This window comes from Sinorhizobium sp. 6-70 (assembly GCF_030124375.1).
Classification (GTDB): domain Bacteria; phylum Pseudomonadota; class Alphaproteobacteria; order Rhizobiales; family Rhizobiaceae; genus Sinorhizobium.
The window spans coordinates 1-57671 of sequence record NZ_JASKLS010000014.1; the positions used below are offsets into that span (position 1 = coordinate 1).

Annotated in this window: 51 protein-coding genes (1 of these 51 running past the window's edge); 36 read left to right on the top strand and 15 right to left on the bottom strand. The window is 62.3% G+C overall.

The window, feature by feature from the left end; all coding sequences use genetic code 11:
• Positions 1-226 precede the first annotated feature (226 nt).
• The 6 genes from gfa to nadE all read left to right on the top strand — a co-directional run bounded on the left by gfa (position 227) and on the right by nadE (position 6871).
• The gene (gfa, locus tag QN222_RS23255) at positions 227-802 is read left to right on the top strand and encodes an S-(hydroxymethyl)glutathione synthase (RefSeq protein WP_283960955.1); all 576 of its coding nucleotides are present in this window, start codon (positions 227-229) and stop codon (positions 800-802) included.
• A gap of 231 nt (positions 803-1033) precedes the next feature.
• Positions 1034-1594, top strand: a complete 561-nt coding sequence (locus QN222_RS23260) for a methylated-DNA--[protein]-cysteine S-methyltransferase (RefSeq protein ID WP_283961039.1) — start codon at positions 1034-1036, stop codon at positions 1592-1594.
• A 470-nt stretch (positions 1595-2064) separates the two neighbouring features.
• Entirely contained in the window at positions 2065-4002 is a 1938-nt protein-coding gene (asnB, locus tag QN222_RS23265) for an asparagine synthase (glutamine-hydrolyzing) (protein WP_283960956.1), read from the top strand.
• A gap of 23 nt (positions 4003-4025) precedes the next feature.
• The gene (locus QN222_RS23270) at positions 4026-4292 is read left to right on the top strand and encodes an acyl carrier protein (protein ID WP_180939668.1); all 267 of its coding nucleotides are present in this window, start codon (positions 4026-4028) and stop codon (positions 4290-4292) included.
• 27 nt (positions 4293-4319) lie between these two features.
• Complete coding sequence (locus tag QN222_RS23275) at positions 4320-5867, top strand: class I adenylate-forming enzyme family protein (protein ID WP_283960957.1); 1548 nt, start codon at positions 4320-4322, stop codon at positions 5865-5867.
• Entirely contained in the window at positions 5864-6871 is a 1008-nt protein-coding gene (gene nadE / locus QN222_RS23280; RefSeq protein ID WP_283960958.1) for an NAD(+) synthase, read from the top strand. Before QN222_RS23275 ends, nadE begins: the two co-directional genes overlap by 4 nt.
• Before the next feature lie 34 nt (positions 6872-6905).
• On the opposite strand, the gene QN222_RS23285 is transcribed toward nadE, so the two are convergent.
• Together QN222_RS23285 and QN222_RS23290 are read right to left on the bottom strand one after the other, a co-directional pair.
• Entirely contained in the window at positions 6906-8018 is a 1113-nt protein-coding gene (locus tag QN222_RS23285; RefSeq protein WP_283960959.1) for a hypothetical protein, read from the bottom strand.
• Entirely contained in the window at positions 8015-8746 is a 732-nt protein-coding gene (locus QN222_RS23290) for a class I SAM-dependent methyltransferase (protein ID WP_283960960.1), read from the bottom strand. The genes QN222_RS23285 and QN222_RS23290 overlap by 4 nt, the downstream gene beginning before the upstream one ends.
• A gap of 215 nt (positions 8747-8961) precedes the next feature.
• On the opposite strand from QN222_RS23290, the gene QN222_RS23295 reads away from it, so the two are divergent.
• The 17 genes from QN222_RS23295 to deoA all read left to right on the top strand — a co-directional run bounded on the left by QN222_RS23295 (position 8962) and on the right by deoA (position 30583).
• Positions 8962-10284, top strand: coding sequence for a lipopolysaccharide biosynthesis protein (locus QN222_RS23295; protein WP_283960961.1), 1323 nt, complete (start codon positions 8962-8964; stop codon positions 10282-10284).
• Positions 10274-11422, top strand: a complete 1149-nt coding sequence (locus QN222_RS23300; protein WP_283960962.1) for a GNAT family N-acetyltransferase — start codon at positions 10274-10276, stop codon at positions 11420-11422. The genes QN222_RS23295 and QN222_RS23300 overlap by 11 nt, the downstream gene beginning before the upstream one ends.
• A gap of 183 nt (positions 11423-11605) precedes the next feature.
• A complete protein-coding gene (locus tag QN222_RS23305; protein WP_283960963.1) occupies positions 11606-13234 on the top strand; it encodes a GumC family protein in 1629 nt (542 codons plus the stop codon).
• Between the two features lie 13 nt (positions 13235-13247).
• A complete protein-coding gene (locus tag QN222_RS23310) occupies positions 13248-14579 on the top strand; it encodes an O-antigen ligase (protein ID WP_283960964.1) in 1332 nt (443 codons plus the stop codon).
• Positions 14572-15333 carry a polysaccharide deacetylase family protein gene (locus QN222_RS23315; protein WP_283960965.1) on the top strand — a complete coding sequence of 254 codons (762 nt, stop codon included), beginning with the start codon at positions 14572-14574 and terminating at the stop codon, positions 15331-15333. The genes QN222_RS23310 and QN222_RS23315 overlap by 8 nt, the downstream gene beginning before the upstream one ends.
• 9 nt (positions 15334-15342) lie before the next feature.
• Entirely contained in the window at positions 15343-16587 is a 1245-nt protein-coding gene (locus QN222_RS23320; protein WP_283960966.1) for a glycosyltransferase family 4 protein, read from the top strand.
• Positions 16588-16918: 331 nt separating this feature from the next.
• Positions 16919-18094: a glycosyltransferase family 4 protein gene (locus QN222_RS23325; RefSeq protein WP_283961040.1), complete on the top strand. Its 1176-nt coding sequence runs from the start codon at positions 16919-16921 to the stop codon at positions 18092-18094.
• Between the two features lie 96 nt (positions 18095-18190).
• Positions 18191-18559 (top strand): VanZ family protein, encoded by a 369-nt coding sequence (locus tag QN222_RS23330; protein ID WP_283960967.1) that lies wholly within the window; start codon positions 18191-18193, stop codon positions 18557-18559.
• A gap of 56 nt (positions 18560-18615) precedes the next feature.
• Positions 18616-19614, top strand: coding sequence for a glycosyltransferase (locus QN222_RS23335; RefSeq protein WP_283960968.1), 999 nt, complete (start codon positions 18616-18618; stop codon positions 19612-19614).
• Positions 19611-21779 carry a glycoside hydrolase gene (locus QN222_RS23340; RefSeq protein ID WP_283960969.1) on the top strand — a complete coding sequence of 723 codons (2169 nt, stop codon included), beginning with the start codon at positions 19611-19613 and terminating at the stop codon, positions 21777-21779. The genes QN222_RS23335 and QN222_RS23340 overlap by 4 nt, the downstream gene beginning before the upstream one ends.
• Before the next feature lie 172 nt (positions 21780-21951).
• A complete protein-coding gene (locus QN222_RS23345) occupies positions 21952-24207 on the top strand; it encodes a heavy metal translocating P-type ATPase (RefSeq protein WP_283960970.1) in 2256 nt (751 codons plus the stop codon).
• Positions 24208-24428: 221 nt separating this feature from the next.
• Positions 24429-25964, top strand: coding sequence for an ABC transporter ATP-binding protein (locus QN222_RS23350; protein WP_283960971.1), 1536 nt, complete (start codon positions 24429-24431; stop codon positions 25962-25964).
• Positions 25961-27094, top strand: coding sequence for an ABC transporter permease (locus QN222_RS23355; protein ID WP_283960972.1), 1134 nt, complete (start codon positions 25961-25963; stop codon positions 27092-27094). Before QN222_RS23350 ends, QN222_RS23355 begins: the two co-directional genes overlap by 4 nt.
• 4 nt (positions 27095-27098) lie before the next feature.
• Positions 27099-28070: an ABC transporter permease gene (locus QN222_RS23360; protein WP_284005609.1), complete on the top strand. Its 972-nt coding sequence runs from the start codon at positions 27099-27101 to the stop codon at positions 28068-28070.
• Position 28071: 1 nt separating this feature from the next.
• Positions 28072-28464, top strand: coding sequence for a cytidine deaminase (locus QN222_RS23365; RefSeq protein ID WP_180939687.1), 393 nt, complete (start codon positions 28072-28074; stop codon positions 28462-28464).
• A complete protein-coding gene (locus tag QN222_RS23370) occupies positions 28461-29258 on the top strand; it encodes a purine-nucleoside phosphorylase (RefSeq protein WP_283960974.1) in 798 nt (265 codons plus the stop codon). Before QN222_RS23365 ends, QN222_RS23370 begins: the two co-directional genes overlap by 4 nt.
• Positions 29259-29266: 8 nt before the next feature.
• Complete coding sequence (deoA, locus tag QN222_RS23375; protein WP_283961041.1) at positions 29267-30583, top strand: thymidine phosphorylase; 1317 nt, start codon at positions 29267-29269, stop codon at positions 30581-30583.
• Here the strand turns inward: deoA and QN222_RS23380 are convergent.
• From QN222_RS23380 to QN222_RS23410, 7 genes are all read right to left on the bottom strand, one after another.
• Positions 30576-31100 (bottom strand): TIGR02281 family clan AA aspartic protease, encoded by a 525-nt coding sequence (locus tag QN222_RS23380; protein ID WP_283960975.1) that lies wholly within the window; start codon positions 31098-31100, stop codon positions 30576-30578. The two genes, deoA and QN222_RS23380, sit on opposite strands and share 8 nt — an antisense overlap.
• A gap of 157 nt (positions 31101-31257) precedes the next feature.
• Complete coding sequence (gene upp, locus QN222_RS23385) at positions 31258-31887, bottom strand: uracil phosphoribosyltransferase (protein ID WP_283960976.1); 630 nt, start codon at positions 31885-31887, stop codon at positions 31258-31260.
• A gap of 209 nt (positions 31888-32096) precedes the next feature.
• Positions 32097-33071, bottom strand: coding sequence for an adenosine deaminase (locus tag QN222_RS23390; protein WP_283960977.1), 975 nt, complete (start codon positions 33069-33071; stop codon positions 32097-32099).
• Positions 33068-34288 carry a phosphopentomutase gene (locus tag QN222_RS23395; protein WP_283960978.1) on the bottom strand — a complete coding sequence of 407 codons (1221 nt, stop codon included), beginning with the start codon at positions 34286-34288 and terminating at the stop codon, positions 33068-33070. The genes QN222_RS23390 and QN222_RS23395 overlap by 4 nt, the downstream gene beginning before the upstream one ends.
• A gap of 135 nt (positions 34289-34423) precedes the next feature.
• Positions 34424-35017, bottom strand: a complete 594-nt coding sequence (locus QN222_RS23400) for a pilus assembly protein (RefSeq protein WP_283960979.1) — start codon at positions 35015-35017, stop codon at positions 34424-34426.
• Positions 35018-35024: 7 nt separating this feature from the next.
• Positions 35025-35636: a pilus assembly protein gene (locus QN222_RS23405; protein WP_283960980.1), complete on the bottom strand. Its 612-nt coding sequence runs from the start codon at positions 35634-35636 to the stop codon at positions 35025-35027.
• Positions 35637-35742: 106 nt separating this feature from the next.
• A complete protein-coding gene (locus QN222_RS23410) occupies positions 35743-36165 on the bottom strand; it encodes a pilus assembly protein N-terminal domain-containing protein (RefSeq protein ID WP_283960981.1) in 423 nt (140 codons plus the stop codon).
• A gap of 251 nt (positions 36166-36416) precedes the next feature.
• Between QN222_RS23410 and QN222_RS23415 the strand changes: the two genes are divergently transcribed.
• The 9 genes from QN222_RS23415 to QN222_RS23455 all read left to right on the top strand — a co-directional run bounded on the left by QN222_RS23415 (position 36417) and on the right by QN222_RS23455 (position 45324).
• A complete protein-coding gene (locus tag QN222_RS23415) occupies positions 36417-36599 on the top strand; it encodes a Flp family type IVb pilin (RefSeq protein WP_283960982.1) in 183 nt (60 codons plus the stop codon).
• Positions 36600-36692: 93 nt separating this feature from the next.
• Complete coding sequence (locus tag QN222_RS23420; RefSeq protein ID WP_283960983.1) at positions 36693-37205, top strand: prepilin peptidase; 513 nt, start codon at positions 36693-36695, stop codon at positions 37203-37205.
• Between the two features lie 134 nt (positions 37206-37339).
• Positions 37340-38149, top strand: a complete 810-nt coding sequence (cpaB, locus tag QN222_RS23425) for a Flp pilus assembly protein CpaB (RefSeq protein ID WP_283960984.1) — start codon at positions 37340-37342, stop codon at positions 38147-38149.
• A 7-nt stretch (positions 38150-38156) separates the two neighbouring features.
• On the top strand, positions 38157-39716 hold the full coding sequence (locus QN222_RS23430; protein ID WP_283960985.1) for a type II and III secretion system protein family protein: 1560 nt from the start codon (positions 38157-38159) through the stop codon (positions 39714-39716).
• A 56-nt stretch (positions 39717-39772) separates the two neighbouring features.
• Positions 39773-40462: a CpaD family pilus assembly protein gene (locus QN222_RS23435; RefSeq protein ID WP_283960986.1), complete on the top strand. Its 690-nt coding sequence runs from the start codon at positions 39773-39775 to the stop codon at positions 40460-40462.
• Positions 40463-40479: 17 nt separating this feature from the next.
• Positions 40480-41766, top strand: coding sequence for a CpaE family protein (locus tag QN222_RS23440; protein ID WP_283960987.1), 1287 nt, complete (start codon positions 40480-40482; stop codon positions 41764-41766).
• Between the two features lie 25 nt (positions 41767-41791).
• A complete protein-coding gene (locus QN222_RS23445) occupies positions 41792-43258 on the top strand; it encodes a CpaF family protein (RefSeq protein WP_283960988.1) in 1467 nt (488 codons plus the stop codon).
• Between the two features lie 62 nt (positions 43259-43320).
• Positions 43321-44331, top strand: a complete 1011-nt coding sequence (locus tag QN222_RS23450) for a type II secretion system F family protein (protein WP_283960989.1) — start codon at positions 43321-43323, stop codon at positions 44329-44331.
• Between the two features lie 9 nt (positions 44332-44340).
• Positions 44341-45324 (top strand): type II secretion system F family protein, encoded by a 984-nt coding sequence (locus QN222_RS23455; protein WP_283960990.1) that lies wholly within the window; start codon positions 44341-44343, stop codon positions 45322-45324.
• A gap of 216 nt (positions 45325-45540) precedes the next feature.
• Here QN222_RS23455 and QN222_RS23460 read toward each other — a convergent pair whose 3' ends face one another.
• Complete coding sequence (locus QN222_RS23460) at positions 45541-46362, bottom strand: tetratricopeptide repeat protein (RefSeq protein ID WP_283960991.1); 822 nt, start codon at positions 46360-46362, stop codon at positions 45541-45543.
• 132 nt (positions 46363-46494) lie between these two features.
• On the opposite strand from QN222_RS23460, the gene QN222_RS23465 reads away from it, so the two are divergent.
• The 3 genes from QN222_RS23465 to QN222_RS23475 all read left to right on the top strand — a co-directional run bounded on the left by QN222_RS23465 (position 46495) and on the right by QN222_RS23475 (position 49271).
• Entirely contained in the window at positions 46495-47886 is a 1392-nt protein-coding gene (locus QN222_RS23465; RefSeq protein ID WP_283960992.1) for a M17 family metallopeptidase, read from the top strand.
• A 171-nt stretch (positions 47887-48057) separates the two neighbouring features.
• The gene (locus tag QN222_RS23470; protein ID WP_283960993.1) at positions 48058-48408 is read left to right on the top strand and encodes a MarR family winged helix-turn-helix transcriptional regulator; all 351 of its coding nucleotides are present in this window, start codon (positions 48058-48060) and stop codon (positions 48406-48408) included.
• An 8-nt stretch (positions 48409-48416) separates the two neighbouring features.
• On the top strand, positions 48417-49271 hold the full coding sequence (locus QN222_RS23475) for an NlpC/P60 family protein (protein WP_283960994.1): 855 nt from the start codon (positions 48417-48419) through the stop codon (positions 49269-49271).
• A gap of 199 nt (positions 49272-49470) precedes the next feature.
• Here QN222_RS23475 and QN222_RS23480 read toward each other — a convergent pair whose 3' ends face one another.
• The 5 genes from QN222_RS23480 to QN222_RS23500 form a co-directional block, all read right to left on the bottom strand.
• Positions 49471-50430 carry a glyoxylate/hydroxypyruvate reductase A gene (locus QN222_RS23480; RefSeq protein WP_283960995.1) on the bottom strand — a complete coding sequence of 320 codons (960 nt, stop codon included), beginning with the start codon at positions 50428-50430 and terminating at the stop codon, positions 49471-49473.
• An 18-nt stretch (positions 50431-50448) separates the two neighbouring features.
• Positions 50449-52077, bottom strand: coding sequence for an ABC transporter ATP-binding protein (locus tag QN222_RS23485; RefSeq protein WP_283960996.1), 1629 nt, complete (start codon positions 52075-52077; stop codon positions 50449-50451).
• Between the two features lie 8 nt (positions 52078-52085).
• Positions 52086-53228, bottom strand: a complete 1143-nt coding sequence (locus tag QN222_RS23490) for an ABC transporter permease (protein WP_283960997.1) — start codon at positions 53226-53228, stop codon at positions 52086-52088.
• A complete protein-coding gene (locus QN222_RS23495; protein WP_283960998.1) occupies positions 53228-54310 on the bottom strand; it encodes a microcin C ABC transporter permease YejB in 1083 nt (360 codons plus the stop codon). Before QN222_RS23495 ends, QN222_RS23490 begins: the two co-directional genes overlap by 1 nt.
• 179 nt (positions 54311-54489) lie before the next feature.
• Complete coding sequence (locus tag QN222_RS23500; protein ID WP_283960999.1) at positions 54490-56340, bottom strand: extracellular solute-binding protein; 1851 nt, start codon at positions 56338-56340, stop codon at positions 54490-54492.
• A 301-nt stretch (positions 56341-56641) separates the two neighbouring features.
• Here QN222_RS23500 and mepA point away from each other — a divergent pair, with 301 nt between their 5' ends.
• Positions 56642-57671, top strand: the 5' portion of a protein-coding gene (mepA, locus tag QN222_RS23505; RefSeq protein WP_283961000.1) for a penicillin-insensitive murein endopeptidase. 56 nt of this gene lie beyond the right edge of the window; only the first 1030 of its 1086 coding nucleotides appear in the window; the start codon lies at positions 56642-56644; its stop codon lies off the right edge, out of view.

Consider the following 57671-nt stretch of genomic DNA (forward strand, 5'->3'; position numbering starts at 1 on the left):
CCCGATGATCACCCACACGCTGCCGCTCGACGACATCAACAAGGGTTTTGAGCTGATGCATTCCGGCGAAAGCATCAGGAGCGTCGTGATCTACTGAGCATATCCGCCGGGTTTTCGAACTACAGCGCCGCGCGTCTTATCAGACGCGCAAAGGACGCACACAGCAGGCCGAAGCGCCACCGCATCCGAGACGGACCGGGCTTCGACACAACAGGGAGGACAAGCAATGGCAAGTTCAATCAGCATTCATCCGGCGGTGGATGGCGGCATCAGACCCGCCAGCCCGGATTTTGCCGGAGGTACACTTGTTTGTGCCTGCACGGACAGGCCGGTCAAGGTCAGGATCGAGGGCCAGATCGCCCACAACCACGCTTGCGGCTGCACCAAGTGCTGGAAGCCAAGCGGCAGCAATTTCTCCATCGTCGCCGTTGTGCCGCATGACAAGGTCAGCGTGCTCGAGAACGGCGACAAGCTGCAAGTGGTCGATCCCTCCGCGCTGATCCAGCGGCACGCCTGCAAGCAATGCGGCGTTCATATGTATGGACCGGTGGAGCGGGAACATGCCTTCCAGGGGCTGGACTTCATCCACCCCGAGCGGTTCCAGGAGTCGGGCTGGGCGCCTCCGGGCTTTGCCGCCTTCGTCTCCTCGATCATCGAATCGGGAGTCGATCCCAGCCGCATGGACGGCATCCGCGCTCGCCTGAGGGAGCTCGGGCTGGAGCCCTATGACTGCCTGTCGCCAGCCCTGATGGACTATGTTGCCACCTGGGTCGCGAAGAAATCGGGCGCGCTTGCCAGCTGATCGTGCAGGCAGATTTGATGCGGACCTGTCAGTGTCCTGACCAAGACGCTGACAGGATGCCGTGTCGTTTGTTGTGCTGCGAGCCCAAAACCCCATGCTCATTCGCCCCGCAGTGGCGTGTGCTGATTGCCTCTTTCGTACCTCACATCCCCTTCTTTGCGCCGAAAACGGGTTGAAGTCGGAGACCGGACGCACGATTCTTATGTCATCGGAAACGTGGAGGCCCGCGTGATGGGACGGACAGGGCATTACATCATCTTCGAAACGGCTGGCGGTTTCTGCGGCATCGCCTGGAACGATAACGGCATAACGCGCTTCCAACTGCCGACAAAAGATGCCGGCGCGACCGAGCGAATGCTGCTGCGCCGTATTCCCGATGCCGAATCCGGTACGCCTACGCCCGAGGTGATCGAAGCGGTCGCGGCCGCGAAGCGTTACTTCGAGGGCCAGGAAATCGATTTCTCCGGCTTCAGGCTTGATCTCGCAGGGCAGGAAGCGTTTTTCAGGCAAGTTTATGCCGCTGCGCGGCGAGTCCGCTGGGGGCAGACGACCACCTACGGAGCGTTGGCGAAGGCACTCGGCGCCGGACCGGAAGCGGCGCGGGACGTCGGCCAAGCCATGGCGAAGAATCCGATCCCGCTGATCATTCCCTGCCACCGCGTCCTTGCCGCCGGCGGCAAGATCGGCGGTTTCTCGGCGCCGGGCGGTGCATCGGCAAAGACGCGCATGCTCGAACTGGAGGGCGTTCATGTCGGCGTGCCGCCGGCGGTGCAACAATCCTTCGGCTTCTGAAGCGCGTCGCATGTGAGAGTGGGATGCGGGCGGAAAACCGCGCACGCTTTTGCGTTCGAACGGACGCACGACGGACGCCCCAACGCTTCTCAGCGCCGCAAAGCAACGCCGTCTGGCGGTTACACATCGATCTTGGCATGGATCACGCGGATCAGCGTTAACCACAAATCCATGTAATCCAGGCGCCGGCCTCGGCGCACTTGTTAAAGGATCATTAACGACACTATAAGTTCTTGCAGAAACAGATGAAATATGACGCAGGCTATCGAAGAAATCATAACAATTCCGGGCTGGGGAATTGTTTAAAATTTTAATAAAGGAATATTGATCTGCGCTTGTATTGTTTTTTGCTTCCTTGAGATTGTTCTGATTGATTTACCATCTCCATGAAAACACTCGGCAGTTAACTCTTGCTGTCGATATCTCATCTATATTTTCCGCGTTGTCTGCGGACGTCAGAGTATCTCGTCATGTGCGGTTTTGGTGGCTATTTCGGTTCTGTTCCGGATGGAAAGGCTCTTCTTCAGAAGATGACGGCCGCGATTGCCCATCGCGGACCGGACGAGCAAGGCGTTTTCACCGCGCCGCAAGCGGGTCTTGGTCATGTCAGGTTGTCGATCGTCGGGCTGGGGGATGGCCAGCAGCCGATGTCCGATGCCACCGGCGAGCTGACGATCGCCTTCAACGGCGAGATCTTCAATTATGTCGAACTGCGCGACGAGCTTCGCGCCAAGGGCCGCCGTTTCCGTACATCCAGCGACACGGAGGTCATCCTCCATCTGTACGATGAGATGGGCGAGGATTGCGTGTCCCGCCTCAACGGCGATTTTGCCTTCGCACTATGGGACAATCGGCGCCGGCGGATGCTGTTGGCGCGCGATCGCATGGGTGTCCGCCCTCTGTTTTATGCAATGCGGGCGGGGACGCTCTATTTCGCCTCCGAGGTCAAGGCGCTCCTTCAGGTTCCCGGTCTTTCGGCTGAGATCGACCCGATCGCGCTCGATCAGACTTTTACGCTCTGGGCGCCGATCGCGCCGCGCACGCCGTTCAAGGACATCTTTGAACTCGAACCGGCAAGCCTGATGATTGCCGATGAGCGGGGCGCGACGGCACGGACCTATTGGAATCTGGAATTTCCGGACCGCGACGCACCGTCCCGGCATGCCAACGAAGGCCAGGCTGTAGAGGAACTGCGCGCGCTTCTGACCGACGCGACGCGCATCCGCATGCGGGCCGACGTGCCGGTCGGCTCCTATCTGTCCGGCGGCCTCGATTCATCCATCGTTTCGGCGCTCGCCGCCGGCATGGCCCCGCAAGGGCTTCGAACCTTTTCCGTGACCTTCGACAGCGCCGAACACGATGAGAGCGCCTTCCAGAACGAAATGGCCGCGACTCTCGGCACCGATCACAAGGCTGTCGCCTGCCAAGCCGGCGATATCGCGAAGGTTTTCCCGGAGGTGATCCGCTATGCCGAACGGCCGGTGCTTCGAACTGCGCCGGCCCCCTTGTACCAACTCTCCGGTCTGGTGCGCGATTGCGGCTTGAAAGTTGTGCTGACAGGCGAGGGGGCGGACGAAGTTTTCGCAGGCTACGACATCTTCAAGGAAGCGCGCGTGCGCCGCTTCTGCGGTCGGCAACCCGGCTCGCGCATGAGACCGCACCTGTTCCGCAAGCTCTACCCCTATCTGCCCGGCCTCAAGCAGCAGTCGGCCGAATATCTCGCGGCATTTTTCGGCGCCGGGAACGACCCGCTTGACGACCCGCTCTTCTCGCATCGCCCGCGGCTCAAGGGGACTGCGGCGACGAAGATGTTCTTCTCGGGCGACCTGCGCGCCCGGCTGGCGGATTACGACGCGGCCGATGAGCTCATCAGCCGCCTGCCCGACGCCTTTGGCCGCTGGCATCCGCTGCACCAGGCGCAATATCTCGAAAGCCGCTTTCTTCTGCCGGGCTACATCCTTTCGAGCCAGGGAGACCGCATGGCGATGGCCCATGGGGTCGAAGGCCGCTTCCCCTTCCTCGATCATCGTCTCGTCGAATTCGCCGCGGGACTGCCGCCGGAAATGAAGCTCAACGGTCTGGTGGAAAAACACATTCTGCGCGAGGCGACAAAGGATCTCCTGCCCGCTTCGATCGGCAAGCGGACCAAGCAGCCCTATCGCGCGCCGGACAGCCATTCCTTCAGCGGTCGGGGCGAACTCGACTACGTGCGCACCGCGATGGGCGAAGAGGCGATTGCCGCCGGCGGCCTCTTCAACGCAAAGGCGGTGACGAAACTTTACGAGAAGTGCCGGGCACGCCCGGCCTCCGGCTTCCGCGACAACGCAGCCTTCGTCGGCATCCTGTCGACGCAACTGTGGCTGCAGACATTCACCGGCACGAGCGTCCGCACGGCGGAGGCTGCCTGAAGCAAGAATGGAAAGGATGAGACATGACAGAAACGATCAAGGACAGCGTCAAGGCGTTCATCATCGAGAATTTTCTCTTCGGTGACACGTCCTATGAACTCGCCGATACGGCGTCGCTGATCGAGAACGACATCATCGATTCGACCGGCGTGCTGGAGCTCGTCGCTTTCATCGAGGACCGTTTCGGCATCGCCATGGCCGACGCCGATATCGTGCCGGCAAATCTCGACTCGCTTGCACGCATCTCTGCATTCATCGCAGCAAAGTCCGCCGTGCCGGTCTCGGCATAGACAGCAAAAGGCGGGGGCGTCACGCACATGCGGTTCGAGCAATTTCTCATCAGGAACGCCGGAGCGAACGGCGGCAAGACGGCGCTCGTCACCGAGCGCAAACGGCTCAGCTATCAGGAGCTCGATGATCTCTCGACCCGCCTCGCCGCCGCGCTTACTGCAAACGGCGTGAAGCGGAACGATCGGGTTCTGGTCTTCATGGACAATTGCTGGGAGGCCGCGGTTTCGATCTTCGCGATCCTCAAGTCCGGTGCGACCTTCAGCCCGATCAACGCGTCGACCAAGGCCGACAAGCTCGCCTATATCATCGGCGATTGCGACGCGGCGGCGATCCTCACCCAGGCCAAGCTGATGCCGATCGTCGCGGAGGCACGCGACCTTCTGCCCGGCGCGCGCCCCTTCGTCGCTTCGACGGCGGCGCCGGGAGGCCGGACGCCGGATGGTGCCGTCGCGTTCGAGGGTTGCCTGGCGGCGGACCCCCTGCCTGTTCCCCACGGCGGCATCGATGTCGATCTCGCCATGCTGATCTACACCTCCGGGTCGACCGGCCGGCCGAAGGGGGTGATGATGACGCATCGAAACATCGATGCGGCTTCGGAATCGATCACCACCTATCTCCGCAACACGCCGGACGACATCATCCTCAACGTCCTGCCGCTCGCGTTTGACTACGGCCTCTACCAGCTGTTGATGGCTGTCCGGCTTGAGGCCACGCTCGTCCTCGAAAAATCCTTCGCCTTCCCGCAGGCGATCTTCGAGCGGATTCGCACCGAAGGCGTGACCGGCTTTCCGCTGGTGCCGACCATGGCGGCGATGATCCTGCAGATGCGCGATCTCGAGCCCGGCTTCCTGGCCAGCCTTCGCTACATCTCCAACACCGCCGCGGCGCTGCCGCCGGCCCATATCGCGCGTTTGAGGGAACTCTTCCCGTCTGCGCGGCTCTATTCCATGTACGGCCTGACGGAATGCAAGCGCTGCACCTATCTGCCGCCCGAAGAACTGGACCGCCGGCCCGGATCCGTCGGCATCGCCATTCCCAACACGGAAGCCTTCGTCGTCGACGATGAGGGAAACCGGGTGCCGCCTGGCGTTCCCGGCGAGCTGGTGATCCGGGGCCCGCATGTGATGCAGGGATATTGGCGCAACGATGCGGCGACCGAGCGGATGCTGCGGCCCGGCCCGAATCGCTGGGAGAGAGTGCTTTATACGGGAGATCTCTTCCGCACCGACGAGGAAGGCTTCCTCTATTTCGTCGGCCGCAAGGACGACATCATCAAGACGCGCGGCGAAAAGGTGGCGCCGAAGGAAGTCGAGACCGTGCTGCATGCCCATCCGGGAATTGCGGAAGCGGTCGTGATAGGTGTTCCTGATCCGGTGCTTGGGGCGGCGATCGGCGCGCTTGTCGTTCTTTCGGATCCGACCCTCACCGAGAAGGACGTCATTCGGCATTGCGCCCGCCATCTCGAGGATTTCATGGTGCCGAAGATCGTCGAATTCCGCACCGAACTCCCGAAGACAGATACAGGTAAGGTCAGCCGCAGGCTGGCGGCCGAAACATTGGAGCCCGCTGAATGAACATCCGTCCGGATCAGGATAAATTTGTCTTCTCGGCCGACAGCTTGAAGATCGACGCGGCCGCGGAGACGGATCGCATCGTCGCGGGGTTGCGCGCGCAACTGCGCGGCATGCGCAAACGCGGCCTCGTGCTCGGCCTTTCCGGCGGCATCGATTCCAGTGTCTCGGTGGCACTCGCCGTGCGCGCCGTCGGCGCGAAGAACGTTTTCTGCCTGTTCATGCCGGAAAACGACTCCGATCCGGAGAGCCTCCGCCTCGGCCGGTTGGTGGCGGAAACCTTCGGCGTCGAGGCGGTCGTCGAGGACATCGGACCCACGCTCGCGGCGATGGGCTGCTACGAACGCCGCGATGCCTTCATCCGAGAGCTTGTCCCCGGCTATGGCGCGGGCTGGGCATCGAAGGTCGTCATCGCCAATGCACTCGAAGGCGATGGCTACAACATCTCCTCGCTGGTCGTGCAGGATCCGGAGGGAAAACAGACAAGGTTGCGCATGCCGCCCTCCGCCTATCTCGGCATCGTTGCGGCGACGAACATGAAGCAGCGCTCGCGCAAGCAGCTCGAATATTACCACGCCGACCGGTTGAACTTCGCCGTTCTCGGAACCCCGAACCGGCTCGAATACGACCAGGGCTTCTTCGTCAAGAACGGCGACGGCGCAGCCGACGTCAAGCCGATCGCGCATCTCTATAAATCGCAGGTCTATGCGCTTGCCGCGCATCTCGACGTGCCCGAGGAAATCCGCCGCAGGCCGCCGACGACGGATACCTATTCGCTCGCGCAGACCCAGGAGGAATTCTACTTCTCGCTACCCTACGACCGCATGGACCTCTGCCTCTATGGCCTCAACAACGGCATCAGTGCCGAGGAGGTCGCCTACGCGGCGCAACTGACGACGATCCAGGTGGAGCGTGTCTGGGCGGATATTGCGGCCAAGCGCAAGGCGACACGCTACCTGCACCTGGGGCCGCAGCTCGTCCAGCCGGTCGAGGAGATCGGTCACTGACCGGAATAGGGGCCAGTGTTCTGTTCAGCGTGTCTTAGTCAAAGCGACCACCGAACACACGGTTCCATTGTTCACCTGCGAGCCCGTTCATGAAGCCTTGCGCATTGCGGAAGGCTGAAACGAGTTCTTCGTCGCGGGAGTGGACGACGGTCGAGGCTGCGTGAACGAATGCAATGCGCCGACCGAGCATCGCCTCCAGCAGGGCAGGCTGTGTCCGTCCACGCAGGCCGGCAATACCGCGGGCGGCGGCATGGTCGATGAGGCAGTCGATGACGGGACCGGCTTGCCCCGGCGCGGCAAGAACCTGGAGCACCCGGGCGATGGCGCCGGGACGTACGTGATAGAAAAACGCACCGACCGGCATGCCGCCGCGCGCGGTGACGGCAGCGAAGACCGGCTCGCCAAACTCCGGCTTCTCGACTGCATCCGCCAGCACGTGATCGAGTTGACCCGGCGCCCAGTCAGGGCGCAACGCGAACTGCGCCGTCAGCCGTTCGAAGAGAGCGGCAAAGGCGTGGCGGTCGATGTCCGAGACCTGCAATGCCCCGCGGGCGGGCGGGCTTTCCGCCAGTCCCGACCAGCGCAATCTGCCGCGGTCCATCCTGTTGCGATAAAGGTGATCGACCGAGCGCGCCAGCGGGCTTAGCAGGCGGGCCGGGCGGATGCGGCCGGCAACGAGATCGAGCGCAAAAGCCGAGGGCCGGATGACCCGTATCCATTCGAGACTGTATTGCGGAAGCGCGATGCCGCGGAGCTTCGTCCACATCTGCGTGGAAACTTCGCTCGCGGTCTCGCTGAAGGAAAGATCCTGCGGGCCGGCGAGAAAAGCCTTGAGAAGTCGTGCGCCGGCAAGCGGATCGCTCTCGTACCCCTCGACCATCAGCGATCCGCAGATCGCGGCGCGCAATCGCCTGCCATTGAAGGTCATCGGCAGGGCATTCACGCCGACAAAGCCGGAAATGCGCCCGCCGCCGTTGACGTAGACGAGCGGGGAAATCTCCGGATCGCATCCGGGCGATTCGAGATAGAGCTGGCGGAGATAGTCGATGAAGGTGGGCGGCGTGGTTTTCCCGTTGCGAAATACTCTCTGGAACAGCCCGGCAACGGCCGGCATGTCCGCCGCTTCCAGAGGACGGATATCGCTCATCTTGCGCGTCCTTCGCCAGCTGGGCTTTCGTTCGCGCGTTTCTGCACCAAGGCCACACGTGGCTTGCCGGTTGCATCCGTGGCAAATGTCACGGCGTCATAGGCCTTGGCCCGGGCGAGAAGCGCGGCCGCCTGCCGTTCCTGCCCTTCTCCGAACTCGAACAGCAGCCAGCCGCCCGGCTTCAGAAAGACAATGGCGTCGCGCACCAGGCGTTGATGGATCGATATGCCATATGGGCCGCCGTCGAAGGCTTCGCGCGGTTCGGTTGCCAGAAGGTGGGCGCTGTCGGTTTCGAGACGCGCTGTCGAGATGTAAGGCGGATTGCAGACGATCAAGTCGACCGTGCCTTCCAAACCCTCGCCCTCGAGCGCCGCAAAAAGATCGCCTTGCCGGATGGCCACGCGTTCTTGAAGGGCGAGACGCTCGACGTTGCGGCGCGCAAGCGCCACCGTGCTGTCCGTCAGATCGGCGCCCCAGACGCGCGCGGAAGGGATATCGGCCGCGATGCCGAGCGCTAGGTTGCCTGAGCCGCAGCACATGTCGATGACCGTCGCTTGCCCGGCGTGATCGCGGAGGATGGCCGCGGCGCGGCGCCCGAGGAGCTCGGTCTCCTCCCTTGGCACCAGGACGTCCGGCGCCAATTCGAGCTCGACGTCCATGAACCGGACAAGGCGAACCGAGGGGCCGCCTGCCCGATTGCCGCGTAAATGATCGTGGCCCTGCTGCACGAACGCTCCTTCGGTTTGGGGATGGAAAATCAGATCGCGCGGACCCTATCGCATCCAGGTAAACGGAAGCTGAAATGCAATTGATGCGAGTACGTTAACCGCGCAATCATTTCTGCGTGGTAGTGTCCGCGGCGATCGATGCCGGTGACCGTGCGGACCACGCGTCCGCCCGAGTGCCGCGCGCAACGTCAGCTCGTCGTCAAAGGCAGATCGCAATGGCTTCGGAATGTGCAACGGAACCGGGCAGGTACAAGCCATTTCTGCCGATGCTCGTGTCCTACATCGCCTCTGGCGGCAGTCTCGTCATTGGGTCTGCGGCGCAGCTTCTGACCTTCGCGATTCTCGCCCGCTGGCTCGGTGTCGATGAATTCAGCGTCTTCGTTGCGGTGACCGCGGTCGCCAACATTGCCGTTCACTTGTGCGGGCTCGGCGCCATGGAATGCCTCGTGCGCCGGGTCGCGCGTGATCGCGCCATCTATCCGCAGATGCTTGGCCACAACATCATTCTGACGGCTGCAAGCGGCGTGGCGCTGGTTCTGATCGGATCAGCCGTCCTGCCATTCTTTCTCACGCTTTCCGCCGATCCGTTGACGAACTTCGCGGTGATCACGCTGATGCTCGTCACCAATGTCGTACTGGTTCGCATCATCGTGCTGGTGGAGCAGATCTTTCTCGCCCACTCCGACTTCGCTTCGGCGAACATCGCCGTGGTCGGTTTCGCCCTCGCACGGACAGCCGCGGCAGCGCTCGCCTGCATTGCTTTCGGCGTTGCCACGGTCGCGTCCTGGGCCATCTGGCAGTTCATATGCCACGTTCTGGTGGCTTTGGGTTGTATGTGGGCGATCAGGGGGCTGGGCAGGCCACGCTATTGCATCGTGCGTGAGGAACTGCCGCAAGGCCTCTATTTCAGCATTCCGTTCATCCTGCGCGCGGTGCGCCAGAACGCCGACCTGCTGGTCCTCAGTCTCGTCGCGACCGCCGAGATCGTTTCGAGCTACAGCGTTGCGCGCCGGATGCTGGAGAGCAGCTATCTGTCCGTCGAGGCGCTGCATCGCCTCATCTATCCCGGTTCGGCAAGGATTTCGGCGGCTGGGCTGCATCACGCGCTGGAGCGGGTGCGAAAGGTGCTGATCGCCTCCACCGGCATCAGCGTTGCGGCGGCCGTGGTGGTTTTCGTGCTGGCGCCGATCCTGCCCTATTTGTTCGGCACGGATTACATTTCTCTCGTCGCATTTGTCAGGAACCTTTGCTGGGTCATCGTACCTATGGCCATCTGGTCGGTGGCGGTGGAAGCGCTCGGCGCCTCGGGTTACCACGCCGGCCGCGCAACGGTGATGGGGCTTGGCAGCATCGCGGGGGCTGCGCTCGCCGCGTGGGCGAGCTGGTATGCGCCGCCCGTTGGTACATTCGTTTCGTTCTATGCGATCGAGATTGCAATGGTTGTCGCCACATGGAGCGTGTTCCTGCATTTCGTTCGGCGTGACAGGGCGCAGGCCAGTCGGCCGGAACTTGCCGCAAGGATCGTGCATGAAGGCTGACTTTCGGGACGCTCAATCGGCGCCGGCCGGCGAAACCGACCGGTGCCAACCGGCCGGCATAAGGGCCATGGAGAGCCGCGACGTCCCCACGATCGGCAAGCTGTTCCACAAGATTTTCCGCAATACCAACTGTGAGCCCGGAGACGAACTCGGACGGTACCTGGAAACCGTCTTCTTCGGCAGCCCCCATTACACGCCAGCGTGCGGGAGCGTCGTCCACGAGAATGGCGCGGGTGAGATCGACAGTGCGATCCTTTCGGTTCCCATCGAATTCACGGTTCACGGCCGCCCGACTATCGCCCGGCTTCTCTGCGCATTCATGGCGGACGGCAAGGCTGGGGCAGCGGGTGCGGCGCGTCTTGCCCGCATGATGCGTGCCGCGCGCCAGGATATGTGTTTTTCGGACAGTTCGTCCCCGGTGAGCGCCGACCACTGGGTTGCGGGCGGGGGTGCCGTCCTGCCCATCCAGAGCCTCGAATGGCGACGCTCGTTTCGGCCTTTCGTCGCGGGTGCCGTCCTTGCGAGCCGGCGCGTTCCCCTGCTGCGGTCGCGTGGCGTCATCGGCGCGCTTTCATTGGCGGATAACGCGCTGCGTTGGCGGAGGCCGTCGACGAAACCCGCTCCGGTGCCGGGATTTGAGACGAGGCCGGCAAGTCTGGAGGAGTTCCGCCGCTGCGCGGGACCGATGCTTGAGCGCTTTTCGGTTCGCCCCACCTGGTCGAAATCCGAATTCGATTGGCTCGTCGGCGTTGCCTCGTCGAACAGGAGCCTCGGGGCGCTGCAATGCCGGAAGGTGATGTGTGAAGGCGGACGGACCGTTGGTGCATTTCTCTTTTTCGGCAAAAAGAACGGGATCGCCAATGTGCTGAACGTGCTTTGCGAGGAGGGACGCGAATTCGACGTCACCGCCGAAATGTTCGCCTCGCTTGATCGCGACGGTTATGCCGTCGCCGTCGGCATGGCGCAGCCCTTCCTGATGAATGCCATATCGCGCCAGCGATGGCTGTCCTTCCGCCACCGGGGGTATTTCTGCATGGTCACGCGCCACGCCGACCTCATGGAAGCGGCATTGCGCAATGACATCTATATCGGCGGCCTAGCGTCGGAGAGCTGGAGCAGGCTGCTTACGGATTTCTAAGGCTTAAGTGAGGAAGGTGTTGGCGGTTTTCCGACCGCACTCAGCCCGGGCTCTCTGGAGCCGGCGAAAGGTTACCAACTGCCGGTGGCACTTAACGGAATATTCACCGTGCCAGCCTAGTTCTTAACAATGGATGCGGGTACGCAAAACGCTCTTTGCTGGGGCATGCGTGGGGAAAGACGGATGTATCGGCGGAGCGAGCCCGAGGAACAAGGATTACGCCTGCAAACACGCTATCGGCGGCTTCGCTCCGGCGAGGGCTCGCTGCTTGATCTCGTGCCCACTCCGGAGGAGGAGGACGCGATCCTTCCCGAAGACAGCGGGCCCGAAGACCGCAGGACTTCGTTCCGGACCGTGAGTTTTCCGCCGCCTCCGCCGGCCCCAGCGGTCTCGACGGCCCGGGAACCGGTACAGCCGACCGTTGGTGAATGGCTCCCTCGTCTTCAGCTCATCGGCGAGATCGGCATCGATGATGTGGTCCTGTGGCTGCGCGACGGGATGCGCTGGATCGCCATTGCCGTCGTTCTTTGCGTCGCCGCTGCTCTTGGCTATGCGCTGATGGCGTCGCCGCGATACACCGTCTATACCGACATCGTCGTCGATCCGTCCAATCTCAACGTTGTCAGCGATGACGTATTCACCAGCAACCCCCAGCGAGACGCGCAACTGCTGGAGGTCGAAAGCAAGCTCAGGATTCTCACGTCGCGCAACGTCTTGGCGCGCGTCATCGACAAGCTGCAGCTGACGAAGGACGTCGAGTTCGTCAAACCGTCCCCCCTGGATTTTCTGAAGAACTTGCTCCTGTCGGATCAGGAGGAAGCCGCCGACAAGCACCTGGCGGCACTGCGCGCTTTGACGGAGCGGGTCGAGGCGCGGCGGGAGGAGCGCTCCTTCGTCGTCGTCATGAAAGTCTGGAGCGAAGAACCGGAGAAGGCCGTCGCCCTGTCGGATGCGATCGTCGATGCCTTTGAAACAGAACTTTTCCAATCGGCCGCGGAAAGCGCCGGCCGTGTCGCCCAGAACCTGAACGCCCGTCTTGATGAACTGCGCCGCAACGTGACCGAGGCCGAGAAGAAGGTCGAGGACTTCCGCCGTGCAAGTGGATTGCAGTCAAGCAACGGCGAGCTCGTCAGCAACCAGCTTTCCAGTGAGCTCAACACCCAGGTCCTGGCCGCGCAGCAGGGCTTCATCCAGGCAGAGACCCGTTACAAGCAGATGAGTGCAGCGATCGCCGAGAAGCAGACGGCGAGCGCTTCGGTATTCGAATCCGCCAACATGACGAACCTGCGGCAGCAGTATAATGCGCTGCAGCAGCAGATCGGCTCGATGCGGCTGATCTACGGCGAAAGGCACCCGCGCCTCGTTTCGACGCGCTCCGAACGGACGACGCTGGAGGCGGCCATGGACGAGGAAGCCCGGCGCATCCTGGAGCGCGCGAAGGCAGATTTCGACAGGGAGAAATCCGCGCTCGGTGCGCTGCGCGACAAGGCACGCGCCGAGAAATCGAATGTATTCACCGACAACGAGGCCCAGGTGCAACTGCGCGACCTGGAGCGCGACGCGCGCGCAAAGGCGACGATCTATGAAACGCACCTCGCTCGCGCCCAGCAGATCACCGAGCGCCAGCAGATCGACGCGACCAATGTCCGCGTCATCTCGCGCGCGATGCCGCCGAATTCCCGAACCTGGCCGCCTCGCACGTTCATCCTCCTGGTTGCCGGCGGCGTAGCGGGGCTCTTCATCGGCGTGGCCGCCGCGCTGGCCCTTGGCCTGTGGAAATATATTCGCGGCCCGCGGCCGGCGGCCGGATAAGGGAGCCGCAGCCATGAGCAGTGCCGCCTACGGCGAGGACCGGTCCACGCAGACCCCGATGGCGGTCGCCGGAACCTTTCTGTTCATGGCGATGTTTCTTTTCCTGTGGATCTCGATCGACCCCTTTGTCGATCTGACGGGTGAGGCGATCCTGGATCCCTCAGCCGGCAATTCCAGTCGGTTGAATCAGATTGTATCCCTGGCTCTCTTCGCCGGGACGCTTTGTTACGGCGTGCTTCATCCGATGCGGAATATCATCCTGCAGCCGCGCCTGCTTTTGGCCGTCCTGTTCACGTGGTTTCTTCTCGTCTCGGCCATTTCCGCGCATCCGCTCCTCGGCATCAAGGGCGTGGTTCTCAGCGTGATGATGGCGGTGAATGCCAGTATCTATCTGTTGATGCCGGACTCGGAACGGCATTTCGCCAAGATGCTCGGGATAGGCACGCTCGTCATGCTGGCGGTTGCCTATTACGGCATCCTTTTCAAGCCGTCGCTTGCCATCCACCAGGCCTCGGAACTGCGTGAACCGATGAACGCCGGATTGTGGCGAGGCCACTTTCCGCACAAGAACAGCGCCGCCGCCGCGATGGTGCTTGGCGCCTTCTTCGGTTTCTTCGTCATGAATACCTGGTCGCGCCTCGCCGGCATCGCGATCGTTGCGCTGTCTTGTGTCTTTCTCGTCCACACCGGTGGAAAGACCTCGACGGCGATGCTTCCCGGGATATTGATCCTCGCGTGGCTTTTCGAGCATGCGCGTTTCCTGCGCGTCCCGATCGCCGTTGGCGGTGTCGGGCTTTTCAATCTCTTCGCCGTCGGTTCCGCAGTCTTTATACCGCTCGGCGAATTCATTAGCCGGCTCGGCATCGACGCGACATTTACAAACCGCGCCGATATCTGGCGTTTCGCCTTCTCGGCGCTGGCGGAGCAACCGTTGCTTGGCTATGGCTTCAGGGCGTTCTGGCAGACGGAAGAACTGGTCTACAGCGGCGGATCGGTGGAGACGTGGGCCGTCGCCGCGGCCAACGGGCACAACTCCTATCTGGACGTCGCATTGATGACCGGATTTCCCGGGCTGATCCTGACCTTGGTCTGGGTCATTCTGCTGCCGCTCCGCGACATCTCCCGGATCGCTCCGGAGCGCGAGCATTCACATCTTACGCGGCTGTTCATCCGCATCTGGCTTTACACGATCTTCCATGCCGGCCTCGAGACGCTGTTCTTCGAGGGCGGAAACCTCATTTGGTTCACGTTCATGTTCGCGCTCTATGGTCTGCATCTCCAGTCCTCCGCGGTGTTGAAGGTCGATCGGCAACCGGTGAAAAGGAGCACGATGGCGCATGCCTGAGATCGCACGGAGGATCGACGGGCTGGTCGATCGATTGGCAAACCGGCTGATCTGGCGCTTTGGCCGGCGACGGCGCAGGCTGGAAACGGCCGTGCCGCTCGTCTCCTTCACCTTCGACGACGTTCCCGACAGTGCGCTCGACCACGGGGCAGCCATTCTCGAGCGACACGGAGCGCGCGGCACCTTCTACATCGCCGGCGGGCTTGCCGGTCAGGTGGAAGCGGATCGAACACTGATTTCCCCGGCCGGTTGTGGCGAGCTATTGGCTCGCGGGCATGAAATCGGCTGCCACACTTTCGCTCATCGCAGGATGCGGGACACGTCCGGTGCCGCCCTTGGCCGGGATCTCGACCGCAATGCGGCCTATCTCGAAGGCGTCGGCATAGCTAGCGCCCCGGCAAATTTCGCTTTTCCATACAATGCCGCCTGGCCTTTGGCGCGTTCGGAGCTTCGCAGGCGTTATCGCACCTGCCGGGCGGGCGGCGAGGCCATCAATCGCGGACTGGTGGATCCGTTGATGCTCAAGGCCGTCGAGATCCGCCAGCCCGAGCAGTATTCGCGCACGCTGACGCGCTGGATAGACGACGTCGTCGAGCGTCCCGGCTGGCTCGTCTTCTTCACTCATGACATAGCGCCATCTCCGACGCCCTATGGCTGCACCCCGGAAACCTTCGATCATCTGGTCCGCTACGCGGTCGACAAGGGATGTGAGGTGCTTCCGGTCGACCACGTGCTCGACCGCATCAACTGGTGAGGTGCGCGCGTGGCGGGCTTTGCAGATACCGGGAAGAGGTTGCTGGCGATCAACAACTACTTCTACCGCCGCGGTGGCGCGGAGACTGTCTTTTTCGACCACATGACCATGTTCGCAGAGATCGGCTGGGATGTGGTGCCATTCGCCATGCAGCACGATCGCAACGAAGCCTCGCCCTGGTCGGACTATTTCGTATCGGAGATCGAATACGGCCGGCAGACGGGCTTGCTGCGAAAGGTCTCTCAGGCCGCGAGCGTCATCTATTCGCTTGAGGCGCAGCGCAATATCGCCCGGCTCATCGAGCGAGTGCGGCCGTCGGTCGCCCACGCCCACAATGTCTATCACCATCTGTCGCCGGCAATCTTCTCGACGCTGAAGTCCGCCGGCATTCCGGTGGTGATGACCGTTCACGATCTGAAGCTCGCCTGTCCATCCTACAAGATGCTCCGCGACGGAAAGGTCTGCGAGGATTGCAGCGGCGGACGGATCTACAACGTCCTGCGCCATCGTTGCGTCAAGGACTCCGTATCGCTCAGCACCGTTGTGCTCGCCGAAACCGTGCTGCATCGCCTGCTCGGTCTATACCGCGACAAGGTGGATCGCCTCGTGGTGCCCAGCCGGTTCTACCTGGAAAAGCTCGCCGAATGGAACTGGCCGCGTGAAAGGATGGTCCACATCCCGAACTTCGTCGATGTCGAGCAGTATCGCGACGACTGGCAGGAGGGGAACTATTTCGTCTTTGCCGGCCGGCTTGCTCCGGAAAAGGGGCTTGCGACGCTGATTCGAGCCGTCGCCCTTTCGAAACGGCGGCTGATCATCGCCGGTACCGGACCTGAGGAAGCAGCCCTTCGGCAGCTCGCGGCGGAACTCGGCGCGGATGTGAGTTTCGCCGGCTATCTTTCAGGGCAGGATCTGCATCGCCTGATAGGCCAGTCCCTGGCGCTCGTGCTTCCCTCCGAATGGTACGAGAACGCTCCCGTCAGCATTCTCGAGACCTATGCGCTCCGACGCCCGGTTGTCGGCGCGGCGATCGGCGGCATTCCGGAGATGGTGAAGGAAGGCGAGACCGGCCTGCTGGCGGCATCCGGCAATGTCGAAGATCTCGCCAGCGCCTTGAACGCCACGGCCGCTCTTGCCCCTGCCGTTCGCGCGCAAATGGGTGCTGCGGGTCGGGCCTGGATCGCCAGCGAGTTCTCCGCCGCGGCCTATCGCGCCAGGACGCTCGACCTCTACGCAGCGCTTGGCGTGGCCTAGTGCAATTCCAGGAAAAGTGTGTAACGGTTTTCCGTCCGGAATTGCGTAGTTTCAAAGAGTTAGATCATTTCACTGTCTCAATGAAACAGTGAAATGATCTAAGAAGCTGAGCCAGGTTCCACAAGTGGCGTTGGCTGCAACAGCGTCCGCCCCATGCTGCGCAAGCGTTTGATTTTCGCGCATTTCCCTCGAAGTTTAAGGAATTTCTTACGGAGCCCGTAGGTGCTTGCGGTGCATAAGCCGTCGAGGGAATTCCCTGGGGCTGACAACCATGAGCAGAAAGTCCGAAGTGTCGAGAAACCGGATGGTGCAGTTGCCGCGCGTGCACAGCATGCCCGCCGGTCTTTCGGAGGAACTCGCAAGCATTCCCCGGCCCGCGGCCGGCCGGCGTGACCGGCGGCGCGTGGTAATGCTCGGCTTGCGCGGCATCCCGAACGTCCAGGGCGGTGTCGAGAAGCATGTCGAGATGCTCGCGGGTAAGCTCGTGGAGCATGGCTGGGACGCCGACGTCATCGGACGCCGCCACTACCTTCAGAAGCCGTCTTCGTTCTCCTGGAACGGTATTCGTGTCTTTCCGCTCTGGGCGCCGCGACTGATGGCGTTGGAAGCGTTCGTGCACACGTTCGTGGGCGTCTGTTTCGCGGCTCTGCGCCGGCCAGATATCCTTCATATCCATGCCATTGGACCGGCACTCCTTGTTCCCGTGGCCAGGCTTCTCGGCATGAAGGTGGTGGTCACGCACCATGGCTACGACTACGACCGGCAGAAATGGGGTGGCTTCGCCAAGGGCATGCTGCGTCTCGGGGAGTTCATGGGTATGCGCCTGTCTCACGGCCGCATCGCGATTTCGAAAGAGATCGTTCACGCCATGGGCGAGCGCCACAGGGCAGCCGTAACCTTTGTCCCGAACGGGGTGGCTGTTTCGCCCTTCCGCGGCGACACCGGCATCCTCAACGAGTTCGCACTGGAGCCGCGCCGATACATTCTCCTTGCCGCCCGGCTGGTCCCGGAAAAACGCCAGACGGACCTGATCCAGGCCTTCGCAAAGCTGGGCAACGCCGAATTCAAGCTTGTGCTCGCTGGCGACGGGGAATTCGAGACGCCCTACGTTCAACAGGTGCGGGCAATGGCCGCAAATGTCACCGGCGTCGTTCTGGCGGGCTTTCAGACCGGCGACCGGCTGGCTGAACTCTTCGCCAACGCGGCCCTCTTCGTACTGCCTTCCAGCCACGAGGGCATGCCGATTGCGCTCCTCGAGGCAATGGCCCATGGCCTGCCAGTGCTGGCGAGCGACATCGTCGCCAATCGCGAGTTGGACCTTCCTTCCGACGACTATTTTCCGTTGGGCGATATCGACGCGCTCGCGACCGCGATCGGCAGCAAGATTGCCAACCCTCCGAGCGAGGAGCAGGTCCTTTCGAAGATCAGGCATGCGGAGCTGACCTATAGCTGGGCGGGCGTCGCCGCAAAGACGCTTGCGGTATACGGGGAACTCCTGTCGAAATAAGCCGGGTCCTCCCGCGGCGCTGCGGTACATGATGCACGTTTATCCTCGGGCCGATGCCGATCCGAGGATACAGGTCACGACGATTTGGATTGAAGCATGAACCTCAGACGCATCGCATCGCTGCTCGCATGGCTGCTGTTCGGCGTGATCGCCTATTCGACGCTGTCTCCGATCGGCATGCGCCCCCATATCGGCACATGGGTGCATGTCGAAAGGTTCGGCGCTTTCGGACTCCTCGGCCTCCTGTTCATGATCGCCTATCCTGGACGTTTGTGGTTCGTCATTGCAATCGTGCTTGGAACGGCGGTCGGATTCGAATTGCTGCAAATGCTGTCCATGGATCGTCACGCGCGCTGGGAAGATCTTGCGGTCAAGCTCGCGGGCGGCGGGTGTGGCATCGTGGCGGCGTGCTTCATTGCTCGGCGGCTGCCGCGAATAAACCAAAACTCAAATTATCCCGGTTAGAAAACTGCGGGTACGCCTCGGCGGTCATGACACCCTGCCGACATCTGGGGGCTCTTTTGACAATATCCGTCATTATCAAGACCTTGAATGAAGAGAAGCGGATCGCCGCGACGATCGAAAGCGTCGTCGCGGCGCTGGCCGGCAAAGAGGGCGAAATCATCATTGCCGACAGCGGATCGACCGATCGGACCGTGGAGATCGCGTCGCAATATCCGGTCACGATCGCGCAGATCGTCCCGCCGGCACTTCCGAGCTGTGGCATCGGGCCGCAACTCGGCTTCCAATATTCCCGCCACGCCTTCGTCTGCCTGATGGATGGCGACATGCTGCTGGATGCGAGGTTTCTCGACGAGGCGATCGCCTTCCTCGCGGAAAATCCCTCGGTTGGCGGTGTCACAGGGCACGTGGAGGAGAAGCTCGTTTCCAACCTGGAATTCGCCCGGCGCGTCAAACGCAACGCGCCTGAGAACCGCATCGGTCCGATCGACCGCATGAATGGCGGCGGCCTCTATCGGCGCACCGCCATTGAGGACGTCGGCTACCTCTCGGACCGGAATCTTCATGGTTACGAGGAGTTCGAGCTCGGTGTGCGGCTGCGAAGCGCCGGATGGGCGCTCCATCGTCTCGACCGTCGCTTCGTCCAGCACTTCGGTCACACCGTCAATTCCTACCGGCTGCTCGTCCGCCGCTGGGAGAGCAAATATCTTTACGGCATCGGCGAATTGCTGCGCGCTTCCCTCGGCAAGCCCTATTTTCTTCAGGTGCTGCGGGAACTGCCGGAACTGAAGCTGTGGGCCTTCGTCTATCTCTGGTGGGCGCTCTCCCTCGGCCTGGTCCTGTTCCTGCCCGACAAAGCCACTGCGATTGCCGCGGTCGCAGCCATGTTTGCGGCTGTTGTCCTCATGGTCAGCCTCAAGAAGCGCGGCCTCGGCATGGGCCTTTATACGGTCGTTGCCTGGTTCTTCCATGCTGCCGCCTTGCCCGTCGGATTGTTCCGGTCGCGGTTGAAACCGGGCGCGCCGATCGAGAGCAGAATCCTCGGCAAACCCGCATGAACAGCCGCTCACTGCTTGCCGCGGCGGCGGTATTTTTCGGTTGTCTTTCCGCCCATGCCTCCGACCAATGGCTGCCGGTCCGGGAAATCTCGCTCGAGGTGCGCGCGGGCAGTCCGCTCGATTTCTCGTCCTTCTTTCTGAACGACACCATCGATGCGGGCCACCGGCTGATTGCCGGCCCGAAGGGGCAACTGGCCTTCGCCGAAGCGCCGGAAAAACCGGTCAGGATGCTCTGCGCCTCGCTCGCCTGGAGCCCGGCCTCCGGCGGCTTTCCGGATCATGACGGCGCCGACCGCTATGCCCGGCAACTGGCGCTGCATGGCTACAACATCGCGCGGCTGCACTTCACCGATGCGAGCCTGATGTTCGGCCGGCAGGAGGATTTCGACTTCGATCCGGAGACGCTCGATCGCATTCACTACCTGCTTGCCGCGCTCAAGCGCAACGGCATCCACTGGATCATGGACGGCCTGTCGTCGCCGCGCGGCGCCTACGGTGGCTACGATGATCGCTGGGACGCCAACGGCAATCTGAAGCTCCTGCTTCATGTCGATGAGGAGGCTCTTGCTCACTGGAAGACGCTACAGGAGAAATTCCTGGCACGGGTCAATCCCTACACCGGCATCGCGCCGATCCGTGACGACGCTCTGGCGCTGGTGATCCTTGCCAACGAGAACGGCATCGAGTTCGACGGCGTCGTGCACGATCGCCCCGGCAAGCCGCCCTATGATCCGGCGCTGGTCGCGCCCTTCAACCACTGGCTCGCGAAACGCTACACCTCGACCGAGACGCTCGCGAAAGCCTGGGGCGATCTTGGGGATGACGAACGGCTCGAGGCAGCCTCCGTGAAATTGCCCGCCGATCGTTACGCCGATAGTCCCCGCATGCGCGACCTTCAGGCCTTCATCGTGGACGTCGAGCGATCATCGGTCGCGCGGATGAGCAAGGCCCTGCGCGACCTCGGATATCGGGGGCTGATCAGCACCTACAACAACTGGCCGACGGTGCAGACGGGCTTGAGCAGGCGCGACCTCGACGCCGTGACGATGAATACCTATCACGACTGGGTCGGCGGCTATTCTCCGGGCAGCGCGCTCCTGCAGGCAAGCTCGCTCGCCGACAGCGCCAACTATATGCGGATGATCGCCGCCGCGCGCTGGCTCGGAAAGCCCTTCATCGTCAGCGAATACGATCACCTTTTCTGGAACCGCTACCGCTACGAAGCGGGGCTGGTGATACCGGCCTACGCAGCGCTGCAAGGCTGGGATGTGCTCTGCAGACATGGCCATGGGCCGATCGCGCTCGCCTATGGCGAACCCTATCCTCACAAGAAGGCGATGCTTCCCTATGCGATTGCCCTCGATCCGGTCGCCCGCGCGGGCGAAACGCTTGCGGCACTCGTCTACCGGCGGGGAGACGTGGCGACCTCGGGGATCACCATTCCCTTCGCGGTTCGCGGCGAGGAGGATCTTGGTGACGACATGCAGGCGCGCGAGCCGGAGCGATTGACCGACCTGGCCCTGGTCGGCCGCATAGGGCTGAAGCGCGCGGATCCCTCGCGGCTCGACATCGGCGTCGCACAACCGCGAACCCAGGCGACTGCGGATATTCTCGCCGAGTTCCGCGACATCGGTATCCTTCCGCCCGGCAATGCCACAGAAGTCGAAGGCGGGCTCTATGAAAGCGACACGGGAGAGATCGTTCTCCAGCGCGCCATCGGACAATTGCGCGTCTCGACCCCTTCGACCGAAGCTGCCGCATTTTCCTCCCTGCGCGAGCCGATCGATCTCGGTATCCTGCGAATAGAGCGGGCAGACGGGAATGGGCTCGTCGCGCTGTCGGCGCTCGATACGCCCGCGACCCTTGCCGACAGCCGGCGTTTTCTGCTGATTTTTGCGACCGATGCCCAGAACACCGGCATGGTCTTTCGTGACAGCGAAGAAAAGGTCATCGAGGATTTCGGCAGATTGCCGGTCCTGATCCGGAAGGGTGAAGTCGACCTCGCGCTTGCGAGAACCGCGGGGAAATGGCAGCTCTCGCCCGTCGCTCTCGATGGCACCCTTCGCCCGGCGATCGACAGCGGTAAAGGCCCCGTCTCGTTCCGTCTTTCGAACGACACGCCCGACGGACCGACGACCTATTTTCTTCTGGAGCTCGAAGGCTGATCCGCGGATCAGCCTAAAAGCAGGATTGCGAAAGCTGAGCAGTTTTCCGTCCCCTGTTAGACTCGGGGACTGCTCACGTTCCGCAACCCGCAGACGCGAACGTGCATTTTTGCTCTTGTACCTCTAGCCGCTAGAGGTCGTAGCCTGCTTTTGATTTCGCAAGGAGCAAGGAATGGCGGGCAACGTTCGGGAAAGCAGATATCGCGTCGACGGCATGGATTGTGCGTCCTGCGCCGCGAAGATCGATACCGCCGTTCGGCGCGTGGATGGTGTGGAAGACGTTAGCGTCTCGGTGAGCGCAGGCACGATGACCGTTCGTCATGCGGATGGGCATGAAATCGGCCCGGCGATCGTGCGCAAGGTTGGCGGCCTCGGCTACCGCCTCCTGCCGCTGGCCGGCACGACGGCCGGAGCGTCCGGCGCTGGCGACCAAGGCTGCTGCGATCATGCGCATGGCCACGACCACCATCCGTCGACGGGCGAACGGCCTCATCTGCATTCCGGCAAGGCGCGACCTGAGCCCACCGACGGCCATGGCCATGAACATGAATCTGCCGCCGCTGGCCCCTGGTGGAGAACCACCAAGGGACGGCTTGTCGTCGCGTGCGGCCTCGCGCTCGCGGTCGCCTATGGTGCCGGCAAGTTTCTGCCCGCGACCGGGCCTTGGATTTTCACGCTCGCCATGCTTGTCGGCCTTGTGCCGATCGCAAGGCGCGCGCTGATGGCAGCACTTGCCGGCACGCCCTTCTCGATCGAGACGCTGATGACCGTTGCGGCCGCCGGGGCAGTTTTCATCGGCGCCACGGAGGAAGCGGCGATGGTCGTTTTCCTCTTCCTGATCGGCGAGCTTCTGGAGGGCGTTGCGGCAAGCAAGGCGCGGGCGAGCATCCAGTCGCTGACGGCGCTTGTGCCGAAGTCGGCGCTTGTCGAGATGGACGGCAAAACAAGCGAAGTTCCGGCCGAGAGCCTGCCGGTCGGGGCGACGATCCTGGTGCGGCCAGGCGACAGAATCCCCGCCGACGGCGCGATCGTTTCCGGCGAAAGCATGGTCGACGAAGCGCCGGTGACCGGGGAAAGCACGCCCGTTCGCAAGGAAGCTGGCGGCAGTGTATTCGCGGGGACGGTCAATGGCGACGGTGCGCTGCGGGTGCGCGTCACCGCCGCTTCTGCCGACAACACCATTGCACGCGTCATCCGTCTGGTCGAGGAAGCGCAGGAGATGAAGGCGCCGACGGAGCGTTTCATCGACCGCTTCTCCCGCTACTACACGCCGGCCGTCGTCATCGTCGCAGCCTTGGTCGCGTCGATGCCGCCGCTCCTCTGGGGTGCGGAGTGGGGCGAATGGATCTACAAGGGGCTCGCGATCCTGCTGATTGGTTGCCCCTGCGCGCTGGTGATCTCCACACCGGCGGCGATCGCCGCGAGCCTCTCGGCGGGCGCGCGACGCGGCCTGTTGATGAAGGGCGGCGCCGTTCTCGAAAACATCGGCCGGATCACCGCTGCCGCCTTCGACAAGACCGGTACGCTTACCGAAGGCAAGCCGAAGGTTACCGATATCGTCGGCTTCGATGCGGGAAAAGCCGATGTCCTTCGATATGCGGCCGCGCTCGAACAGGGTTCCAGCCATCCGCTTGCGCTGGCGATCCGCACCCGCGCCGATGCGGACAGGCTGCAGCTTCCCCCGGTCGCACGCGCCAAGGCGCTCGGCGGCAAAGGTATCGAGGGTTCAGTCGACGGCGTCGAGCTTTTCCTCGGCTCGCCGCAGGCAGCCGACGCGCGTGTGCCACTTTCCGCGGCTCAGAAGCAGCGGATCGCGACCCTCCACGATGAGGGAAAAACCGTTTCCGTGCTGGTCGCCGATGGCCGGGCAGCGGGGGCGCTGGCGATGCGCGACGAGCCGCGCGCCGATGCAGCAAAGGGCGTGAAAGCGCTGAGCGACGCCGGCATCCGCGTGGTGATGCTGACGGGCGACAACCGCCGCACGGCGGAGGCGATCGGGCGCCCCTTCGGGATAGAGATCCATGCCGGCCTGCTGCCGGAGGACAAACAGAACATCGTTCGCCAGCTGAAAGCCGAGGGATTTCAGGTTGCCAAGATCGGCGACGGTATCAATGACGCGCCGGCGCTGGCGGCAGCCGATGTCGGCATTGCCATGGGCGGTGGAACGGATGTTGCCCTTGAAACCGCAGACGCCGCCTCATTGCATGCGCGTGTTTCCGACATCGCCGCCATGGTCAGGCTTTCGCGGGCGACGATGCGCAATATTTACCAGAACATCGGCATGGCGCTGGGCCTCAAAGCCGTCTTCCTCGTCACAACCATCGCCGGCATCACCGGTCTCTGGCCGGCGATCCTGGCGGATACCGGCGCGACCGTTCTGGTGACCATGAACGCCTTGCGGCTGTTGCGGCCGCCGGCCGCGACCTGAAGAATCGGTCCATCGCCGCTTTGCGGCGACAATTGCCTGATACGCCTGTGTATATTCACGCTGGACTCTCACCAGCGATCCGGTGAGAGTATAAGGAGATCACGATTGAGGGCTTTCGCGCCCGAAAATCGATGATAAACTTATACCAAATGGTAAAAAAATTGCCGGCACGGTTTGGGAAGAAACCGAAGCAGGGCAAGATTGGGGATCGCAGGGCCAATATGGATAATATTGCCATCGAATTGCGTGGGATCGACAAGAGTTTCGGCCCCGTCCACGCCAATAAGAATATCAATCTCAAGGTTCGCAAAGGCACGATCCACGGCATTATCGGAGAGAACGGCGCCGGCAAGTCGACCTTGATGTCGATCCTCTATGGCTTCTATCAGGCCGATAGCGGCGAGATCGTCGTGGATGGGCGGCCGATCACGATTCGCGACCCGAATGCCGCGATCTCGGCCGGCATCGGCATGGTGCACCAGCATTTCATGCTGGTCGAGAACTTCACCGTGCTCGAAAACGTCATGCTTGGTGCCGAAGACAGCCAGATCCTCAACAAGGGCATCGCCAAGGCGCGGCAAGAGCTGAAGCGGCTGGAGAAGGAATATGCGCTCGAGGTCAATCCGGATGCGCTGATCGAGGAACTTCCGGTTGGTCTCCAACAGCGCGTGGAGATCCTGAAGGCGCTCTACCGCAAGGCCGATATCCTGATCCTTGACGAGCCGACCGGCGTGTTGACGCCGGCCGAGGCCGATCATCTCTTCCGCATCCTCGGGCAGCTCAAGGCCCAGGGAAAGACGATCATCCTGATCACGCACAAGCTCCGCGAGATCATGGCGATCACCGACGAGGTCTCGGTGATGCGTCGCGGCGAAATGGTCGCAACCCGTACGACAGGTGAGACATCGGTCGAAGAACTCGCGGAACTCATGGTGGGCCGTCGCGTGCTGCTGCGCGTCGAGAAGGGCGAGGGCACGCCCGGCGACGTGAAGCTTTCGGTTCAGGGCCTGACGGTCAAGGACAGCCGCGGCGTCACCATGGTCGACGACGTCTCCCTCGAGGTGCGGGCCGGCGAGATCGTCGGCATTGCCGGTGTTGCCGGCAATGGCCAGTCGGAACTGCTCGAAGCCATCGCCGGCATCCGCAAGGGGACCTCCGGAACCGTGCTGCTCAACGGCCAGTCCGTCGATGTGACGGGCCATAGGGATCCTGCCGCGCTCAGGGCGCGAGGGTTGGCGCATGTGCCGGAGGATCGCCATCATGTGGGACTCGTCTTGAAGTTCGAGGAGAGCGAGAACGCCATCCTCGGCTACCACAACGACCCGCGCTACCTGAACGGCGTCTTCCTGAATATCGACGCGATCCGCAAGGATGCCGAGGAGAAGATCGCCAAATATGACATCCGTCCGCCGAACGCGCGGCTGAAGACCGCCAATTTTTCCGGCGGCAATCAGCAGAAGATCGTGCTTGCGCGCGAAATGGAGCGCGGGCCGGACGTGCTGATCATCGGCCAGCCGACCCGCGGCGTCGACGTCGGCGCCATCGAATTCATCCACAAGCGGATCATCGAGATGCGCGACCAGGGCAAGGCCGTCCTGCTCGTCTCCGTCGAACTCGATGAGATCCGCGCGCTTTCCGACCGCATTCTCGTGATGTTTGCCGGGCGTGTCGTCGGCGAGCGCAGCCCCGATGCGACCGAGGGCGAACTCGGCCTCCTGATGGCCGGCGTCGAAGGCCGCAAGGAGGCTGCAGAATGAGCACCCCCTATGCAAAGCTTCCGGGCTGGGTCGAGTACGGTCTGGTCCCGCTGGTCAATCTTGCCGTCGCCTTCATCGTCGCCGGACTGGTCGTGCTGCTTGTCGGTGAAAACCCGTTCGAGGCCGCCTACCACCTGATCAACGGCGCCTTCGGTCGCGGCGAATATATCGGCTTCACGCTCTACTATGCGACGACCTTCATCTTTACCGGTCTTGCGGTCGCCGTGGCGTTCCATTGCGGGCTATTTAATATCGGCGGCGAAGGGCAGGCCTATGTCGGTGGCATCGGCGTGGCGCTCGCCTGCCTCTGGCTGGATCAGACCATGCCCTGGTACGTGGTCTTCCCGATCGCGATCATCGGTTCTGCCTTCTTCGGCGCGCTCTGGGCGTTCCTCCCCGGCTGGCTGCAGGCAAAGCGCGGCAGCCATATCGTCATCACCACCATCATGTTCAATTTCATCGCCTCAAGCCTGATGGTCTACCTGTTGACGCGCGTGCTGAAGCCGCTCGGATCGATGGCGCCGCAGACGCGTACCTTCGCCGAGGGCGGGCAACTGCCGAAACTCGACTGGCTGCTGTCGATCTTCGGACTGAACATCGGTACGGCGCCGTTCAACATTTCGTTCCTGCTGGCGCTGGCCGCAGCTTTTGCCGTCTGGGTGCTGATCTGGCGCACGAAGCTCGGCTACGAGATGCGGACCATGGGCCACAGCCCGTCCGCGGCGCGTTATGCCGGCATCCGTGAAAGCCGCATCACCGTCATCGCCATGATGATCTCGGGCGGGCTTGCCGGCATGATGGCGCTGAACCCGATCATGGGTGAACAGTTCCGCATGCAGCTCGACTTCGTCCAGGGCGCAGGCTTCGTCGGTATCGCCGTCGCGCTGATGGGCCGCTCCCATCCGGGCGGCATCATTCCGGCCGCCATCCTCTTCGGCGTGCTCTATCAGGGCGGAGCAGAAATCGCCTTCGAAATGCCGTCGATCTCACGCGACATGATCGTCATCATCCAGGGCCTCGTCATCCTCTTTGCCGGTGCGCTCGAAAACATGTTCCGCCCCGCGATTACACGTGCCTTCGCGACGCGGGGCCAGCGCGCGGCCGCTGTCGTGCAGACCAAGGGAGCCTGAAGTCATGGATTTCTTCCACGTCCTCGTCGTGCTCCTCGAATCGACGATCCGGGTCTCCGTGCCGCTGGTCTTTGCGGCGCTCGCCGGGCTCTTCACCGAGCGGGCCGGCGTGTTCGATATCGGTCTCGAAGGCAAGATGCTTGGTGCAGCCTTCGCAGCCGGCGCCGCTGCCGCCGTGACCCAATCGGTCTGGGTCGGCCTCATCGCCGCGATCCTCATCTCGGTGCTCCTGTCGCTCGTCCACGGCTACGCCTCGATCACCCAGCGCGGCAACCAGATCGTCTCGGGGGTCGCGATCAACTTCATCGTCGCCGGTTCTACCGTCATCCTCGGCGAGGCCTGGTTCCGCCAGGGCGGCCGCACGCCCGCGCTTGCCGAAGGCGCAAGGTTCCAGATCGTCAACTTCCCCGGGGCGGACGCGATCCGCGAGGTGCCGATCCTCGGGCCGATCTATGCGGACCTGCTTTCCGGACATTTCCTGCTCACTTACCTTGCCTTCGCCATGGTGCCGATAAGCTGGTGGATCCTCTATCGCACCCGGTTCGGCCTCCGGCTGCGCGCTGTCGGCGAGAATCCGGGAGCGGTCGATACGGCCGGCATATCGGTGATCTGGCTGCGCTACCGCGCGGTCATCTGCTGCGGCATTCTCTGCGGTTTCGCCGGCGCCTACCTGTCGCTGGCGATGACCGCCGGTTTCGTCAAGGGGATGACGGCGGGCAAGGGCTATATCGCGCTCGCCGCCCTCATCTTCGCCAAGTGGCGGCCCAAGAACGTCATGTTCGCCTGCCTGCTCTTCGGTTTCCTCGATGCTCTTGCCATTCGTTTGCAGGGCACGCCGCTGCCGCTCGTCGGCCAGGTTCCGGTGCAGTTGATGCAGGCGCTGCCTTACATTCTGACGGTCATTCTGCTTGCCGGCTTTATCGGCAAGGCAATACCGCCCAAGGCGGGCGGCGTACCTTACGTAAAGGAGCGCTAAGATGGAGAATGATCTGTTCGTTGCGGCGCGTGAAGCCATGTCAAAGGCGCATGCGCCCTATTCCAAGTTTCCGGTGGGTGCTGCCATCCGCGCGGAGGACGGCAAGATCTACACCGGTGCGAATATCGAAAACCTTTCGTTCCCGGAGGGCTGGTGCGCGGAGACGACGGCGATCAGCCATATGGTCATGGCCGGTCAGCGCAAGATCATGGAGGTTGCCGTCGTCGCCGAGAAGCTTGCCCTCTGTCCGCCCTGCGGCGGTTGCCGGCAGCGGTTGGCGGAATTCTCCGGCGCAAGCACGCGTATCTATCTCTGCGACGAGACGGGTGTGAAGAAAACGCTGGCACTCTCGGATCTCCTTCCGCACAGTTTTGAAACAGAGATCCTCGGATGAACGACGCGGCGGAATTCCTGAAGACGAAGCTCGGCGGGTTTGCGCCGCGTTACGGGATTGTGCTTGGCTCCGGGCTCGGCTCGCTGGTCGAGGCCGTGGAGGAACCGGTCCGCGTCTCCTATGCAGAGATCCCCGGCTTTCCGTTGAGCAGCGTCTCCGGCCATTCCGGCGAGTTGGTGGCGGGCAAACTTGGCGGTGTTCTCGTCGCGATGCTCTCCGGCCGGTCGCATTATTATGAGCGCGGCGACGCCAATGCGATGCGCGTGCCGATCGAGGCGCTGAAGCGGCTCGGCGTCGAAAATCTCATCCTGACCAACTCGGCAGGGTCGCTGCGGGAGGATATGCCGCCGGGCTCGGTGATGCGCATCGCCGATCATATCGGCTTTTCCGGTTTCAACCCGCTGATCGGCGTCGACAGCGATGATCGCTTCGTCGGCATGACGAACGCCTATGACGCGGAGCTTGCCGGACGGATGCAAAAGGCGGCGACCCGGCTTGGCATTCCGCTCCAGAGCGGTGTCTACATGTGGTTCTCCGGTCCGAGTTTCGAGACGCCGGCCGAAATCAGGATGGCACGCATTCTCGGGGCGGACGCCGTGGGCATGTCCACCGTTCCCGAAGTCATCCTGGCGCGCTTTTTCGGATTGCGGGTTGCCGCTGCGTCCGTCATCACCAATTTCGGCGCGGGCATGACCGGCGCGGAACTCAGCCACCACGAGACGAAGGATATGGCGCCGGTCGGCGGCAAGCGGCTGGCCGCGATCCTCAAAGAGATGATTGCGAGCGAAGCCTGAAAGACGGCCTGACCATGCTCCCACAGGAAGTGATCCGACAGAAAAGGAACGGCGACCGGCTTGAAGCGGCCGAGATCGCCGGCTTCGTCAAAGGCATTGCCGATGGCTCCATCTCGGAGGGCCAGGTTGCCGCCTTTGCCATGGCCGTGTGGTTTTCCGGCATGAGCGGGGACGAATGCGTGGCCCTGACGCTCGCCATGCGCGATTCCGGCGACACACTCGACTGGAGTGCTCTCGGCCGGCCGATCGTCGACAAGCATTCGACCGGCGGTGTCGGCGACAACGTCTCGCTGATGTTGGCACCGATCGTTGCCGCCTGCGGTGCCGCAGTGCCGATGATATCCGGTAGAGGCCTCGGTCACACCGGCGGTACGCTGGACAAGCTCGAATCGATTCCGGGTTACAACATCCAGCCCTCCGCGGCGCTGTTTCGAAAGGTGGTCGACGAGGTCGGTTGCGCGATCATCGGCCAGACGACGAATCTCGCGCCGGCGGACAAGCGCCTCTATGCCATCCGCGACGTGACGGCGACGGTCGATTCGGTGCCGCTGATCACTGCCTCCATCCTCTCGAAGAAGCTTGCCGCGGGGCTCCAGTCGCTCGTGCTCGACGTGAAATTCGGCAACGGCTCGTTCCTGACCGATCCGGACGAGACAGAGATCCTCGCGCGCTCTCTCGTCGATGTCGCGAACGGTGCCGGCGTACGCACATCCGCGTTGATCACCGACATGAACGAGCCGCTCGCGGATGCGGCCGGAAATGCGCTCGAAGTCGACAACTGCGTTGCTTATCTGCGCGGTGAGAAGAAAGGCGCGCGCCTTGATGCCGTCGTCATGGCGTTTGCGGCCGAAATGCTCGTCGCCGCCGGTCTGGCGCCGGATCCGGACGAGGGGACAGCGATGGCGCGCCACGCGCTTGCAAGCGGTGCCGCAATCGAGCGTTTCGGCCGCATGGTCCATCTGCTCGGAGGGCCGGCGGACTTTGTCGATCGGCCGCAGGCCCATCTGAAAAAGGCGCCGGTTATGGTGGCCGTGGAGGCAAGCCGGGACGGCTATCTTGCGGCCTGCGAGACGCGGGAACTGGGCATGGCCGTCATTGCGCTCGGCGGCGGACGGTCTCGTCCGGACGACAGGATCGATCACAGCGTCGGGCTTGCGGGTCTGCGTCCGCTCGGGACGAAGGTGGGGAAAGGCGAGCCGATCGCATTCATTCATGCGGCTGATCGGGAGACGGCCGAAGATATACGCAACCGGGTTGCGGCGCTCTACACAATGGCGGAGCAAAGGCCGGATCCGCGCCCGATCATTGTCGCCCGCATCACCTGATGAGATGCAGCGCTCCATTCTCGACGCGATAGGACGATAGCCGGCTCAGGAAACTCATGCCGACGAGCATACCGGAAAGCGCCTTGTCGGGAAGGACCATGGCATCGACATTCTTGAGGGTGATGCTGTCGATCTCGACGCGATCCAGGCGGACATAGGCGGCCTCGACAATGCCATTGGCAGTCTGCGCCCGCGCAACGAAAGCGAGGCTGCCGACGGAAATGCCGAAGCGGCGAGCGGCCGAAGTGTTGATGGCAATCGTGCTGGCCCCGGTGTCGACAAGCCCCCTTTCGGCGCGCCCGTTGATGCGAAACGTGCCGAAGAAATGGCCGGTGGGATCGGCTTCAAGAACAATGCTTTTGCCGCTCGCATATTTGGCGGCGGTAACGGGTGCGGCGCGCTGGGCGTCTTGGGCCGTCGCTTGGTCTCGTCGATCGAGATATGTGGACGTGAGGTCAGGAACGACCAATGCAACAAGGGCGAGGCCGCCGGCAAGGGCAAGCAGACGCGTAATCATTCCTCGGGTCTCCGGCGGTTGATTGTGCGGTCGGTGTCACAAGCGACTGCACGCGCTCCGCCCATCTGAGCAGACGATGGCTAACGGGACGCAAAAAAGCCGCCGGGAAAACCGGCGGCCGCACGCATGTCTTATGGTGTGGTTAAAAAACGGAAAACTATTTCGTGCCGTACATGCGGTCGCCCGCATCGCCCAAGCCGGGCATGATATAGCCCTTTTCATTGAGGTGGCTGTCGATCGCGGCCGTGAAGATCGCCACGTCCGGATGGGCAGACTGAAAGTTGCGGATACCTTCCGGCGCCGCGAGCAGGCAGAGGAAGCGGATGTTCTTCGCGCCGCGCTCCTTCAGCTTGTCGATTGCCGCGATCGAGGAGTTGCCGGTGGCGAGCATCGGGTCGACGACGATGACGAGGCGCTCCGCCAGGCTTTCCGGCGCCTTGAAATAATATTCGACCGGCTGCAGCGTCTCGTGGTCGCGATAGACCCCGATATGCGAGACGCGCGCCGAAGGCACGAGTTCGAGCATGCCTTCGAGCAGGCCGTTGCCGGCGCGCAGGATCGAGGCGAAGACAAGCTTTTTGCCTTCGAGAATGGGTGCGTCGATCTCCATCAGCGGCGTCTCGATGCGCTCCATGGTGAGTTCGAGGTCGCGCGTTACCTCGTAGCAGAGCAGCGTCGAGATTTCCCTGAGCAGCCGGCGAAAGCCTGCCGTCGACGTTTCCTTCTTGCGCATGATGGTCAGCTTGTGTTGCACAAGCGGATGATCGATCACTGTTACGCCGTCCATGGCTCACCTTCCGCAAAAAATTAGAATATCCGCCCTCTTTTCCATGGAATGAGGGAAGGCCGCAAGGGTGCTGGCGTACTTGCTTGCGGATTGGCCCCTCAAGCCGGCACCTTCTCCCCCGCAGGCGGGGAGAGGGCCGGGATCAGGGGCGATCGCCAGACTTGGCCCCTCGTCCCTTGCGCGTCTGGCGGGGCGCGCAGCGCTGTCGTCTATGCGTGCAAGGAAGCCAACAGCCTTTGCCTCGTCGCCTCGTCGACGAAGGCGGCCTCGATCGCCGTTCTCGTCATTCCGTTTATCTCGCTGTCCTCGAAGCCCATGACCGTCGCTGCGATGTCGTATTCCTGCGCCAGCGAGGTGTGGAAGAACGGCGGATCGTCGGAGTTGAGCGTGACACGCACACCGGCCGCGTACAGCCTCTTGAGAGGATGCGATGCAAAGTCCGGGAAGACCTTGAGCGAAATGTTGGAGCCGGGGCAGACTTCAAGAACGACGCCTTCGTCCGCCAGCCGCTTCACAAGGTCTGCGTCCTCGATTGCCCGCACGCCGTGGCTGATCCGAGCTGGCCGCACGTGATCCAATGCGTCGCGCACGCTGAAAGCGCCGGAAAGTTCGCCCGCGTGAATCGTCAGCCCGAGGTCCGCGTTGCGGACGATATCGAAGGCGCGCGCAAACTCGGCGACGCTGTGCATTCTTTCCTCGCCCGCCAGGTTGAAGCCGGTGACGAGAGGATGCCGCAGCCTGGCCGCATATTCCGCAGTCCTGATCACCGCTTCCGGCCCCAGGTGGCGAATGCCGGTGATCAACATGCGCGATTCGATGCCGGTCCTTGCCTTCGCCGCGTCCATGCCGGCGGCAAGGCCTTCGATGTAGGCGTCGGCACCTAGGCCGACCGTGTTGCCATGGTCCGGCGAAACGATGATCTCGCTGTAGATCGTGCCCGCTTCGGCGAGTTCGGTCAGATAGGCCTCGGCGAGAAGCGCGTAGTCGCCTTCAGTCCGAAACAGCGACGCGACGGCATCGTAGCACCTGACGAAACTGGTGAAATCGTCCCAGACATAGGCCTTGTCGCGGATGATCGTGCTGGTGTCGATCCCGTATTTCCTGGCTTGCCTCAGGGCGAGTTCCGGCGGAGTCGCGCCCTCGATGTGGCAATGCAGTTCGGCTTTCTTCAGATGAAGGGTCAAATGAGGCTTCTCCCGTGCGGGCCTGGTGCGATGCCAAGATGCCTGGCGACGGTCTCGCCGATATGCGCGAACGTGTTTGCCACGCCGAAGGAGCGGCTGCGCAACGAAGGACCGAACATCAACACCGGCACGCGTTCGCGGGTGTGGTCGGTTCCCCGCCAGGTCGGGTCGCAGCCATGATCGGCGGTCAGGATGACGATGTCGCCGGGTTTGAGGCGGCGGTCGAGATCCGGCAGGCGCGCATCGAAGGCTTCGAGCGCCGCCGCATAGCCCGGCACGTCGCGGCGATGACCGTAGAGCATGTCGAAATCGACGAAGTTGGTAAAGACGAGATCGCCGTCTTCGGCCTCCTCGATCGCCGCGAGGCTGGCGTCGAAAAGCGCCATGTTGCCATTGGCCTTGGTCAGCTTCGTCACGCCCTGATGCGCGAAGATATCGCCGATCTTGCCGACCGCATGCACCTTGCGTCCGGCCTCTTTCAGCCGGTCGAGAACCGTCGGCTCCGGCGGCAGCACGGAATAGTCGCGGCGATTGCCGGTGCGCGTGAAATTGTTCGCATTGTCGCCGACGAACGGGCGGGCGATGACGCGACCGATATTGTAATCGTCGACGAGGCGGCGGACCACCTGGCATAGCTCCAGCAACCGATCGAGCCCGAAGCTCTGCTCATGCGCGGCGATCTGGAAGACGGAATCCGACGAGGTATAGCAGATCGGCTTTCCGCTCCGCCTATGCTCCTCGCCGAACCGGGCGATGATTTCGGTGCCGGAGGCATGGCAGTTGCCGAGGATGCCGGGGACATCACCCTCGCGGCAGATCGCCTCGACGAGCTCGGCGGGAAAGGCGTCTCCTTCCGCGGGGAAATAGCCCCAGTCGAACATCACCGGCGTGCCGGCGATTTCCCAATGGCCGGATGGCGTGTCCTTGCCGCGCGAGGTTTCGCTGGCGGCACCATAGACACCGTAGACCCGCTCCGGCAGCGACATGCCGGCGGGCAGGCGCCCGGTTGCGAGCTTCGCTGCGTGCATCAGCCCGAGCGCGGACATATTCGGCAGTTGCAGCGGCCCCTCGCGCAGGCCCGCGCGATCACCAGCGCCGGCGGCGCAGAACTCGGCGATATGCCCGAGCGTGTCAGCTCCAAGGTCGCCGAAGGCCTCGGCATCCGGCGCGCCGCCGATGCCGAAGGAATCGAGTACGAAAAGGAATGCACGCGCCATGAGACACCCGGTTATCCGGAGCGCGTCATGAAGAACCGCGATCCGGTGCTGCTTGCTCGCGCGGGAGTGACCCGCGCAATCCGGGAGGAATAGCGCGGCGGAGCGCGCATTGCAATTGACGGCGTCAGGGGGTGGTCAGCAGTCCGTGCATTTGATCGTGTCGCCGAAGCGTTGCCGATAATAGGACGTCTTCGTAAGCGGGATGGTTCCCCCGGCGTCCGACCCGAAAAGCGTGAGCTGGTGATTGACGACCAGTTCTGTGCGGACGACGAATGCATTCACGGCGTCCAGATCTGCAGGAACGGTCGTGACCGAATTGACTGCGTAAGGCACCGTTGCGCTCTCGCTTTCATCTGACCAGCCGCGAGACCAGACGACCTTGCCTTGCGTCGTGCCGGTGACCTCGATGCCGGTAATTTTCAAGTCATAATTGGAACTGTCGTAGGGCACGAGGATATTCTTCGCAACGTTCTTCATGTCGTCCAAGAAAGCCTTGTCGACGCCTTGTGCTTGGGAGGAGACGATGTCGCTCACCGCGCTCGACGCGCGGGCAGTCTTGCGTGCAACCGTGAAGCCCAACGAAAGCTCGAATGCCCCGATATAGGCGGCAATAAGGAGTGGCGTGACGATGGCGAATTCCACGGCGCCGACACCGCGCCGGTCGATTATCAGGCGGCGGAGCGGGTTCAGAGCGCGTTGAGCAAGTGAGAATTCAGGAAAGCGTCCCATGACGGCCTCAATAGTCTTCGTTGAGGAACGTTGCTGTTGCGACCATCAGATAATCGCGCGGCATGCTGTCGCCGGCGGGCCGCAACTTGGTAACGAGCGGGCGGACGAGGTCGGTCATTACTTCCCAGCGGTAGTAAGCACGCACCATGGTGAAGTCGCGAGGGCCTCCGGGGGCAAACTCAAAGCCGCTGGTGTCGAGATCGGAGCCTGTTCTTGGCACCGCATCCGGAAAATTGCTCAGGTCGGGGATGTTACGGACATCCAAGTGGAGCTTTGCCGGCTGCGCCGCCTCCGTCGCCGAGCACGTCATCATGATGGCAATCTCATCGCAGAAGGCCTGGCGGAATTGCGCCTTGGTCATATCGGTCGGTTTGCCCTGGTTGAACGTGATTTCGCCGGTGCGAATTTTTCGCGCCAGGGTGTCCGTCGCGTTGGCAAGCAGTTGCTCGCCGGCAAAGGCGACGAAGGTTTCGATCGACGCGAAGACAATCACGGAGAAGGGGAGAAACAGAAGCGCGAACTCAATCGCCGTCGCGCCCCTCCTGTCACCAAGAAGGCGGCGAAGCAGGCTGCGCGGCGCGGAGCGCCGCAAAGATGATGTATTTCGCTCAGTCGTCATTGCGCCGTTCCGTCATGCAACGTCCGATCGGCGAAAATTAAAGCGGGATTGTTGAAATTTCGTTTGCGACGATCGGAAGAATTTTAGCGATCTTGAATTCTTGCGGTCAGTTTGTGCTTGCAGCTGATCCTTGACGCTCGGCGTGCCGCTCGCAGTTTGGCGTGCAGGAAAGGACCGTCCGCGAAGTCTGCTTGTAGACACGCACGGTATTGCCTTCGTCGATCGATACCAGGATGCGTTCGTCGACAATGGCGTTCCCGTCCTGGTCGAGTATCACGAGATTGGTCGTGCCGAAGTTGCGCCCCGTCAGCACGATCGTCTTCGAGTCTGCAACCGTCGCGTCAGCGACTTCCGAATTGCCGATGATCACCTTGCTCACCGGTCGGTCGAGCTTCAGCACGCGCGCGTGATCCATGTATACGCGCATCATCTGTTCCTGAGCGTGCGTGGCGACCGGCGCGAACACGGCGACGAGCGCAGCGCCGAATGCGAGCGTGGCGATCCACTTGTGCGGGAAGAGCGTGTCCATGGTGCTTCCTGATGAGATGTCTGGCACATCTTCACCTCTTTTGGTGAATGAACCGTTACGTAGATGCGCGGCAATTTACAGGGTCTCTTTCTTGAGCATTTACCCAAGAAAGCAGGATCGCCGCTTAACTTCACGGTAACCGGTTTCCTTAAGCCGATGGCAATTCGCTCCCTGTAGCGTCCTGTCATCCGATCAACGGCAAACAGTTGGCGGAGTGCTGAACAACAAACACGTGAAGTAGGAGAATCACCATGAAGACGATTTTCGCACGCCTGCTGAAGGACGAGTCCGGTGCAACGGCAATCGAATACGGCCTGATCGCAGCGCTGATTTCCGTCGCCCTGATCACAGGTGCTGGAGCGCTGGGTAGCGCCCTGGATAGCCAGTTCCAGGACCTCAGCACCTATCTCGATGTTGACCCCAAGGCCCCGTAACTACACATCCCCTGCATGGGCCGCCTTCGACGAAGGCGGCCCCACCTTTTTTGCGCGCCCTTGTGTTTTTGCCGACGAACGCCGAGAACTCGAATGATTGACGCAGCTATCTTCGTGGTCTTTCCATTGTGCCTGGCGTTCGCCGCGTTTTCCGATTTGATTACGATGACCATACCCAATCGCGCCTCGGCGATCCTGCTGGGCGCCTTTGTTGTGGTCGCGCCGCTAGCTGGGCTCGGTTTTGGCCAGATTGCGCTGCACGCGGCTGCGGCTGGAGCGGTCTTCGCCGTCTGCTTCTGTCTTTTTGCGCTCAACATCATGGGCGGAGGCGACACCAAGCTGTTGACGGCGAGCGCCATCTGGTTCGGCCTCACCACCTCGCTTGCAACGTTCCTTGTTTACGTTTCCATTTTTGGCGGTGTGTTGACGCTCGCTGTTCTGTTCCTGCGCAAGCAAGAGAACACCATCCTCGCCGCCGGCATCCCGGTGCCGCGCCTGCTTTTGACCGCCAAGAAGATCCCGTACGGCATAGCTATTGCGCTTGGTGGTTTTGCCGCTTACCCCTCGTCACCGCTGATGCAGGCCGTGTTCGCGCGGCTTTCATAAGAGCTCGTCTGCCGCTCGCGATATTGATTCGCGCAAGCATTCGTTAACCACGTCCGTATCCAGCTCGTTAACCATAATTACACCAATTCCTGATCAATCTGGCCGAGGGCATTTCTTGGGGCTTGGGGACGATCATGAAACCGGTGCGCATCATCATTCTGGCAGTGGCCGTGGTTTCGGCCGCCGCGGCCGGGCTGCTCGCCACGAAGCTCACCCGCGGTCCGGCGCCGCGAACAGCCGAACCGGTTATCGAGCAGGCGCCGACGGTCAACGTGCTGGTCGCCAGCAAGAGCCTGCCAGTCGGTTCGCGGCTCGGAGCCGATTCGATCCATTGGATGGCCTGGCCGAAAGACGGCATCGTCGAAGGACTGATTACCGAGGAAAATCGGCCGGGCGCGGTCGACGACCTCTCGGGCGCCGTCGTGCGCCTGCCGATCTTCACCGGCGAGCCGGTCCGCCAGGAAAAAATCGCCGACTCTTCGAGCCGCATCATGTCGTCGCTGTTGCCAGCCGGAAAGCGGGCCGTTGCAACGGAAATTACCGTCGCCACGGGGGCGGGCGGCTTCATCCTGCCGAACGACCGCGTCGACGTCATCATGGTGCGCAAGTCCGACGGCGACGTCTACCTGACCGAAACCGTGTTGAGTAACGTCCGGGTGTTGGCGATCGATCAGCAGGTCGAAGAGAAGGACGACGGTTCGAAATCGGTCGTCGGTACGACCGCGACGCTCGAGCTGACGCCCGATCAATCCAAGGTCATGACGGTAGCGCAGCAGATGGCCGAGCGCATTTCGTTGGCGCTTCGCAGTGTCGCCGATGCGCAGGAGGCCGATACAAACGCTGCCGACTATCTCCTGAGCGGTGACGGTCAACCGAGCATTCAAGTCATCAAGTCGGGCTCCATCGTCAAGAACGATGCTGCCGCAGTCCAGAACGAGAAATGACGATCGGATGGGGCGCAAGGTGAAGCGGAACGGAAACATATTTCGAACGTCGGTCGCAGCTGGCCTGTCGTTCTGCCTGGCCTTTTCGGGCATGGCACTGCCGGTGACGCCCGCGGCTGAGGCGGCCGCATCGTCGGTCGTCAGAATCGCGGAGAGTGGCCCGGGCGCAAAGAAAACGATCAATCTCGGTCTCAACAAGGCCGTCGTCGTCGATCTCCCGGCGGATGCCCACGACATTCTGGTCGCCGATCCATCACTTGCCGATGCGGTCACCCGCACCTCCCGGCGCATCTATTTGTTCGGCAAGGCCGTCGGCCAGACGAATATTTTCGTCTTCGGGCCGAATGGCGAGGAAATCGTCAGTCTTGAGGTTGCAGTCGAGCGCGATGTAGCAGGTCTCGAAGCGAACCTGAGGCGCTTCATTCCCGATGCGGATATCAATGTCGAAATCATCTCCGACAACGTCGTCCTGACCGGCACCGTCCGCACTCCGCTAGACTCCACCAAGGCAGTTGATCTTGCGCGTGCCTTCCTGAAAGGCGGCGAGGCAACGACACGCAACATCACCGCGCAGGGCAATAACGGCGACGCGGATATTTTCGCTGAAGACCGCCAGAGCTCGCAGATCGTCAATCTGCTGACAATCGAGGGGGACGACCAAGTGACGCTGAAGGTCACGGTTGCCGAGGTCAGCAGGCAAGTGTTGAAGCAGCTCGGCTTCAACGGCAGCGTCGGGGACGGCGAAAGCGGCATTGGCTTCCGCAACCCTGCCAATCTCGGCGATGCGATTGGCGTGGGGGCGAATGCGCTCATCAAGAGATCGATCGGCCCCACGACTATTGCGAGCTACATCAACGCAATGGAACAGGCGGGCGTCATGCGAACGCTGGCCGAACCAAGTCTGACGGCGATTTCCGGCCAGGAGGCCAAGTTCTATGTCGGTGGCGAATTCAGGCTTGCCGGAGTGCAGGGTGTCGAAGAGGAAGAGGACGAGGTTACCGGAGAGACTAAACCGGTGGTCAAGCGAGAAGTGAACGACGTCGAATACGGCATTCGACTGAACTTCAAGCCCGTCGTTCTCGGTCCCGGCCGCATAAGTCTGGCGATCGAAACGGACGTGTCCGAGCCGACCTATGAGGGTTCGGTCGTTACCGGTAATGGTACGACCAGTATTCCAGGGCAAACATTTCTGGGCATCCGCCGGCGCGAGGCTTCGACCAGCGTCGAACTTCCGTCGGGCGGCTCGATCGTCATCGCCGGTCTGGTGCAGGACAATATCCGTCAGGCGATGTCGGGCCTGCCGGGCGCGGCGAAGATTCCGATCCTCGGCACCCTGTTCCGCAGCAAGGACTTCGTACGCAACGAAACGGAACTCGTGATCATCGCGACACCCTATCTGGTGCGTCCAGTCGCTCGCGCAGCGCTTTCGCGTCCCGACGACAACTTCAACCCGGCCAACGACCTCGAAAGCTTCTTCCTTGGTCGCGTCAACCGGATCTATGGACGTCCCGAGGCGCCGGCACCTGTCGGTCGCTACCACGGCAATGTCGGCTTCATCTACAAATAGGTCGGGTCATGGAAAACCGCAGCACAGCGCAGAACAGTCCTGAAAGGCAGACCCGGATGTCCCTCGACAGAAGCCGTCTTCCCGCACGCCGCATTCTTGCCCTGGCAATCGTTGCCGGTCTGCTTGCAGGTTGCGGAAGCAAAGACAAGCTGGCGACCGGCGCGATCCCGGACGACTATCGCACACGGCATCCGATCGTCCTTGCCGAGGCGGAGCGGACGATCGATATTCCGGTCGCCTCTGGAGACACGCGGCTCTCCCAGGGCACACGCGAGGTCATCCGCGGATTTGCAGCGGAATACCGCAACGCCTCCACCGGCGTCATCCAGATCATGCTGCCGCGCGGATCGGTCAACAGCCATGCCGCCCACCTCGTCCGCAAGGACATACGCCGCCAGTTGGCGTCGGTTGGTGTGCCGGCGAAGAGGGTGATCGAAACCGGCTACGAAGCCGGTGCAACCGGCGACGCGGCGCCCATTCGCTTGAGCTATGTCGCGATTGCCGCGCAGACCGCACCCTGCGGCGAGTGGCCGGAGGATCTAACGCTCAATACCCTCCAAAACCGCAACTACTACAACTTCGGTTGCGCCACCCAGTCCAATCTCGCCGCCCAGATCTCCAATCCGACGGATCTCATCGGCCCGCGCCAGATGTCGCCGATCGATGCCCAGCAGCGTGGCGAAGTGATCAACTCCTGGCGCGGCACGGACACGGACACCGGCGGCACGACAATCATCTTCAATTGATGACCCGGGGAACAGCGATGAGCGCCATTGAATACAGCATCGACAGCGGCGGAGCAGCGGACTTTCCCGCCGACGCAGCGCGCCCGGGCGACCTCGACCAGTTGAGACCGCTGCCGCGCATTTCGATCCATGCGTTCTGCGAGAGCGACACCGTGCAGCGGCTTATGGAGCGCTGCGGTCAGGATCGTCGCATGGCGAAGGTCAGTCTTCGGATCACCGGCGGCAGCATCGCCGCCGCCGCCAACATGTTCGCCAGCGTATCGACCCCTAACCTGATCATCCTGGAAACCGGCACCGAACCGCGCTCGCTGCTCGCCGAACTCGCGCCCCTGGCGGAAGTCTGCGACCCGAGCACCAAGGTGATCATCATCGGCCGCCACAACGACATAGCGCTCTACCGCGATCTGATCCGCCACGGCATTTCGGAATACATGGTTGCCCCGGTGTCGATGGCAGATGTCCTGACAGCTGTTTCGGCGATCTTCGTCGATCCCGAGGCGGAGCCCTTGGGTCGCAGCCTTGCGTTCATCGGCGCGAAGGGCGGCTGCGGCTCATCGATCATCGCGCACAATTGCGCCTGGGGCATTTCCAATCTGTTTTCGACAGAGACCATTCTCGCGGATCTCGACCTGCCTTATGGAACGGCGAATATCGATTTCGACCAGGACCCGCCGCAGGGTATTTCGGAAGCGGTCTTTGCGCCCGATAGGCTCGACGAGGTCTTTCTCGACCGTCTTCTGACGAAATGTTCCGAGCATTTGTCGTTGCTCGCCGCACCTTCGATGCTCGATCGCGCTTACGACTTCGAGGCGGGCGCCTTCCATCCGATCCTCGAAATTCTGCAACGCAGCGCGCCCGTCTCGGTCCTTGACGTGCCGCATGTCTGGTCCGATTGGACACGCTCGGTTCTGTCCGAGGCCGACGAAGTGGTCGTCACGGCCGTTCCGGATCTCGCCAGCCTCAGAAACACCAAGAACCTCTTCGACGCGCTGAAGAAAATTCGTCCGAACGACAAGGCGCCGCATCTCGTCTTGAACCAGGTGGGTATGCCGAAGCGGCCGGAAATCGCGCCGAACGAATTCTGCGAGTCGCTCGAGCTCGAAGCCGCCGCCATTATTCCCTTCGATGCGGTTCTCTTCGGCAACGCTTCCAACAGTGGACGCATGATCGCGGAAATCGACAAGAAGTCTCCGGTTGCCGAGACCTTCTCGCAGGTGGCGCATCTGCTGACTGGACGCGCGACGATCAAGAAGGCGCGCAAGGGGGGACTCGGCAAGGTGCTTGCCCGGCTCCGCGGGCGGTAGGCAATGAAGCAACCGGATTGAAGTGATGTTTGGCAAACGCGGAAATGAAGGTTTTGGCAAGGCTGGCGTGACGAGCCCTGTGGTTCCGCCGCCCATGCCGGCCGCACAGCCGATCGCTGCGGAGCGACCGTCAGCGCCCGTTATCGCCGAGCCCGTTGTTGCCCCCGTCCGCCCGCAACCGGCGGCTCCGCCGGCGCGTCGGCGCGCGGCCAGGGACGAGGACTATTACGACACCAAATCGCAGGTCTTTTCTGCGCTGATCGACACGATCGATCTCTCGCAGCTCTCAAAGCTCGATACCGAAAGCGCGCGCGAAGAAATTCGCGATATCGTCAACGATATCATCACCATCAAGAACTTCGCGATGTCGATCGCCGAGCAGGAGGAACTGCTCGATGACATCTGCAACGACGTACTCGGATATGGCCCGCTGGAGCCGCTGCTTGCGCGCGACGATATCGCCGACATCATGGTCAACGGCGCCGGACAGACCTTTATCGAAGTCGGCGGCAAGGTGCAGGAATCGGAAGTCCGCTTCCGCGACAACGCGCAATTGCTGTCGATCTGCCAGCGTATCGTCAGCCAGGTAGGCCGGCGCGTCGACGAATCGAGTCCGATCTGCGACGCGCGCCTGCCCGATGGATCCCGCGTCAACGTCATCGCCCCGCCCCTGGCGATCGATGGCACGGCGCTCACGATCCGCAAGTTCAAGAAAGACAAGCTGACGCTGGAACAATTGGTGCGGTTCGGATCGATTACGCCGGAGGGTGCCGTTCTCCTGCAGATTATCGGCCGCGTCCGCTGCAACATCGTCATTTCCGGCGGCACCGGCTCGGGCAAGACGACGCTGCTCAATTGTCTCACGCGCTATATCGATACCGACGAAAGGGTCATCACCTGCGAGGATTCGGCCGAACTGCAGCTGCAGCAGCCGCATGTGGTGCGCCTCGAAACCCGTCCGCCGAACATCGAGGGCGAGGGCGAGATCACCATGCGTGACCTCATCAAGAACTGCCTGCGCATGCGCCCCGAGCGCATTATCGTCGGCGAAGTGCGCGGCCCGGAGGTCTTCGACCTCTTGCAGGCGATGAACACCGGTCACGACGGTTCGATGGGCACGATCCACGCCAACACGCCGCGGGAATGCCTGAGCCGCATGGAATCGATGATTGCCATGGGCGGCTATACGCTGCCGGCCAAGACGGTTCGGGAAATCATCGCGGGCTCGATCGACGTCATCATCCAGGCTTCGCGCCTGCGCGACGGATCCCGCCGGATCACCCACATCACCGAAGTGGTCGGCATGGAAGGCGATGTAGTCATCACGCAGGACCTGATGCGCTACGAAATCGACGGCGAGGACGCCAATGGCCGGATTATCGGCCGCCACGTTTCGACCGGCATCGGCCGGCCGCATTTCTGGGACCGCGCGCGTTATTTCAACGAGGACAAGCGGCTCGCCGCGACGCTCGACGCAATGGAAAAGAACTAGCGGGAGAGAGCGAAGAATGGCTCCGCGACCACGCCCGCTGACGTAAGGAAACAGGTTCGACGATGTTCGGCATAGACATCACCGTTCTGGCATTGGCTGGCTTCGTCGCGGTTGCGGCGGCGGCGCTCGCCTACGGTGTGCTGTTCTCGCGCATCGAGCACGAGAAGAAGGCCGAGGGCCGCTTCCGCCGGGTCAGTGCCGCCGAGACGGATCGGACCAAGATCAAGGCGGCGCGCGATCGCGTCAACGAGATGTCGAAACGGCGCAAATCCGTCCAGGATTCGCTGAAGGAGCTCGAAAAGAAGCAGCAGGAAAAGTCGGCGAAGGCCGCTCCGTCGATGAAGATGCGGTTGGCGCAGGCCAACCTCTCGATGTCGGTGACGCAGTTTTATTTGTTCAGCGCTCTCTTTGGCCTGTTTGCCCTTCTGCTGACATTCGTTGCCAGCGGCAAATTGCTGATTGCCGTTGGCGTCGCGCTGATCGCGGCTGCCGGCTTGCCGCGCTGGATCGTCGGCTTCATGATCAAACGGCGCTGCAAGAAATTCCTGGACGAATTTCCGAACGCGCTCGATGTCATGGTTCGCTCGATCAAGTCCGGTCTGCCGCTGAACGACGCCTTGCGGTTGATTGCCAGTGACGGGCAGGAACCGGTCAAGACGGAATTTCGTCGCGTCGTCGAATCTCAGCAGGTAGGCCTCACCGTGCCGGAAGCCTGCGCCCGCATGATGCAGAGCATTCCCCTGCCGGAAGTGAACTTCTTCGCGATTGTGATCGGTATTCAGGCACAGGCGGGCGGCAACCTTTCAGAGGCGCTCGGCAATCTCTCGAAGGTCCTGCGCGAGCGCAAGAAGATGAAGGCGAAGGTCAATGCCTTGTCCATGGAAGCCAAGGCGTCCGCCTGCATTATCGGCGCGCTCCCCTTTATCGTTGCGACGCTCGTTTATCTGACCTCGCCCGACTACATGATGATCCTCTTCACCGACCCGCGCGGCCACCTCATCATGGGTGCCTCCGCCGTCTGGATGAGCATCGGCATCTTCATGATGCGAAACATGATCAATTTCGACATTTGAGGTGATTCGGTGGACGCCTGGGTAAAAACGCTGACCGATCCGAACATCATCATCGCCGTCCTGGTCTCGATGGCGGTGCTTGCGACATTCTATTCGCTTGTGGTTCCCTTCTTCGAGCAGGGCGACCTGACCAAGCGGATGAAATCGGTGGCGACGGAACGCGAACAGATTCGCGCCCGCGAGCGCGTACGCCTGAACGCCGAGGCTGCCAGCGGCAAAGCGAGCCTCAGAGCTCAGAACAACACCTCGGTGCGGCAGATCGTCGAACGGCTGAACCTGAAGCAGGCGCTGGTGGATGACAACACCGTCAACCGCCTGAAGACCGCAGGCTATCGTTCGCAGAACGCGCTCAATACCTTTCTCTTTGCCCGCTTCTGCCTGCCTTTCCTGTTCCTGATCGTTGCGGTCATTTACATCTTCGCCCTGGGAAATTTTGCCGACAAACCGCTTATGCTCAGGCTGCTCTTCGCCGTGGGCTTTGCCTATCTCGGTTTCTATGCGCCGAACATCTTCATCGCCAACGCCGTCTCCAAGCGCCAGCATTCGATCCGCCGTGCCTGGCCCGACGCGCTGGACCTTCTGCTGATCTGCGTCGAATCAGGTGTCTCCATGGAGCTTGCCATGCGTCGCGTTGCCGACGAGATCGCGGCGCAATCGCCGCCGCTCGCCGAGGAGCTGGTGCTGACGACGGCCGAGCTTTCGTTCCTGCCGGATCGGCGCGTCGCACTCGAAAATCTGGGCTTACGCACCGGCATCGAGGATGTAAAGTCGGTAACCCAGGCGCTGATCCAGGCCGATCGCTACGGTACTCCAGTGGCGCAGGCGCTGCGCGTGCTGGCACAGGAAAGCCGTGACCAGCGCATGAATGCGGCGGAAAAAAAGGCGGCGGCACTGCCGCCGAAGCTCACCGTCCCGATGATCCTTTTCTTCCTGCCGGTTCTCGTTGCCGTCATTTTGGGCCCGGCGGGGATACAGGTGGCGGATAAGTTTTAGAGCGTAATAAAACTGCTCAATTGTTCGAGTCTGCGGAGCGCGCACGCCGGCCCCCTCACCCTAACCCTCTCCCCGCAAGCGGGGAGAGGGGATTTGAGCGCGCGCCGCGAGTCTCCTTCGCCCCGCTTGCGGGGAGAAGGTGGCCGGCAGGCCGGATGAGGGGCGAGTCCTGTGTCTTGGCGGTGGAGCGTTCGCGGCAAAGGTAAATGCCTTGGCCTAGTTGGTATTTCCGTCGTCGGCCTTGGCGAGCTGCTTCCAGGCGCCTTGCTGCGACAGCATGGACCTGAGATAAGCGACGTTCGCTTCGGCCTGCTCCGCAGTCAATTCCTGGCGAGCGATCGCTTCGGCTTCCTGGAAACGCCCCTGCAGGCCGACGGCGAGCGCGAGGTTCTGCCGCACGCTGCTGTCGGCGCCGGGTTGGCCGGCGGCCGATTTGAGATAGGTTTCGGCGGTCCTGAGATCCTTCGTCAGCAGATAGGACATGCCGAGATTGGAGAGCACGGAGGACTCGTTCGGGCGAAGGTCCAGGGCCTCGCGGTATCTGAGGCGCGCTTCCGACGACCGGCCAAGCTGATCGAGAACGGCGCCCTCCGCGGATTTCAGCTTCCAATCCGGACGATCCGGCGTTTGCGCCCGGCTGATCGTCGCCAAGGCCTGTTCGAGCTGGCCGGCGGCTGCTTGCGCCTTGCCGTAAGCGCCCAGCACCTCGCGATCCGAAGGGTGGTTGATCGCCACCTGCTGCATGACGGCAAGTGCCTGTTCGTTGCGGCCGGTCATGCGCAAGAGGTTAGCATAGTTGAGACCCGCCTCGCGATCCTTCGGGTTGCGCTCATAGGCCTGTCCTATGCTCTCCGCCGCCTGCGACAACTCGGTTGCGTTCATCGATTGCACGGGTTTCGAGAGCGTCGGGATCGAGCCGGTGGTGAGTTCCTTCTTCTGTTGCCCGGCGCAGCCGGCGAGCGACAGCGCGATAAGCGCGGCGGCCGTACCCTGAAAGAGACGAGGGAGTAAGGACGAACAAGTGGCTTCAGCGGTCATGAGTGGTGCCCCCAGCATGCGTTCGCACCGGAACTCCCAAACATCAGCGGCGCAACTTTCACTCCAGCAATAATCTGTTAACCCTAACGGAGCGTTAATCGCGCAATCCGTTTCTGTCAGTCGAGGACTTCCATGGCTCCCTATCAGTTCATCGAGCGGCCGTCGCCGTTCAACACCAGCACCGGCAAGACGCTGCCGATCTTCGCGGTGACGCCGGCGCACATCGAAACGGGGAGCATCGATCCGATCGCGCTCGACTGGGCGAAGAAGGCGGGGTTCAAGGCGGAGTCCGGTGCTGTTCTACTCATTCCGTCATCCGACGGCCATCTCGGCGGCGCGCTGTTCGGTCTCGGCGCCAATCCATCGGAAGCGCCGTTCCTGACCGGGAAACTCGCCCGCGCACTGCCAGCCGGCAAGTGGCATATTGAAACGGCCCCATTGACCGCCAACCGGCTGGCGCTCGGCTACGGCCTCGGTTCCTATCGTTTCGAGCGCTACAAGTCCTCCAAGGTAGAGGCGCCGACACTGCTCATCCCCGCCGACGCGGATGCGACCGACATCAAGAGGCAGCTTGCCGGGGTGTTTCTGGCGCGCGACCTCATCAACACACCGACCAACGACATGGGGCCGGAGGCGCTGGAAGCGGCCTTCCGGGCGCTTGCCGGCCATTACAAGGCCGATGTCTCGGTAATATCGGGAGAGGCGCTGCTGGCGCAGAATTTCCCGTTGGTCCACACGGTCGGCCGCGCGAGCGCCGAGGCGCCGCGGCTTCTGGAGATGCGTTGGGGCAGGAAGGGTCACAGACGGGTGACGCTGGTCGGCAAGGGCGTCTGCTTCGACACCGGCGGCCTGGACATCAAGCCGGCCGCTTCGATGCTGCTCATGAAGAAGGACATGGGCGGTGCCGCAAACGTCATGGGCCTCGCCCTGATGATCATGGATGCCAAGCTGAAGGTCGATCTGCGAGTCATCGTTCCCGTGGTCGAGAACTCGATTTCATCGAACGCCTTCCGCCCGGGCGACATCTACCGGAGCCGAAAGGGCCTCACGGTGCAGATCGACAACACCGACGCCGAGGGCCGACTGATTCTCGCCGACGCGCTCGCCTATGCCGACGAGGAGCAGTCCGACCTCGTCATCGACATGGCGACGCTGACCGGCGCTGCGCGCGTGGCGCTCGGTCCCGATCTGCCGCCGTTCTTCACCGACGACGGCGCGCTTGCCCATGATCTTGCAGAGGCGAGCCTCAGCGTCGACGATCCGATGTGGCGGATGCCGCTCCACATGGGCTATGACAAGGATGTTTCCGCGCGGATCGCCGATCTCACCAACGCACCCGCGGGCGGCATGGCCGGTGCGATCACGGCGGCGCTCTTCCTCAAACGCTTCGTCACCAATGCGAAGAGCTGGGTGCACTTCGACATTTTCGGCTGGGCACAGGCCGAACGCCCGCATTCCCCCGTCGGTGGCGAAGCACAGGCGATCCGGGCGCTTTATCATCATATCGGTCGCATCGCGGGGTAGCCTTTCCCGCGTTTCTGCCCCTCGTCTCGCTGCCGCGAGTCCCTTCGCCCATCAAATGGGGAGAAGGTGCCGGCAGGCGGATGAGGGGCCACCACAATCACGCGGCAAAAGAAACGCTTGCGTAACGATCGCCTGTTATCCGTACAGGCATACGTTACGCAGGAGTTTTCATTGCCGGTCGAGCTTACGCCTTCCCAAGCTTTGGGGCTCTGGCATTCGGTGACGCTTGAACAGGTCCGGGTGGATCGCCGCGACCTGACCCTGCGCCAGATGGCGATCCTCTTGCAGATCTACCTCGTTCCACCGCCGCACACGGTCAGAGGCCTTGCCGCGACGCTCGGTGTGACGAAGCCGGTCATCACCCGCGCGCTCGATACGATGGGTGCGCTCGGCCTCGTAGACCGGGTGCGCGACGAGAGAGATCGGCGCAACGTCGTCATCAAACGCACCGTCGAAGGTGCACTTTATCTTGAAAAATTCGGCGATCTGATCATCAATCAGGGTCGAAAACTGTCCTTGTGAGTCCGCCCATGTCGCAATTGCCTGACCGCCGCCTCAATGCCTATCGCGATGATCTTGCCGAGGAACGCCTGCGCGGCGTTGTCGAAGCGCAGCGCTATGTCGAAGGCACGCCTGCGACCGTTTCCGTTCCCGTGGCCCCGCTGCGGGCAAGGCCTGATCTCGAATGCGGGGCCGACACTGAATTGCTTTACGGGGAGACCGCGCGTGTGCTGGACATTGCGGGCGGGTGGGCATGGGTGAAGGCCGATCTCGACGGCTATGTCGGCTATGTGCCCGAGGCAGCGCTGCGTTCTTCGAATGCTTCGGCAACCCACGTCGTCGCGGTGCCGCGGACATTCGTCTATCGCGGTGCCGATCTGCGCTTCCCCCAGGTCTTTGCCCTTTCCATGGGGAGCCGCGTGCACGTTGTCGGCGAAACCGAAACCCGTGGGACGCGTTACTTCCTCTTGGATGGCGGATTGGCTGTCATCGCCAATCATTGCATCCCGGCCAGCGAGCTACTCGCCGGCGACTATGTCAGCGTCGCTACGCGTTTTCTCGAAACCCCCTATCTCTGGGGCGGCCGGTCCGGCTTCGGCATCGATTGCTCCGGCCTCGTGCAGCTTGCGATGCAGATGGTGGGGGACAATGCGCCACGCGACTCCGACATGCAGGCGAGTGGGCTTGGCCGCCCTATCGGCCGCGAGGAGCTCGTCCGCGGCGACCTCGTCTTCTGGAAGGGTCATGTCGCGATCATGGAGGACGAGAAGACGCTGGTTCACGCTAATGGCCACACGATGACGGTCGCACGCGAGGGGCTGGAAGACGCGATCCGCCGCATCGGCTGGCTCTACGATCAGCCGACCGGTTATCGCCGGCCATAGGTCGGGATGGTCGGGTGTTCTTGGTTGCCCCTCATCCGCCTGCCGGCACCTTCTCCCCGCATGCGGGAAGAAGGGCGATGCCGCGCCCTCTCGGCTTCCTCTGTCGGCGTGGCGAGCAGGGGCAAGTCCCCTCGCCCCGCGTGCGGGGAGAGGGTTAGGGTGAGGGGCAATCCGCAGCGTTAAGCGCTGGCCGTTACTATCAATAGCCGGATAACCTATCGACGACATGCTCGAGCGGCAAGCCGCTCTCGAGGCGGGCTATCTGCTGCTCGACATGGGCGAAGAGCGCCTTGACGTCCGAGGAGGCGGCGACATGCGGCGTCACATAGACGTTGGGCATGGTCCAGAAGCGGCTGTCCGGCGAGAGCGGCTCCTCCTCGAAGACATCCAGCGAGGCCGCTCCGAGGACGCCGGAGTCGAGGCAATGCAGGATATCCGCCTCCACCTGGCTGCCGCCGCGTCCGGCATTGATGAACACGGGTGCGCCGAACGGCCCGTTGCGGCTGAGCTTTGCGAACAGGTCGGCGTCGAATATGCCTTTGGTTTCCGCCGTCAGCGGCAGCAGGCCGACGAGAAAGTCAGTCCGGGCCAGGAAGGCATCGAGATCGGCGGCGCCATAGGTGTCCACGCCCTCGATCGTCCGCTTGGTGCGCGACCAGCCGATCACATTGAAGCCCATGACGGCGAGCTTGCGGGCCGCGTCCTGGCCGAGCACGCCCATGCCCATGATGCCGACGGTAATGTCGGCGGCCTCCGGCTGGATGAGGTCTCGCCATTCCCGCTTCCGGGCCAAGGCCTCGTAGGCGCGATGCTGGCGCAAATGCAGGAGGCACTGCATGACCACCCATTCGCTCATCCGTGTGGTCAGCGTCCGGTCGACGAAGCGCACCAGCGGCACGTCCGGCAGTCCCGGCAGCGTCAATACGTGGTCGACGCCGGCGCCGCCGGAAAACACCACCTTCAAGTCGGGAGCGCGCGAAAAGAGGTCGGGCGCCGATTTCCAGACCACGGCGTAGTCGATGCCGGAGAGATCTCGATCGCTTTGCGCCGGGTCCGCGCGATTGATCACTTCGCGGTCGGGAAAAGCGCCATTGAGAGCGGCCTCCACCTCCTCCGGAATGAATTTCAGATCGACGATGACGGGACTCTTGGCGGGCATCCTGGGAACTCTGGAACTCTATTGACGGATAGCGGAGAGATTGACGGCTTCGAGATTGAACGCGGCAGCCATCAAAGCCTTGGTGTAGTCTTCGCCCGGCGCCTCGAAGATGCGCTCGGCCGGTCCCTGTTCGACCACCTTGCCGAGCCGCATGACGATCATCTCGTTGGCGAGTGCGCGCACCACCTTGAGATCATGGCTGATGAACAGATAGGCGAGATTGTGCTTGCGCTGGAGATCGCGGAGCAGGTCGACCACCTGCGCCTGCACGCTCATGTCGAGCGCCGAGGTCGGCTCGTCGAGCATGACGAATTGCGGCTTCAGCACCATGGCACGGGCAATTGCGATGCGCTGTCGCTGACCGCCGGAAAATTCGTGCGGATAGCGCCACCGCGTTGCCGGATCGAGACCGACCTCCTGGAGGGCAGCGGCGACGCGTGCGTCACGTTCTTCGCCGGAGAGGGCGCCTTCGTGGATCTTCAGCCCTTCACCGATGATGTCGGCAATCGACATGCGCGGACTGAGCGAGCCGTAAGGATCCTGGAAGACCACCTGCATCCGGTTTCTGAGCGGCCGCATCTCGCGGAAGCTGTAGGCGTCGATGTCCTTGCCGACGAAGGCGATGCGCCCCTTGGACGAGATGAGGCGCGTCAGCGCCAGACCCAGCGTCGTCTTGCCCGAGCCGGACTCGCCGACGACGCCGAGCGTCTGGCCGGCACGAAGCGTCAGGTCGACGCCGTCCACCGCTTTGACGTGATCGACAACGCGGCGCATGAAGCCCGCCTTGATCGGGAACCAGACCTTCACGTCCCTGGCCTCGATGACGATCGGCTTCGAGGCGTCGGAAGGTGGCGGCTCGCCCTTGGGCTCGGACGCGAGCAGATGCCGGGTATAGGCATGCTGCGGGTTGGCGAAGATCTCGGCCGTCGGGCCGGTTTCGACGATCTTGCCCTTGGTCATGACGCAGACCCGGTCGGCGATCTTGCGGACGATGCCGAGGTCATGGGTGATAAACAGCATCGACATGCCGTGCTCGTCCTTGAGCGACTTCAGCAACTCGAGGATCTGCGCCTGCACGGTCACGTCGAGCGCCGTCGTCGGCTCGTCGGCGATCAGGAGCTCCGGCCGGTTGGCGAGCGCCATCGCGATCATGACGCGCTGGCGCTGGCCGCCGGAAAGCTGGTGCGGATAGGCGCCGAGGCGCTTTTCCACTTCGCGGATGCCCACCTGGTTCAGGAGCTCCAGCGTTTTTGCCCGCGCGGCGGCGCCTTCGATGCCCTGGTGAAGATCGAGGATCTCGCCGATCTGCTGCTCGATCGTGTGCAGCGGGTTCAGCGACGTCATCGGCTCCTGGAAGATCATCGTGATGTCGTTGCCGCGGACATGCCTGAGTTCCGAGTCGCTTGCCTTCAGGAGATCCTTGCCGTTGAAGAAAATCTCGCCGCTCGGGTGGCTCGCGGACGGATAGGGCAGCAGCTTGAGGATCGAATTTGCCGACACCGACTTGCCCGAGCCGGATTCGCCGACGAGTGCTACCGTCTCGCCACGCTTGATGTCGAAGGAAATGTGGTCGACCGCGACCGACGTCTCGCCGCCCTGATGGAAGGCGACGGAGAGATCGCGAACGGAAAGAAGGGGCCCTGTCATCGTCGCGCTCACCGGAATGTCTTTCTTGGGTCGAAGGCGTCGCGTGTCGCTTCGCCGACGAAGATCAAGAGCGAAAGCATGACCGACATGGCTGAGAAGGCCGTCAGCCCCAGCCATGGCGCCTGCAGGTTGGATTTGCCTTGGGCGATCATCTCGCCAAGCGAGGGCGAACCCGGCGGCATGCCGAAACCGAGAAAGTCCAGCGATGTCAGCGTGGTGATCGAGCCAGAGAGAATGAAGGGCAGGAAGGTGAGCGTGGCGACCATCGCGTTCGGCAGCAGGTGACGGTACATTATCGTACCGTTGCCGACGCCGAGCGCGCGTGCCGCGTTCACATATTCGAAGTTGCGGGCTCTCAGGAACTCCGCCCGGACCACGCCCACAAAGCCGACCCAGGAGAAAAGCAGCATGATGCCGAGCAGGATGAAGAAGCCGGGCGGCAGGATGGCGGCGATGATCAGCAGGATATAGAGCACCGGCATCGAGGACCAGATTTCGATGAAGCGCTGCAGCAAGAGATCGGTCCAGCCGCCGAAATAGCCCTGAACAGCGCCGGCCGAAACCCCGATCAGGGCGGAGGCGATCGTGAGCAGGAGACCGAACAGCACGGAGATACGGAAACCGTAGATCATTCGCGCCATCACGTCGCGCGCCTGGTCGTCGGTGCCGAGCCAGTTGAGGTTGCCGAGCGTGCAGCCCGGATCGGCAGCACCTTGCGGGTAAGCGGAACAGCGCTCTTCCTTGCTCATCAGCCAGAAAGGCGGGGTCGGCGCCGAATGGGGAATGTTCGAGTTGACCGTCTGGTAGGAGTAGCGGATCGGCGGCCAGACCGTCCAGCCGTTGGCCTCTATCTCGTCACGGATGAAATCGGAGCGGTAGTCCGTTTCGGCAAGGAATCCGCCGAATTTCTCTTCAGGATAATTCACTAGCACCGGGAAGAGAATCTCGCCTTTGTAAGAGGCCACGAGCGGCCTGTCGTTGGCGATGAACTCCGCAAACAGGCTGAGGCCGAAGAGCACGAGAAAGATCCAGAGCGACCAGTAGCCGCGTCGGTTGGCCTTGAAGTTCTGCCAGCGCCGATGTCCGATCGGCGTCAACCAGCCTTTGGCGGGGGTCGTTCCCCGACCGGGGGCCGTCGTGACGGTACTCATCACACGTCCCTCCGCTCGAAGTCGATGCGCGGGTCGACCCAGGTGTAGATCAGATCGGAGATCAGACTGACGAAGAGGCCCATCAGCGAGAAGATGTAGAGCGTCGCGAAGACGATCGGATAGTCGCGTTTGACGACGGCGTCGTAGCCAAGGCGGCCGAGCCCATCAAGGGAGAAGATGTATTCGATCAACAGTGAACCGGTGAAGAAGGCGGAAATGAAGGCGCCGGGAAAACCGGCGATGATGATCAGCATGGCATTGCGGAAAACGTGGCCGTAGAGCACTTGCCGCTCGGCCAATCCCTTCGCCCGCGCCGTCGTTACGTACTGCTTCTTGATCTCGTCGATGAAGGAATTCTTGGTGAGCAGCGTTGTCGTCGCGAAGGCCGAAAGCAAAAGCGTGATCAGCGGCAACGTCATGTGCCAGAAGTAATCGAGGATCTTCTGCCACCACGGCAGTTCATAGAAATTGTCGGAGACGAGACCGCGCAGCGGGAACCAGTCGAAGAAGGATCCGCCCGCGAAAATCACGATCAAGAGGATACCGAACAGGAAGCCCGGCACGGCGTAACCGACAATGATGATGCCGGACGTCCAGACATCGAAGGTGGAACCGTCGGTTACGGCCTTCCGAATGCCGAGCGGGATGGAAATGGCGTAGGAAAAGATGAGGATCCAGACGCCGAGCGAAATGGAGACCGGCATCTTGTCGACGATGAGGTCGACGACGGACGTGTTGCGGAAGAAGCTCTCACCGAAATCGAAGCGGGCATAGTTCCACATCATCGTCAGGAAGCGTTCGAGTGGCGGCTTGTCGAAGCCGAACTGTTTCTCGAGCTTTGCGATGAATTCGGGATCGAGGCCCTGGGCGCCGCGATAGCGACCGCCCTCGTCGCCGCCGCTCTGGAGCAGATCGCCACCGCCGCCGGTGAGCCGGTCCGATCCGGCCGCGTTCGTCAACTCCGAAATCACCTGTTCCACCGGACCGCCCGGCGCGAACTGCACGACGGCGAAGGAGATGGCCATGATCCCGACGATCGTGGGGATCATCAGGAGCAGCCGGCGCAGGATATAGGCACCCATCAGGCGAACCTCGGCATCTTCTTGCCGCCGATCGCGTCGATCCGCGGTGCTTCGGGTTGCCGTCTATTCCGTCTCAATCCCTGGTACTCCTTGCCGTGCGCTTCGAGCCCGGCCACTGCCGTATTTAAGTGATTCGCTTTTTACATTTGGAATCGAGAGCCAGCCCGAGCGCAAGGGTCTCATTGCTTGGCGGCGGCCGTCCACCACCAGATGTCGGGAAAGCCGATCGCGTATTTCGGCAGTTCGGCTGGCCTGCCGACTGTGTCGCGATAGGCGATATTTGCCGCCTTCGGGTAATAGAGCGGCACGACATAGTGGTGGGCCAGCAGAACCCGGTCGAGCGCTTTCGTGGCCGCAACGAGCGTTTCGCGATCCTTCGCGAAGATGACGCGATTGATCAGGGCGTCGACACCCGGATCGGAGATGCCGGCATAATTTCTCGAACCCTGACGTGAGGCCGATTTCGAACCCCAGAAGTCCTCCTGTTCATTTCCCGGGCTCAAGGTCTGCCCCCAGACTTCCCAGGTCATGTCGTAGTCGAAGGCCCGCTCGCGGTTCGTATACTGCGACGGGTCGACGGTGCGCACGCTCGCCTCGATGCCTATCCGCTTGAGGTTCTGGGCATAGGGCAGCACCACCCGCTCCAGCATCGGACTGCTCAAAAGGATCTCGAAGGAAAACGGCCTGCCGGTCGCCGTATTCACCATACGGTTGCCCTTGAGCTCGAAGCCGGCCTCCTTCAGGAGCCCGATCGCCTTGCGCAGGTTGTCGCGCCCGTTCTGCGGCGTGCCGCCGACCGGATTCGCATAGGGCGTCGTGAAGACCTCCGGCGGAACCTTGTCCTTGACCTCGTTCAGGATTTCCAGCTCGAGACCTTCCGGCAGGCCGGTGGAGGCCAGTTCCGTCAGGAAGAAGTAGCTGTTCACGCGCGTGTACTGATCGAAGAAGACGGTGCGGTTCAGCTCCTCGAAGTCGAGGGCATAATTGAGGGCCTCGCGCACACGCTCGTCATCGAACGGCTTGCGACGCATGTTCGGCACGAGCGCCTGCATGACGCCGGTCGCCCTGAACGGCACCTGCTCGCGTTTTACGTGTCCTTCCTTGACGGCCGGAAAGTCGTAACCGGTCGCCCAGCGGCGTGCCTGTGTCTCGCGCCAGAAATCGATGTCACCGGCGCGGAAGGCCTCGAACTCGACGCCGCTGTCGCCGAAGAAGGTGTAGGTGACGGAGCCGAAATTGTTCTGACCGACATTGACGTTGAGGTTTGCACCCCAATAGTCGTCCCTGCGCTCGTAGCGGATCGTCGATCCAGCCGAAAACGAAGCGATTCGATAGGGGCCCGAGCCGATCACCGGCTCCAGCGTCGTACGATTGATATCGCGCGGCTTGCCGTCCGGGCCGGGCGCTTCCCACCAGTGTTTCGGGACAATCAGGATCTGGCCCAGGATATGTGGCAGTTCGCGATTGTTCTTCTCGTCGAAGCGAAAGGTGACCTCGTTTTCGCTGGTCTTTTCGGCTGCAACGACATGCTTGTAATAGCTCTGGTAAAGCGGATTGAGCTCCTTGCCCTTCTCGAAGCTGAAGACGACGTCTTCGGGTGTCACCGGTTTGCCGTCCGACCACTTCGCTTCCTTTCTCAGCCGAAAGGTGGCGGATGAAATGTCATCCGGGAACGAAACGCCTTCGGCAAGCAGGCCATAGGCCGTTGAAATCTCATCGTCAGCGGGTTTCAACAAGGTATCGAAGACGAGCGACAGACCGACGGCCGCCTCGCCCCTTTCGAGGAGCGGATTGAACGTGTCGAAGGTCCCTGTCTGCGACAGCCGGACGTCGCCGCCTTTCGGGGCGTCGGGGTTCACATAGTCGAAGCGTTCGAAGCCCGGTGGATATTTGAGTTCACCGACGAGCGAAAGACCATGGTGCCAGGTGGGCTGTTGGTCCTGGGCGCGCGTACCGAGCGGTAAGAGCAGAGGTATTGCCAGAAGTGCGGTTGCCAGTCTCTTTTTAACAATACCGCTCAAATCCAGCATCCAGTTGCTTCCCCTTATCGTTCGATGATGATTTGAACCAGAATAGGCGAAATCAGGGCAATTGACAGGACTTGCCCAAAATCAGGCAAAATTTTTGAGTCACATCCGGGTGATCCGCTACTGCATGATTCCTTAAATCGGGATCGATTTAAGGACAAAATCATGCAGCAATTCAGAGCGCTGCAGCGACCTTTGCGCGTCGGACGCGCGGCGCTGTAGGCTCTGGCAAGTGCGGTGATTCGGGATAGGGGCGAGCGCAGATTGCGTGGGATACCGGTGCTACGCCGATCGGGGGATTGGAATGGGACTTGAAATAGCGGCTGCCTTTCGACGCTGCGGTTCGGCAATGCTTGGCTTGATCGTGGGGGCGAGCCTTCTGGCCACCGACGCCGCCTCGGCCGACGGAACGCCTGCGAAGGAACTCTTTGGCGCCAAGGCGTTGCCGGCGGCGATGGCGCCTTCCTCGTTCGGCTTTTATGCGAAGGGTTGTCTGGCGGGCGGGGTCGCGATCCCGACGGACGGGCCGACCTGGCAGGCAATGCGCCTGTCGCGCAATCGACGCTGGGGCCACCCGCAAATGATCGCACTGATCGAGCGATTCTCGCACGACGCAGCCGAGAAGATCGGCTGGCCGGGTCTCTTGCTTGGCGACATATCGCAGCCACGCGGCGGCCCGATGACCTCTGGTCACGCATCGCACCAGATCGGCCTCGACGCCGACATCTGGCTGACACCGATGCCGCAAAGGACGCTGAGCTATCAGGAGCGCGAGTCGATTTCCGCGACCTCGATGCTGCAGAAGAACAAGTTCCTGACGGTCGATCCGTCCATATGGACCCCCGCGCACGCACGGCTGATCATGATGGCGGCCAGCTATCCTCAGGTTGAGCGCGTCTTCGTCAATCCGGCGATCAAGAAGAAGCTCTGCGACACGTGGAAGGGGGATCGTTCGGCGCTCGGCAAGGTCCGGCCGATCTATGGTCATGACTATCATTTCCACATTCGCATCAAGTGCCCCGAGGGTTCGGTCGGCTGCAAGGGCCAGGCGCGCGTGCCGGCGGGTGACGGCTGCGACAAGTCGCTCGCCTGGTGGTTCACCGACGAGCCGTGGGCGAAGCCGAAGAAGAAGCCGGAAAAGCCCGTGAAGCCGAAATTTGCAAAGCTTTCGGATCTGCCGAAGGCTTGTGCCCTGGTGCTCGACGGTCCGCCTCCGGCGTCCGAACAGGAGGTGACCTACGGCACGGCCTACCGGTCCGCAACCACCGCTTCCGCTCCCGCAACCGCGGTTCCCGCCGCCGCGACGAGCATCGAAGCCGTCATCGGTGCTGCGG

Bases quoted from the DNA above. Each gene is read 5' to 3' on its own strand.
- gfa (WP_283960955.1), top strand. From the start codon at position 227: ATGGCAAGTTCAATCAGCATTCATCCGGCGGTGGATGGCGGCATCAGA.
- QN222_RS23260 (WP_283961039.1), top strand. From the start codon at position 1,034: ATGGGACGGACAGGGCATTACATCATCTTCGAAACGGCTGGCGGTTTC.
- asnB (WP_283960956.1), top strand. From the start codon at position 2,065: ATGTGCGGTTTTGGTGGCTATTTCGGTTCTGTTCCGGATGGAAAGGCT.
- QN222_RS23270 (WP_180939668.1), top strand. From the start codon at position 4,026: ATGACAGAAACGATCAAGGACAGCGTCAAGGCGTTCATCATCGAGAAT.
- QN222_RS23275 (WP_283960957.1), top strand. From the start codon at position 4,320: ATGCGGTTCGAGCAATTTCTCATCAGGAACGCCGGAGCGAACGGCGGC.
- nadE (WP_283960958.1), top strand. From the start codon at position 5,864: ATGAACATCCGTCCGGATCAGGATAAATTTGTCTTCTCGGCCGACAGC.
- QN222_RS23285 (WP_283960959.1), bottom strand. From the start codon at position 8,018: ATGAGCGATATCCGTCCTCTGGAAGCGGCGGACATGCCGGCCGTTGCC.
- QN222_RS23295 (WP_283960961.1), top strand. From the start codon at position 8,962: ATGGCTTCGGAATGTGCAACGGAACCGGGCAGGTACAAGCCATTTCTG.
- QN222_RS23300 (WP_283960962.1), top strand. From the start codon at position 10,274: ATGAAGGCTGACTTTCGGGACGCTCAATCGGCGCCGGCCGGCGAAACC.
- QN222_RS23305 (WP_283960963.1), top strand. From the start codon at position 11,606: ATGTATCGGCGGAGCGAGCCCGAGGAACAAGGATTACGCCTGCAAACA.
- QN222_RS23310 (WP_283960964.1), top strand. From the start codon at position 13,248: ATGAGCAGTGCCGCCTACGGCGAGGACCGGTCCACGCAGACCCCGATG.
- QN222_RS23315 (WP_283960965.1), top strand. From the start codon at position 14,572: ATGCCTGAGATCGCACGGAGGATCGACGGGCTGGTCGATCGATTGGCA.
- QN222_RS23325 (WP_283961040.1), top strand. From the start codon at position 16,919: ATGCCCGCCGGTCTTTCGGAGGAACTCGCAAGCATTCCCCGGCCCGCG.
- QN222_RS23330 (WP_283960967.1), top strand. From the start codon at position 18,191: ATGAACCTCAGACGCATCGCATCGCTGCTCGCATGGCTGCTGTTCGGC.
- QN222_RS23340 (WP_283960969.1), top strand. From the start codon at position 19,611: ATGAACAGCCGCTCACTGCTTGCCGCGGCGGCGGTATTTTTCGGTTGT.
- QN222_RS23345 (WP_283960970.1), top strand. From the start codon at position 21,952: ATGGCGGGCAACGTTCGGGAAAGCAGATATCGCGTCGACGGCATGGAT.
- QN222_RS23350 (WP_283960971.1), top strand. From the start codon at position 24,429: ATGGATAATATTGCCATCGAATTGCGTGGGATCGACAAGAGTTTCGGC.
- QN222_RS23355 (WP_283960972.1), top strand. From the start codon at position 25,961: ATGAGCACCCCCTATGCAAAGCTTCCGGGCTGGGTCGAGTACGGTCTG.
- QN222_RS23360 (WP_284005609.1), top strand. From the start codon at position 27,099: ATGGATTTCTTCCACGTCCTCGTCGTGCTCCTCGAATCGACGATCCGG.
- QN222_RS23365 (WP_180939687.1), top strand. From the start codon at position 28,072: ATGGAGAATGATCTGTTCGTTGCGGCGCGTGAAGCCATGTCAAAGGCG.
- QN222_RS23370 (WP_283960974.1), top strand. From the start codon at position 28,461: ATGAACGACGCGGCGGAATTCCTGAAGACGAAGCTCGGCGGGTTTGCG.
- QN222_RS23380 (WP_283960975.1), bottom strand. From the start codon at position 31,100: ATGATTACGCGTCTGCTTGCCCTTGCCGGCGGCCTCGCCCTTGTTGCA.
- upp (WP_283960976.1), bottom strand. From the start codon at position 31,887: ATGGACGGCGTAACAGTGATCGATCATCCGCTTGTGCAACACAAGCTG.
- QN222_RS23395 (WP_283960978.1), bottom strand. From the start codon at position 34,288: ATGGCGCGTGCATTCCTTTTCGTACTCGATTCCTTCGGCATCGGCGGC.
- QN222_RS23400 (WP_283960979.1), bottom strand. From the start codon at position 35,017: ATGGGACGCTTTCCTGAATTCTCACTTGCTCAACGCGCTCTGAACCCG.
- QN222_RS23405 (WP_283960980.1), bottom strand. From the start codon at position 35,636: ATGACGACTGAGCGAAATACATCATCTTTGCGGCGCTCCGCGCCGCGC.
- QN222_RS23410 (WP_283960981.1), bottom strand. From the start codon at position 36,165: ATGGACACGCTCTTCCCGCACAAGTGGATCGCCACGCTCGCATTCGGC.
- QN222_RS23415 (WP_283960982.1), top strand. From the start codon at position 36,417: ATGAAGACGATTTTCGCACGCCTGCTGAAGGACGAGTCCGGTGCAACG.
- QN222_RS23420 (WP_283960983.1), top strand. From the start codon at position 36,693: ATGATTGACGCAGCTATCTTCGTGGTCTTTCCATTGTGCCTGGCGTTC.
- cpaB (WP_283960984.1), top strand. From the start codon at position 37,340: ATGAAACCGGTGCGCATCATCATTCTGGCAGTGGCCGTGGTTTCGGCC.
- QN222_RS23430 (WP_283960985.1), top strand. From the start codon at position 38,157: ATGGGGCGCAAGGTGAAGCGGAACGGAAACATATTTCGAACGTCGGTC.
- QN222_RS23435 (WP_283960986.1), top strand. From the start codon at position 39,773: ATGTCCCTCGACAGAAGCCGTCTTCCCGCACGCCGCATTCTTGCCCTG.
- QN222_RS23440 (WP_283960987.1), top strand. From the start codon at position 40,480: ATGAGCGCCATTGAATACAGCATCGACAGCGGCGGAGCAGCGGACTTT.
- QN222_RS23445 (WP_283960988.1), top strand. From the start codon at position 41,792: ATGTTTGGCAAACGCGGAAATGAAGGTTTTGGCAAGGCTGGCGTGACG.
- QN222_RS23450 (WP_283960989.1), top strand. From the start codon at position 43,321: ATGTTCGGCATAGACATCACCGTTCTGGCATTGGCTGGCTTCGTCGCG.
- QN222_RS23460 (WP_283960991.1), bottom strand. From the start codon at position 46,362: ATGACCGCTGAAGCCACTTGTTCGTCCTTACTCCCTCGTCTCTTTCAG.
- QN222_RS23465 (WP_283960992.1), top strand. From the start codon at position 46,495: ATGGCTCCCTATCAGTTCATCGAGCGGCCGTCGCCGTTCAACACCAGC.
- QN222_RS23475 (WP_283960994.1), top strand. From the start codon at position 48,417: ATGTCGCAATTGCCTGACCGCCGCCTCAATGCCTATCGCGATGATCTT.
- QN222_RS23480 (WP_283960995.1), bottom strand. From the start codon at position 50,430: ATGCCCGCCAAGAGTCCCGTCATCGTCGATCTGAAATTCATTCCGGAG.
- QN222_RS23485 (WP_283960996.1), bottom strand. From the start codon at position 52,077: ATGACAGGGCCCCTTCTTTCCGTTCGCGATCTCTCCGTCGCCTTCCAT.
- QN222_RS23490 (WP_283960997.1), bottom strand. From the start codon at position 53,228: ATGAGTACCGTCACGACGGCCCCCGGTCGGGGAACGACCCCCGCCAAA.
- QN222_RS23495 (WP_283960998.1), bottom strand. From the start codon at position 54,310: ATGGGTGCCTATATCCTGCGCCGGCTGCTCCTGATGATCCCCACGATC.
- QN222_RS23500 (WP_283960999.1), bottom strand. From the start codon at position 56,340: ATGCTGGATTTGAGCGGTATTGTTAAAAAGAGACTGGCAACCGCACTT.